Here is a 45,224-nt window from a genome sequence, read left to right as displayed (position 1 = left end):
CTTCTGGCCGAAGATCGGCGGCAGCACCGTCATCGCGATGCCGCCGAAGAAGATCAGCGCCCAGATGGTGATGAAGATGGCGAAGAACAGATCGTCGGAGTTGAACGGCGCCTGCTCGTTGCGCTTGCCGCGCGCCTCCAGTTCCTCCGGATTGCCCTCCAGCACCATGATCATGTCGTCGACGGCCTTGGTGATGCCGCCGGAGAAATCGCCGGCGCGGAAAGCCGGCACCATGTCGTTCTCGATGATCAGCTTGGTGTGCAGGTCGGTCAGCGTGCCCTCAAGCCCATAGCCGACCTCGATGCGCATCTTGCGGTCGTTGGGCGCCACCAGCAGCAGCACGCCGTTGTTTTCCTTGGCCTGGCCGAGCTTCCAGAACCGGAACAGCCGGTTGGCGTAGGGTTCGATCTCCTCGCCGCCGAGGCTGGGAATGGTGGCGACGACGATCTGGTCGGAGCCTTTGGTCTCGAAATCGGCGAGCTTCTGCGTCAGCGCCGCGCGCGTGCCGGCATCGATGATGCCGGCATTGTCGACCACGCGGCCGGTCAGCGCGGGGAGATCGGCGGCGAGGACGGCGAGGGGGAGGAGGAAGAGGGCGGCAAGAAGGCCAAGGAAGGAGAGGCAGGCGCGAGGCACCCCCCTCTGGCCTGCCGGCCATCTCCCCCGCAAGGGGGGAGATTGGACGCTTCCTTGCCGGACTCCTCCTTCAGACGCCGAAAATTGGCGAAAACGCGGATGACGGCTGATCTCCCCCCTTGCGGGGGAGATGTCCGGCAGGACAGAGGGGGGTGTGAAGTAACTCAAGGCCTGCAAGCTCGATCAAATCTCAGCCGGGGCCGCTCACCCGCCCTGCTTGGTGGTGCTCGTGCCGAAATCGACTTTCGGCACCTGCATCTTGTCCTCGTCGACGGTGAAGTTGGCGAAGGGCTGGTTGCCCCGGAACCAGAAGGTCGCCCACAGCACGGACGGGAAAGTCTTCAGCGTCAGATTGTAGTCCCTGACCGCCTGGATGTAGTCGCGCCGCGCAACGGCGATGCGGTTCTCGGTGCCTTCGAGCTGCGCTTGCAGCGCCAGGAAGTTCTGGTTGGCCTTGAGGTCGGGATAGGCTTCCGACACCGCGATCAGCCGCGACAGCGCGCTGGTCAGCCCGGCCTGGGCATCCTGGAACTTCTTCAGCGCATCGGGATCCTTCAGCGTCTCGGGCGTCACCGTGATCTGCGTTGCCTTGGCGCGCGCCTCGACCACCGCATCGAGCGTGTCCTTTTCATGCGAGGCATAGCCCTTCACCGTCTCGACCAGGTTCGGGATCAGGTCGGAACGGCGCTGATACTGGTTGAGCACCTCGCTCCAGGCCGCATGCGCGTTTTCTTCCGCTGTCGGAATGGTGTTGTAGCCGCAGCCGGCAAGCAGCGGCAGCACGAAAGCCATCATCAGGAAGGCAGGCAGGGCGCGGAAGGGGGAGGGTAGTGAGAGGCGCTCGGTAATCATGATTGGTCCCTCGACAGAAGTTGCATGCGAAGCATTACCACAATCCACGCGTAAGAAAATGTCCGGGTCATGACGCCGGCTCCGGCTCAGCCGCGAACCACTGTGAATAGCAGCGCGAACAGGCTAAGCTGCGGGCAGGAAAGGGCAATTGCCATGGCAGAGCGCCGGGACGACGAGACCGAATCGCGCCGCATCCTCGAACGCGTGGCGCAGGAGACGGCGCCAGGCGGCGCATCGTTCATCGCCCGCGCGGCAAAGGACGCACGCGACCATGTCACCGCCGCCGACACCGATCGCGCCGATCCCATCGAATATTGGGGAACCCGCATTGGCCGAACGCTCGGCTTCGTCATTGCCATTGGGCTATTGGCCTGGCTGGTGTATGCCGCCACGCGTGGCTCTTTGTTTTGACGCAATTCCGGACGGAAGGGCTAACGGCGAAGTCGCCGAGCCTGACCGCTATACACTTTCGCTGGAATTGCTCTAGGAATCGAATCTCATGAGCGCAGAAAGAACCGACGCGCCGCGCGCGGTCATCGTCATCTCCAGCCATGTCGCCCGCGGCTCGGTCGGCAACCGCGCCGCCGTCTTCGCGCTGGAGACGCTGGGTTTCCCGGTCTGGGCGGTGCCTACCGTCATCCTGCCCTGGCACCCGGGCCACAGCCGGGCCACGCGCATCGTGCCGCCGCTCGACCAGTTCAAGGCGCTGATGGCCGATCTCGAACGGGCGCCCTGGCTGGGCGAGGTCAGGGCCGTGCTGTCGGGCTATCTCGGTGAGGCGGGCCAGGCCGAGGCCGTCGCCTCGCTGGTCGCGGCCGTCAAGGAGAAGACGCCGAACGCGCTTTACATCTGCGACCCGGTGATGGGCGATTCCGGCGGGCTTTACGTGCCCGAGCCGACAGCCGTCGCCATGCGCGACAAATTGATGCCGATCGCGGATATCGCGACGCCCAACCGCTATGAGCTGGAATGGATGGCGGGCGCGCCGCTGCCCGACATCAAGGCGGTGACGGCGGCAGCCCTTCATGCCGGGCCTTCGACCATGCTGGTGACCTCGGCGCCCGCGATGATGGCCGGCGGCACCGGCAATTTCCTACTCGACGGCAGCCAGGCGCTGCTCGCCGAGCACCGCTTGATCGAGAGGCCGCCGAACGGTCTCGGCGACCTGACGGCAGCCGTCTACCTAGCGCGCGTCCTTTCCGGGCAGCCGCCGGTCAAGGCGCTGCAATCGACCACCGCCGCCGTCTACGAGATCCTCGCCCGCACCGCCAAGCGCGGCGGCGACGAGCTACAGCTCGAAACCGACGCGCAGAGCCTGTCGCATCCCATGGCCATGGTGCAGCTGCGCCATCTCCTGCATCCTGGGCGGGACAAGCGGGCGTGAAACCAGCCGGCCAGGCGCTGGCCGGCGTCGACGGCTGCAAGGTCGGCTGGATCGCCGTCCATCGCGAAGCGCACGCCGCGCCATCGGTTTCGGTCTTTCCGAGCTTCCAGGCGCTGCTCGGCGCGCTGCCCGATGCCACCATCGCCGTCGACATGCCGATCGGCCTGCCGGAGTTCTCGGGCAAGGGCGGACGCGGGCCGGAAGCTCTGGTGCGGCCGCTGCTTAAGGCGCGGCAATCGAGCGTGTTCGCCATTCCCTCGCGCACGGCGCTCTATGCCGACACCAGCGACTTCACCACAATCGAGGCCTGGTATGCGGCGCATCGACGGGCGAGCGCGGTGGCCTTGGCAACCTCGGATCCGCCGCGCGGTGTTTCGATCCAGGCGTTCGGCATTTTTTCGAAGATCCGCGAGATCGATCAGCTGTTGATCGCGCGGCCCGAACTGCGTGGCCAGGTCTTCGAATCGCATCCGGAAGTGGCGTTCCGCCGGCTGAATGGCGGCACGGCGATGGAGCTGCCGAAGAAGATCAAGGGCGCGGTCAATCCGGCCGGCATGGAGGAGCGCAAGGCGCTGCTTTGCCGGCATGGCTATGAAAGAGCTTTTCTCGATCAGGCGCCGCCACGCGGCGCGGCGAGCGACGACTTCCTCGACGCGGCGGCCATGATGCTGATCGCCGGGCGCATCGCCAACGGCGCGGCGTCGCCTTCGCCCGATCCGCCGCCGACCGACCGTTTCGGCATTCCAATCGCCATCTGGGCATAGTCAAGCTCTACATCGAGGAGATAGAGCATGATGTCGCCCGAAACCGCTTCACACTTTTCGGCATCATGCTCGTCGCATCGCGATTGCGACCGGGTGATCAGCAATTCGGCATTGCCCGCGACCGGCTTTTGCCGTTAGAGCCTTTTTCGATCGCAACGAGCTGCCGCCTCCAACCCCCGGAAAGGCTCTAGCCGCCCATGCCCCATCTCCCCGAACATCTGCTGAACGGCTATCGGAACTTCATGAGTGGCCGCTATCCCGCCGAAAGCGGACGCTACCGCTCGCTGGCGCGGGAGGGTCAAGCGCCGGAGACGATGATCGTCGCCTGCTGCGATTCGCGCTCCGCCCCGGAAGCGATCTTCGATGCCGGCCCCGGCGAGCTTTTCGTGCTGCGCAATGTCGGCAATCTGGTGCCGCCCTATGAGCCGGACGGCGAGTTCCACTCGACCTCGGCCGCGCTGGAATTCGCCGTGCAGAGCCTCAAGGTGAAGAACATCGTGGTGATGGGCCACGGCCGCTGCGGCGGCATCCGCGCCGCGCTCGACACCAACTCGGCGCCGCTGTCGCCCGGTGACTTCATCGGCAAATGGATGAGCCTGATCGCGCCGGCCGCCGAGACCGTGGCCGCCAGCACGATGATGACGGCAACCGAGCGCCAGACGGCGCTGGAGCGTATTTCCGTCCGCTATTCCATCGCCAATCTGCGGACCTTTCCCTGCGTTTCGATCCTTGAGGGCAAGGGCAGGCTCGCGCTGCACGGCGCCTGGTTCGACATTTCGACCGGGGAGCTTTGGGTGATGAACAAGGAAACCGGCGATTTCGAGCGGCCCGAGCTTTAACGGAGGGGTGATGCAGCGGAGCTTGTGGAGGTTCCTTCTGGCGGCGGCGCTGCTCATGTCCACGCTCGTCCGTGCCAGCGCCGATGACGGCGCCATCATCGACCGCTGGTACTCGGCGCTGCTGGTCGCCGACCGCACCGAATTGTCCGACCTGCTTTCCGATGACGTGCGCATGAAGCTCGACGACATCGGCGTCGTCCAGAGCAAGCAGGATTTCATCGCCTCGATCGACGAATGGCAGGGCGCGGTCGCGGGCGCGGCGATCCGTCATCGCGTCGAAAAGAGCGAGAAGGGTGAGACCACGGTGCTCGCCTGCTACGATTTTCCCAGCAACGACACGCTGATGCGCGAGACCTTCATCGTTGCCGGCAACCGCATCGTCGCCAGCACCCAGACGGCGGTGGCGCAGGACTGCAGCGGTTATTAGTGTTTTGCATGGCAGGTCGCATGCGTCGGCGGTTGGCCGAAACCCCCGTCTCTTTGTCATCCACCGGCGGAGCAAGGAGCGAAGCGGCGCGGCGCAGACCCGAGGATCCATTCCGTGACTTCGGCCGTAGGTTGCAGCGGAGCAGAGTTCTGCACCGTTAGCGACGTTTCAATGTAACGGAATGGATCCCAGGGTCTACGCGACGCCGCTTCGCGGCTGCTCCGCCCTAGGATGACGAGGTTCGGAAGGCTTCAGCCAATCTCCAGCGTTTGCGATTAACCAGCGCGGCTCACCATTTCACGGAAAACGGCGAACCGCCCTATGCCTTGAATGCTCTAAGGCGAATCCCGGGGCGACCTGAGTTGCGCGATGCGCGGCATCGCCCTACATCCGGACAGCCCGCCCGCTCTCAATTCACCGAACTCCCCGATTGGACCTGCCTATGTCAAAAACCGTCGACCTCGCCGCCCATCCGCTGACCGTTTGGCAGGGGCCGCTCGGCCTGCCGGATTTCTCGCGCATCGGCGACGATGATTTCGGTCCGGTCTTCGACGCGGCGCTTGCGGCGCACCAGGCCGAGATCGACGCCATCGCCGGCAACAGCGAGGCACCGACGGTTCCCAACACGCTGGCAGCGCTGGAGTTGGCGGGCGAGCCGCTCGACCATGTCTCGTCGATCTTCTGGTGCCGCGCCGGCGCCCACACCAACGACGCGATCCAGGCGATGGAGCGCGAGGTTTCGCCGAAGATGTCACGGCATTTCTCGGCGATCTCGATGAACGAGAAGCTGTTTGCCCGCATCGACGACCTCTACCAGCGGCGCGACAGCCTGAAGCTCGATGCCGAGACGCTGCGCGTGCTGGAGAAGACCTGGAAGGGCTTTGTGCGGTCGGGTGCGAAACTGGACGCGGACGGCAAGAAGCGGCTCGCGGCGATCAATGAGGAACTCTCCTCGCTCGGTACCAAATTCGGCCAGAACGTGCTGGCCGACGAGCGCGACTGGGCGCTGTTCCTCGACGAGGCCGATCTTGCCGGCCTGCCCGATTTCCTGAAGAGCGCCATGGCCGAAGCGGCCGAGATGCGCGGCCAGAAGGGCCGCTATGCGGTGACGCTGTCGCGCTCGATCTACGAGCCGTTCTCGACTTTTTCCGAGCGCCGTGACCTGCGTGAGATCGCCTTCCACGCCTTCACGATGCGCGGCCAGAATGGCGGAACCACCGACAATACCGACGTGGTTCGGGACATGCTGAAGCTGCGCGCCGAGAAGGCAAAACTTCTGGGCTACGACTCTTTCGCGGCGCTGAAGCTCGACGACACGATGGCCAAGACCCCGAAGGCCGTGCACGACCTGCTCGATCCGGTCTGGGAAAAGGCGCTTGAGAAGGCGGCTGCCGACCAGAAGGAGCTGGAGCGGCTGGCCGCCGAGGCCGGCAGCAACGAGAAGTTCGCCGCCTGGGACTGGCGCTTCTACCAGGAGAAGCTGCGCGCCGAGAAATTCGCCTTCGACGAGGCGGAACTGAAGCCATATCTGCAGCTCGAACGCGTCATCGAGGCCTGCTTCGATGTGGCGACGAAACTGTTCGGCATCACCTTCGAGGAAAAGAAGGGCATCGCCGCCTGGCATCCCGATGCGCGTGTCTTCGTGGTGAAAAATGCCGACGGCAGCGAGCGCGGCCTGTTCCTGGCCGACTATTTCGCGCGGCCCTCAAAACGCTCAGGCGCCTGGATGAGCGCGCTTAAATCCGGCTACAAGCTCGGGCCGGGCGCCAAGCCGGTCATCTACAACATCATGAACTTCGCCAAGCCGCCGGCCGGCGAGGCAGCGCTGCTGTCGGTCGACGAGGCAAAGACGCTGTTCCACGAGTTCGGCCACGCGCTGCACGGCATGCTGACCGACGTCACCTGGCCGTCGGTTTCCGGCACGTCGGTCAGCCGCGACTTTGTCGAGCTGCCCTCGCAGCTCTACGAGCATTGGCTGACGGTGCCGGCGGTGCTGGAAAAGCATGCGCTGCACGTCAAGACCGGCAAGCCGATGCCGAAGGCGCTGCTCGACAAGATGCTCGCCGCCCGCACCTTCGGCGCCGGCTTCGCGACCGTCGAGTTCACCGCCTCGGCGCTGATCGACATGGCCTATCATGCGCGGCCGGACGCCCCTGCCGAGCCGCTTCGCTACGAGGCCGAAACGCTCGAGAAGCTGCATATGCCGGACACGATCGCGATGCGCCACCGCACCCCGCATTTCGGCCACGTCTTCGCCGGCGACGGATACTCAGCCGGCTATTATTCCTACATGTGGTCGGAAGTGCTCGACGCCGATGCTTTCGCCGCTTTCGAGGAGACGGGCGATGCCTTCAATCCGGAGCTGGCCGAACGGCTGAGGAAGAACATCTATGCCGCCGGCGGCTCGAAGGATCCGGAGGAGCTTTACACGGCGTTCCGCGGCAAGATGCCTTCGCCGGAAGCGATGATGGTGAAGCGCGGGCTGGTGTAGCGCCGGCAAATCTCCCCCCTCGAGGGGGAGATGGCCGCAAAGCGGCCAGAGGGGTTCTCGCGTGTGGAGCGCCGGCCTCCTTCCTTGCCGCCGCGGGGGGCGTCGCGGCAGTTGAGGCGACCCCCTCTGTCGCCTTCGGCGACATCTCCCCCTCAAGGGGGGAGATTACCCGCGCCACGGATCAGCCACCCGTGGCCATATCGGCCGCGTCAGCTTCCGATAATTCGTCTTCGCCGGATTGCTCGGATAGGAACTCGGCGCCGCGACATAGATGATTTCCGCCGCGATCGGCGCGAAGCCGGCGTAGAAATGGTTGGTCGACTTGATCAGGAGGACATCTTTCGACAGCGGATCGATGCCGATGTTGGAGAAGACATCCGGCTCGAAGGTCTGGGTGCGGTTCGTGTTCAAGATGACGTCGACCTCGGTGCCTTCGATGCGCACCACCGCTGACGGTCCCAATGTCACCCGGCTCGGCCCGAAACTCTGCCAACCTTCGCTGACTGCCTTCAGCACCGTGACACGCGCATCGATCGGCTCGCCGGCCTGAGGGCCGGCCTTGCCACCGAAGCGCAGGTCGATGACCGCGCCCTCGCCGGCCGCATGGCAGAAGGTCACGGCGATCGGGTCCCAGATCGTGGCCACGCCGACCTTGTTCACGCCGCGCTCGAGCAGTTCGCGCAGCACGATCGTGCCGTCGCCCGGCACGCCGCCGCCGGGATTGTCCCATATGTCGGCGATGACCACCGGCTTCTCCTTGCGCGTCGCCCGCACGGCAAGCGCTTGATCGATGCCGGCGGAGGCCGACAGCATCGTCATCGCCGTCTTCTCGCGCATGGCGTAAAGCTCGCGCCCGAGCTTTTCCGCCAGCGCATCGCCTTTCGCCTTGTCGTTGTCGGTGACGACCAGGATGCGGGTGCCCATTTCCGGCACGTCGGCGGCCATGAAACCGTGGATGACCGAGACCGACAGCACGCCGTCCTTGCCGTGCAGCGCCTTGATCCTGTCGACGAAGGAGCGCATCGGCTCGCGGCTGGTCGGCAGCACCTGGATCATGCGGCAGTCGAAGGTCGAGATCACTGGCTTGATCTCGCCGCGCGCCGCGGCAAGGCCAAGCTCGACGACATGCTCGCCGCGCTCGTAGAAATCGGTGTGCGGGAATTCGAGGAAATAGGCCATGACATCGCAGGCCGCGACCCGCTTCGGTGTCAGGTGGCTGTGCGGATCGAATTCCGAGGCGATCACGACCTTGGGGCCGACGATGGCGCGGACGCGCTCCAGCAGATCCCCTTCGCAATCGTCATAGCCTTGCGCCACCATGGCGCCGTGCAATCCCAGGATCACCGCATCGACCGGCAAGGCGGCCTCGAGCTGGTCGAGGATCTCGTCGCGCAGCGCCTCGTAGGTCTGCCGCTGCACCAGGCCGCCGGGCTCGGCCCAGGTGGCGGTGCCCTCGATCACGGTCAGATTCTCGTCTGCCGAACGCCTGCGCAGCGCCACGATCGGCGAGGAGCAAAGCGTCGGCGTCTCCGGATGTTTTCCGGGGCCGGCATAAAACGCCATCTCGAACGAGGCCCGGTCGGTCGGCACCGGCGAGAAGGTGTTGGTTTCCGTCGCCAGCGAGGCGGTGAAGATGCGCATGAACGCTCCGTAAGGACTCTTTGTTTTCGCAATTCGGGACGGAAAACCGCTGCACACTTTTCCTGGAAATTGCTGGGATTGTTATTTAACGGCTCCGAGCGCCAGTCCGCGCACCAGATAGCGCTGCAGCCAGATGAAGAGGATCGCGACCGGCAGGGTCGCCAGCAGCGTGGCTGCCATGACATGGTGCCATTCGATCGTATAGCGGCCGGCGACCAGCGAGAAAACCTGGATCGGCAGTGTGTAGCTTTCCTGGCTGCGCAGCATGGTGAGCGCGACGACGAATTCGTTCCAGGCATTGATGAAGGTGAAGATCGCCGTCACCGCGATCGCCGGCAGGCAGAGCGGCAGGAAGACTTTGCGCAAAGTCAGCCAACGGCCGGCGCCTTCCATCCAGGCCGCCTCCTCGAGGTCGCGCGGGATGGTGTCGAAATAGCTCTGCAGCATCCACACCGTGAAGGCGACGTTGAAGGCCATGTAGATGAAACCGAGCGCGGTGGTGCTCTCGACCAGCCCCCAGGCGGCCATCAGCCTGAACAGGCCGAGCACCAGCACGATCGGCGAGATCATCTGCGAGATCAAAAGGAACTGGCGGAACGCGCCATAGCCCGCAAAACGGAAGCGCGACATGGCGTAGGCCGCCGGCACCGAGATCAGGATCGCGCCGATCGTCGCCAGCGCCGAAACATAGAGCGAGTTGAGCAGCGCCCGGCCAAAACCGGTCGCCACCCACATGTCCGAAAAATTCGACCAGCGGAATTCGCTCGGCCACCAGGTCGGCGTCAGCACCTCGGTGCGCGGCTTGACGGCGGTGAGGAACATGACGGCGAAGGGGAAGATCGTCACCACGATCAACGGGGCCAGCAGCAGCCAGGCGATGACGGTGCGTTTGAGCTTGCTGTTCATGCGCGCTGCTCCCGCATGGCGAGGCGCACATAGATCATGGTGAAGACGAGCAGGATCGCGAACATCACCAGCGACACGGCGGATGCCTCGCCCAGTTTGCCGATGCGGAAGGCGAGCTTGTAGAGATGCGTCACCAGAATGTCGGTCGAGTTCGCCGGCCCGCCCTGCGTCATCACCCAGATGATCGGGAAGGAGTTGAAGACGTAGATGGTGTTGAGCACGATCGCGATGTTGATGAAGGGTTTCAGGAGCGGAAAGGTGATCTCGCGGAACTGCTGCATGGGCGTCGCGCCCTCGAGCGCGGCCGCCTCATAGAGATCGTCGGGGATCGAGGAGAGGCCGCCGAGGAAGATCGTGGTGGTGAAGGGCACCGTCACCAATATGCCGATCAGCACCTGCATCGGGAAGGCGGTCTCGGCGCTGGCCAGCCACTGGATGTTCTGGCTGATCAGGCCAAGCTTCATCAGCGCCGAATTCAGCATGCCGCTTTCGCCGTTGAGCGCCCAGCGCCAGACCACCGCGGTCATGGTCAGCGACACCGCCCAGGGCAGCATGATGATGACGCGGGCGAGGCCACGGCCATAAAAATCCATGTTGAGGATCATTGCCACCGGGATCGACAGGAGCAACGCGCCGCCGACGACCAGCACGGTCCACAGCCCGGTGCGCCAGAGTGCCGCGACGAAATCCGGGTCGGCGAACAACTCGGTGAAATTGGCGAAGCCGGTGAAGCCGCGCAACTGGCCGAAGCGGCTGACATCATGCGTCGAGATCTGCACCAGGTCCCAGACCGGCCAGAAGATCACCACAGCCGCCAGGAGCAGGCTGGGCAGCGTCAGCAGATAGGGCAGGATCCGGCTTTGCATCGGCTGGATGGCACCGTGTTGCGGTGGATAGGACTTGCGGACGAGTTTTCGCCGATTTGCCGGCTTGGCTCAATCCGGCTGCGGCTTGTCCGGCGCGAAACCGCCATGCGCTTTCCGGATTGCCGATACCGGGAAAGGGGTGGCGCGCTCCGACGGGTGGAGCGCGCCACGGGCGCAGGGAGATACGCCCTTATTTCTTCTTCAGCACGGCGTCGGCCTTGGCTGCCGCGTCCTTCAAGGCGTCTTCCGGCTTGGCGCTGCCGAGATAGATCTTCTGCATGGCATCCGAGGTGATCTGGGCGATCTCTTCCCAGCCCGGGATGACCGGCGCGAAGCGGGCGTCGGGCAGCAGCGCGGTGAAGGCGGCGAGGTCGGCGTTGTTGACGTAATAGTCCATCTTCGCCTCTTCCTTGTTCACCGGCAGGAAGCCTTCGCCTTGCGTGAACTTGGCGCGCTGCTCCTTGGTGAACAGGAAGTCGAGCAGCTTCCAGGCCTCGTCCTTGTTCTTGGAGTTCTTGAACATGATGATCGAATCGGTGACGCCATAGGTGCCGCGCGCGCCGGTCGGGCCGGCGGGGATGGCGGCGACGCCGTATTTCAGGTTCGGCGCTTCTTCCTTGATCTGGTTCGACAGGAAGGGCGCGGTGATCATCATGCCGACCTTGCCCTGCTTGAACAGGTTCTGCACGTCCTCGCGGTTGTTGGAGGTGACGCCCGGTTCCGTCAGGCCCTCGTCGATCATCGACTTGTAGAGCTTGGCGGCTTCGAGCGCGCCGGGCGTGCTCAGGCCGGAGGTGCCGTCCTTGTTGAGGATCTCGGTGCCCTGCGACCACATCGCATAGTAGTAATAGACGTCGGTCTCGATCTCCTTGCCCTGCAGGCCGAAGCCGAAGGCGCCAATGGCCTTGATCTTGCGGGCGTCTTCCTGCAGCTCGGTCCAGGTTGCCGGCGGCTTGGCGATGCCGGCTTTCTCGAACAATTCCTTGTTGTAATACATGGCGCGCGCCGAGGCTGCGATCGGCAGGCCGTAGGTCTTGCCGTCCATGATCGAGGGCTGCAGGAAGGTGTCGATGAAGCGGTCCTTGAACTCGGGCTTGATGTAGCTGTCGAGCGGCTCGGCGACGTCCTGCTGGACGAAGTCGATCAGCCAGCGCGTGCCGATGATCGACAGGTCCGCATTGGTGCCGGCGGTGATGTCGGTGGTGAGCTTCTGCAAGAGCACATCCCACGGCACCACTTCATACTTGATCGTGATGCCGGGATTGGCCGCCTCGAATTCCTTCTTCACTTCCTCGAAATAGGGGCCGGTCTTGGCGCTGTATTCGGCGACGGTGACGCGCACCTCGCCGGCATCGGCAGGTGCTGCAAAAGCCAGCATGCTCATTCCGGCCAACAGGCCGACAGTCCATTTCGCAAGGCTCATCTGATCTCTCCCATTGATGCACGTTGGCGCCTGGCCCTTATGGGCGCAGGATTTATGTGACTTTCCTACATTATCCATCATTTCACGCCATGCAAGCGGATTATCATGTTGCTTAATTACATTTGCTTGGCTAGCCTGCCGGCTTAGAATGAGGGACGGAGGAGCGGGCAAGGTGGGTTCGAAAGCCGAGTTCGAAGGCAAGAGTGTTGTCGTCACCGGCGCCGGCGGCGGCCTTGGTTCGGCGATCGTCGAGCTCATGGCCGGGCGCGGCGCGCGCGTCGTCGGCTGCGACCAGTCGACGGAGGCGCTGGCCAGCCCGCATATCGCCTCGCGCCACGTCTTCAACCTGCTCGACCGGGCGTCGATCGAGGCGGCGATCCCCGCTTTGCTCGACAGGGACGGCGTTCCCGACATCCTGATCAACAATGCCGGCTGGACACGCGCCGAGACGTTGAAGGCGCTGACGACGGAGAAGATCGAACAGGAGCTCGACCTCAATCTGACCGGCGTGATGACATTCGCCGATCCGCTGATCAAGGCGATGGCGGGGCGCGGTTCGGGCAGCGTCGTCTTCATCTCTTCGGTCAATGCCATCGCGCATTTCGGCAATCCGGCCTATGCCGCGGCCAAGGCCGGCATCAACGCCTACGCCAAATCGATCGCCGTCGAGCTCGGCCGCAGCGGATTGCGCGCCAATGTCGTCTGCCCAGGCTCGATCCGCACCGCCGCCTGGGACCATCGCCTGGCCAAGGACCCCGAGATCCTCGGCCGGCTACAGCGGCTCTATCCGCTCGGCCGCATCGTCAATGCATTGGAAGTGGCGGAGGCGGTGGCTTTCCTTGCCTCGGAGCGCGCTTCCGGCATAACTGGCGCTGTTGTGCCCGTGGATGCCGGGCTGACAGCCGGCTACCTGCCTTTCATCGACGACATATTGGGAGCGTGACCATGACCGACGTCCAGTTCCGCAACCTGTCGAAATCCTTCGGCCAGCACAAAATCCTCGAGGACATCAACCTCGACATCAAAAGCGGCGAGTTCGTCGTGCTGGTAGGCCCGTCCGGCTGCGGCAAGTCCACCTTGCTGCGCATGCTCGCCGGGCTGGAGACGATCACCTCCGGCGATCTCGTCATCGGCGGCGCCCGCGCCAACGAGCTGCCGCCGCAGAAGCGCAACATCGCCATGGTGTTCCAGTCCTACGCGCTGTTCCCGCATCTGAAGGCTGCCGAGAATATCGGCTTCGGCCCGAAGATCCGCGGCGAGAGCCGCGCCGCGATCGACGACAAGGTCAAGAAGGCGTCGGGCGTGCTCAACCTCTTCTCCTATCTCGACCGCTACCCGAGGGAATTGTCAGGCGGCCAGCGCCAGCGCGTCGCCATGGGCCGCGCCATCGTGCGCGAGCCTTCGGTGTTCCTGTTCGACGAGCCGCTTTCCAATCTCGACGCGCAGCTGCGCGTGCAGATGCGCACCGAGATCAAGGCGCTGCACCAGCGGCTGAAATCGACCATCGTGTACGTCACCCACGACCAGATCGAGGCGATGACCATGGCCGACCGCATCGTGGTGATGGACCGCGGCCGCATCCAGCAGGTCGGGCAGCCGCTGGAGCTCTATGACCGGCCGGCCAACAAATTCGTCGCCGGTTTCATCGGCTCGCCTTCGATGAGTTTTGTCTCGGGCGCGCTGAAGACCGCCGACAGCAGATCCTGGTTCGAGACCAGCAGCGGCGGCCGCCTGGCGCTCGCCGGCAAGGCCGCACCCGGCAGCGATACGGTCGAGATCGGTATCCGGCCCGAGCATTTCGTGGTCGGCGCTGGCGACGATGCCATCGCCATCAAGGTCGACGTCGTCGAGCCGACCGGTTCGGAAACGCATGTCTATGGCTCAGTCGGCGACGACACGGTGCGCGCGGTGTTCCGCGACCGGCTGCAGGTAAAGCCCGGCGACTGGCTGCCGGTGAGCGTCGACCCGCGCAACATCCACCTGTTCGACAAGGCGACGGGCCTGCCGCTCTGAGATGATGAGATGAAGAGCCCGGCCGACATCATCACCCGCCTGCAATTGATGTCGCAGGACGGCACCAAGTCGGACCGCCGACTGGCCGGGCTGGTGCTTTCCGATCTCGATTTCGCCTCCAAGGCCGCCATCTCGGAGATTGCCGCGCGCGTCGGCGTCAGCGAGCCGACCGTCACCCGCTTCTGCCGCAATCTTGGCTGCGAAGGCCTGCGCGATTTCAAGTTCTACCTGGCGCAGGCGATCGCCATCGGCGGCCAGTATCTGTCGCCGGAGCCGCTCAGCCGCGACGCGCGCGAGCAGCGCATCGCATCGGCCATCACCGAGGCGGCGATCGCCGCCATCCAGCGCGCCAGCGAGAATCTCGACATGACGACGCTGATGGATGTCGCCGCCCGGATTGCAAGCTCCGGCAATGTGCTGTGCATCGGCTCCGGCGGCATTTCCTCGATGATGGCGACCGAGATGCAGAACCGGCTGTTCCGGCTCGGGCTGTCGGCGCTCGCCCAGATCGACGGCCAGCTGCAGCGCATGTATGCCGCCGTCGCCACGCCGGAAACGACGTTGGTCGCCTTCTCGGTGTCGGGCTATGCGCGCTCGGTGATCGAGGCGGTCGAGGTCGCGCAGCAATATGGCGCCGCGACCGTCGCCATCACGGCGCCGGATTCAGCCCTGGCCAAGGTCGCCGACACGGTCATCCTTCTGCAGTCCGTCGAGGACGGCAACATCTACAAGCCGACCTCGTCGCGCTACGCGCTGCTCGCCATCCTCGACATGATCGCCACCACGGTGGCGGAATCGCGCGGGCCGAAAGTGCTGGAGAATTTGCGCCGCATCAAGCAGAGCGTGAACACGCTGAAGGTCGACGATCCGAAGCTGCCGCTGGGGGACTGAAGCGATTCTGAAGACCTACCCTCACCCGGATTGTCAACCGAATTGCGAAGAGCAATTCGGGGTAATCCGACCTCTCCCCAAGGGGAGAGGAGCAGGTCGGGGCCGGCGCCAACCCTCCTCTTCTCCCCGCCGGGGAGAAGGTGGCCGCGCAGCGGCCGGATGAGGGGGCGCCGCCAGCGTTATTTGCTCAGCGTCTGAAGCCGTTCCACCAGCGCCGCCGCATCCCCCACAACCCGCAGCGTCTTCAGCCGCGAGGTGCCGCCGGCGACCACCGAAACGGCAGACGCCGGCACACCCAGCGCCTTGGCCATCATCCGTTCCAGCGCCGTGTTGGCGGCGCCGTTCTCCGGCACGGCGCGCACGCGGGCTTTAAGGTGACTGCGTCCGTCGTCGGTGGTCTCGACGCCGTCAATCCGGTCGAGCGCCGCTTTCGGCGTCAGCCGCACGAAGAGGTCGATGCCGTTCTCGCGCAGCCGGAACGACGCGCTCATCAGCCGCCGGTCACGACCCAGGACCAGACGGTGGTGACCAGGAACTGCCGGATGAAGAAAAGGATCAGCAGCAGGATAATCGGCGAAATGTCGATGCCGCCAAGATCGGGCATGAAGCGGCGTATCGGCCGCAATGCCGGCTCGGTCAGCCGATAGAGCATGTTGCCGATGGTGCCGACGAACTGGTTGCGCGAGTTGACGACATTGAAGGCGTAGAGCCAGGAAAAGATCGCCGAGGCGATGATGATCCACCAGTAGATATCAAGCGCCATGACGATGGTCTGAATAAGGGCGATCATGCCGGTCTCCAAATTGTCGCCGACATGTAGCCATTGCCAGGCGTGCGGGCAAGGCCCGCGGGCTTGGCGTGCGGACAAGGCCTGCGGGCTTGGCGAGCGGGCAAGGCCCGCCCGGCCACGGCGCATGGTATCAGGCCATCGTTTCGCCTTGACATGAAACGGCCGCGACCGATACAAGCCCATCCGCTGGAACGGGGCTGTAGCTCAGCTGGGAGAGCGCATCGTTCGCAATGATGAGGTCAGGGGTTCGATCCCCCTCAGCTCCACCAGCCGGCACAAGCATATGCTTGACATCGCTTTGCCTTCCCCGCTCGCCATTTCGTGACCGCCGGATTTCAGGCTGCGCGCTTGGAACCAATGGCGGGGCAAGACGGTTCAGCTATACTTTTGAAGCTGACATGCCCGGCCGGCTGGGTAAGCGGCGATGTTTGAGGAGGTTTCCCACCATGCAGATTTCGTCCAGGTTCCGTTCCGTCGCGGTCGCGGCAATCGCCGCCGCGGGCGTGAGCATTGCCAGCGCCGCGCATGCCGACAGCGGCACGATCCGCTTTTCCGTCTACAAGGCGGCCTTCTTCATCGGCGGCTCCGGCGGCGAGGGCACGCTGACCTTCCACGGCAAACGCTATCCGATCTCGGTTGGCGGCGTCTCGGGCGGCTTCGCCTTCGGCGCGTCCAAGACCTATTTCCAGGGCAGGGTGCGCCACATCCGCCGCGCCAGCGATGTGACGGGCGTCTACGGCGCGGCCGGCGGCGGCGGCGCGCTGGGCAGAGGCGCACAGGTGATCGTCATGAGCAATGACAAGGGCGCCCAGCTCGAGCTCACCGGCCGGCAGGTCGGCCTGCAGGTCAACGCCGATCTCAGCGGCATCAGCATCGCGCTGAAGAGGTAGGAGCGGCACGACGCAGGGGCACAGCGCCAGTACTCGCCATAAACCAGGATGCGGGGCAGAGGTGTCCCGGTTGCGGTAGGCAGCTTCGCTCCTGGGCGGCTCAGTCGATTCCGCTTACCTGGAGACTGCCGGCGCGCTGGAGCGGTGTTGGCGCGCGTAAGCCACGCAGGCGTCCACCGTGCTGACACACAGCGCATCGCGGCTGTTCGGCAGGTTATTGTCGCCGGCATAGGCCACCTCTGCGACATGGCCGTCCAGCATGCGTATCTGCGTATTGCAATAGCCGCCGGGAGCGACATTGACCGACCCGCCGACAGCAGGAATTGCACCCACTGCCATCGTCGGCACCGCGATACTGAGATTGCCGCGTTGCACGGTGCGCTGGTAGGTCCAGATCTGACCGGATGAACCCACATCGGCCGTTGCGCTCGGAAAGCCTGCGCACATGCGAATGTCGGCTTCGCTCAGTCCGACCAACTCCTTGCGGGCCGCGGCAGCGGTGACGTCCTCCTTCGCGAGCCGCGACGTATCGTCGGGGATGACACAGGATGACAGGATGGGAATGCCTGCCGCAAGAAGGGCAAGTTTTCGAATGCGCGAAGATGTCATGCCGCCGATTGGAGTTGCGTGTCGCCCGGCCTGCCCGATTGGCTACTTAGGCAATCGAGCGGCAGGGTCAACCCGCAAAGCCACTCACGAAAATGTTGTGATGGGGCGCTCACGCCACCCGCAGATAGCTCGTCATGCCCGTTTTCTGATGCTCGATGATATGGCAATGCAGCAGCCAGTCGCCGGGATTGTCGGCGACGAAGCCGAGCTGGACCTTCTCATTGGGCTGGACCAGATAGGTGTCGGAGACCAGCGGCTGGACGACCCTGGTCGATGACGACAGCACCTTGAAGCTCATGCCGTGCAAATGGATCGGGTGCGCGTGCGGGGTGAGGTTCTCCATATCGATGATGTAGCTTCGGCCGAGCTTCAGCTCGGCGAGCGGCGCGGTCGGGTCGGGCGTGTCGCCGGGCCACGGCACCTTGTTGATCGCCCAGAAACTGTAGCCGAGCGAGCCGCAGATGCTGTCGGCCGCGACGTTTTCCGCCGTGGCGCTCAACGCCAGCGGAATGCGCTTGGCGCTGCCAAGGTCCACCTCCGCCACGGGATTGGGTTCGAGCGGGCCGAGATCGCGCAGATCGCGCCTGAGCGATTTGCCGACCGAACGCAGCGTCGCCAGGATCTTGGGCTTGGTGCCCCTGACGTCGCGCAGGCTGACGATCGCGCCTTCCTCGTCGGGCATGCGGATGGCAAGCTCCAGCCGCTGGCCGGGTCCCAGCTGCAGGGCATCCGGCGTGAACCGTTGCGGCACCGGGTTGCCGTCAAGCGCGATGACCGTCGCCTCGGCGCCGTCGACGCGGAAGGCATAGATGCGGGTGACGTCGGTGATGGCCACCCTAAGCCGCACCAGCCCGCCGGCCGGCGCGTCGAATTGGGGCTGGTCGAGCCAGTTGGCGGTGCGCACCGTGCCGAAGGTGCCGGCCTTGGCCGCGTCGCGCGGCCTGAACGGCTCGATGAACTGGCCATCGTCGCCGAGCCGCCAGTCGCGCAGGTTGACAACCATCTCGACATCGAAGACCGGATCGTTCGGGTTCTCGACCACGATCACGCCGGTCAGGCCGTGGCCCATCTGGATCAGCGTGTTGCAATGCGGGTGGTACCAGAACGTGCCGGCGTCGGGCGGCGAAAACGCGTAGTCGAAACGGTCACCCTGATAGACATAGGGCTGCACCAGGAACGGCACGCCGTCCATCTTGTTGGGGACGCGGATGCCATGCCAGTGGATGGTCGTCGGATCGTCAATGCCGTTGATCAACCGGGCGGCGAACGGCTCGCCCTTCCTCATCCTGACCACCGGCGGCATGCCGGCCTCACCATAGGTCAGCACATTCTTCGTCGGCGCACCGTCCATCAACTGCGCCTCGGTGCTCGCCGTCTTCAGGATCAGCGGCTCCGGCTTCGGCGCCGCCCAGCCGGCAAACTTGCCGGCGGCAGAGAGGCCGATGCCGGCCGCGCCCGCGGCTGCGGCGCCCTGCAGGAGTTTGCGGCGTGTAAGGGCCGGCATTGGAATCCCGAAACAGATGAGTGGCTGCCCCGGGCCTTATCATCATTCGGGCGCATCCCGAAACGGACAGATCGCCGCCCCGCGGGCCAAATCAAATCTCAAGCTGAATGGAGGTCCGTATCAGTCCGCGATGGCGGCGAGATGTCCGCCGCCGAAATCCTTGAGCACCAGTTTCGGCACGCTTTCGCCGATCCGCCGGGTTGAGCTTGGAATTTCGCGGTCGAGGCGGGCAAAGCGCGGCCGGCGCCGCGATGGATCCGGAACCGGCACCGCCTCGATCAGCCGCCGCGTGTAGGGATGGCGCGGGTTGGAAAAGACCTGGTCGCGGCTGCCGATCTCGACGATCTGGCCGAGATACATGACGGCGACGCGGTCCGAGATGTTCTCGACCACGGCCATGTCATGCGAGATGAACAGATAGGCGACGCCGAACTCGCGCTGCAGCTCCTTCAGGAGATCGAGCACCCGCGCCTGCACCGAGACGTCGAGCGCCGACACGCTCTCGTCGGCGATGATCAGCTTCGGCTTGAGCGCCAGCGCGCGGGCGATGCAGATACGCTGGCGTTGGCCGCCGGAGAATTCATGCGGATAGAGCTCCATCTGTGCCGCCGAGAGGCCGACCCGCTCGAACAAGGCAGCCACTTGGCTCTGGCGCTCCTGCCTTGAGCCGATGCCGTGGATGAGCAGCGGCTCGGCCACCAGATCGCCGACGCGCATGCGCGGGTCGAGCGAGGCATACGGATCCTGGAAGACCATCTGCACGTCGCGCCGCACGGCCTTGCGCGCGTCGCCGCCAAGCCCGGAGAGCTCGCGGCCGCCGATCTTCACCGCGCCGGTATAGGGCACGAGGCCGGCAAGCGCCTTGGCGGTGGTGGACTTGCCGCAACCGGATTCGCCGACCAGCGCCAGCGTCTCGTTGGGTGCGATCGAGAAGCTGACGCCTTCGACCGCATGCACCCGGCGGTTGACGCGGCCGAAGAAACCGCCACGCAGATCGAAGCGGACATGGAGATCGTTCACGACCGCCACCTTGTCCCGCGTTGCCGGATCGGGCTCGGCGGAAGCGCGCCGCCCCACGCCAGAACCGATGCGTGGAACCGCCGCGAGGAGCTCCTGCGTGTAGGCCGCCTGCGGCCCGGTGAAGATATCGGCCGTCGTGCCCTCCTCGACCATGCGGCCATTGCGCATGACGATGACGCGATCGGCCATTTCGGCGACGACGCCCATGTCGTGGGTGATCAGGATGACGCTGGTGCCGTGCTGGCGCTGCAGGTCGCGCAGCAGCTCCAGCACCTCGCCCTGGACCGTCACGTCGAGCGCCGTCGTCGGCTCGTCGGCGATCAGCACGTCGGGCTCGAGCGCCAGCGCCATGGCGATCATGACCCGCTGGCGCATGCCGCCCGACAATTCGTGCGGAAACTGTTTCAGCCGGCTTTCGGCCTCGGAAATGCGAACCGCCTTCAGCGCCTCGACGGCGCGCCGCTGCGCCTCGGCGTGGGAAAGGCCGGTATGCGCCTCGATCGATTCGGTGAGCTGCCGGCCGATCGACAGCACCGGATTGAGCGAGGTCATCGGCTCCTGGAAGATCATAGCGATGCGGTCGCCGCGAATGCCGCGCATGCGCCGCTCGTCGAGCGCCGTCAGCTCGACGGCGCTGCCATCCTTGTCGAAGAGCCGGATCGTGCCCGCCGAGATGCGGCCGGCCGGCTGCGGCAAGAGCCGCATGATCGCCAGCGCCGTCATCGATTTGCCGGAACCGGACTCGCCGGCAATGCACAGCGTCTCACCGCGTCCGAGCGACAGCGACAGGCCGGATACCACTTCGCGTTCGCCGTCCTCGCCGCGCACGCCGACGCTAAGGCCGGTGATTTCGAGCACCGGCCCCGCGGCCGCCTTTGCGGCGGCGTCAGCGTGTTCGTCGACCACGCCTGCGCTCATTCGAAGACGCAGCGCGGGAAGTAGAACGACACCACCCAGTTCGGCATGTCGACGATCTCGCTGATCCTGAGATCGCCGCAGACCGAGACCAGCATGTAGGCATCGACCGGGTCGAGCTTGTAGCGGCCGGCAAGCAGGTCGACCATCTGGCTGACGGCATCCCTGGCCCCGGTCATCAGGTCGGGCCCGATGCCCGTCGTCACCTCATAGCCCTTGGCATCGAGATGCCGCGTCACCGGGCCCGGCGTGGTGAAACGCGGCGTCTTCAGCCGCGCGTCCTTCACCAGGTCGAGCTTGAGCACGACGTCCATCGGGCTTTCGATCGCCGTGCCGCAGACCTCGCCGTCGCCCTGCGCGGCATGGGTGTCGCCGACCGAAAACAGCGCGCCCGACACCTCCACCGGCAGATAGAGCGTGGTGCCGGCGGCAAGGTCGCGGATGTCGAGATTGCCGCCGACACGCCGCGGCGGCACCACGGAGTGGTGGCCCATCTCGGCCGGCGCGTTGCCGATGGTGCCGGCGAACGGCTTCAGCGGAACGCGCGCGTTCTTGCCGAACAGCGCCGGCTCGAGCGAGGCGGCGTCGTATTTCCAGATGTTGAGCGCCGGTTCCTTGAAGTCGTCGGCAAGCAGGCCGAAGCCCGGAATGTTCGCCGTCCAGCCGAAGCCGGACGGTTTGAACATCTCGATCGTCACCTTAAGCGCGTCACCCGGCTCGGCGCCCTCGACGAAGATCGGTCCGGTCACCGGATTGACCTTGGCGAAGTCCAGCTTGGCGGCGTCGGCGACCGTGCTGTCGGGTTTGAGCTGGCCTCCCGACGAATCCAAGCACTGGAACTCGATGGTCGAACCGGGCGCCACCCGCTCGACCGGGGCAGAGGAATTGTCCCAGCCGAAATGGTGATGGCGCCCGTGGATGGTGTAATCGCAGTTACTGCACATCTTTCACATACACATTGTCGTAGTTGATCGGGATATGGACCGGGTCGACATAGAGATTGTCGGCGCCGCCCATACGGGCTGACTTCAGCGTGAAGCGCTGTTCGTTGAAGACCGGCGCCCAGGGCGCGTCCTCCATGATCTTGTCGTAGATCGCGCTCCACATCTTCTCGCGATCGGCGGACTTGGCCGGATCGACGACGGAATCCGCCTCGGCGGCCTTGGCGTCGAGGTCCTTGTTGCAATACCACGACCAGTTCCAGCCGCCCGGCACCGCGCCGGCGCAGCCGAGGATCGGGCCGTAGAAATTGGAGGGATCCGGGAAGTCGGCGATCCATGCCATGCCGCCCGACCAGATCATCGGCGCGCCGGCCTTGTCGCCGCCGGCGGCAATGACATTGGCCTGGGCGAGCGACTGGATGCTGGCCTTGATGCCGATTGCCGCCAGGTCCTGCTGGATCGCCTGGGCGATGCGCGGATTGGGATCGGTGTTCATGGCGAAGAGCTGCGTCTCGAAGCCGTCGGGATGGCCGGCCTCGGCAAGCAGGGCCTTGGCCTTGGCGACGTCATAGGCGTAGCCCTTGAACGCCTTGTCATAGCCGGGCATCGAGGGCGGCAGCGGCTGGTTGGCCGGCACCGCGCGGTTGTTGATCATCTGGACGATGCGGTCCTTGTTGATCGCCATGTTGACGGCCTGGCGCACCTTGACGTTGTCGAAGGGCGCCATGGTGGTGTTCATGGTGATGTAGCCGGTGTGCAGTTGCCCGCCCACCACGACGCGCGCCTTCTGCTCGGGATCGCTCATCACCTCCTGGAACTTGGCCGGCGGAATGCCGTCGCCGGGCACGTCGATCTCGCCCTTCTGCAGGCGCAGCAGCGCCACGATCGGCTCTTGGCCGATCTCGAAGGTGATCTTGTCGAGATGCGGCAGGCCCTTGTGCCAGTAGTCGGCATTGCGCTCGAAGACGATGCGTTGGCCAAGCGTCCACTCGGCGAGCTTGAAGGCGCCGGTGCCGACCGGATGCTTGCCGAAGTCGGCGCCGTATTTCTCGACCTCCTCCTTCGGCACGACATGCGAGAAGTTGATCGCCATGACATGCAGGAAGGTGGCGTCCGGCCGGACCAGCTCGAACTTGATCGTGTAGGGATCGACCACGGTGACGCCGGAGAGGCTCTGTGCCTTGCCGGCGGCGACATCGTCATAGCCCTTGATCGAGCCGAAGAAACCCGCGCCCGGGCTCTGCGTCTTCGGGTTGGTGACGCGGTCGAGCGAATATTTGACGTCGTCCGCGGTCATCTCGCGGCCGTTGTGGAACTTGACGCCATGGCGCAGCTTGAAGGTGAAGGTCTTGCCGTCCGGCGAGATCTCGTAGCTCTCGGCGAGGTCGGGCTTGAGCTTGGTGGTGCCCGGCTCATAGTCCATCAACCCGTCGAACAGGCTCTTGATCATCGACCAGTTCTGCCAATCGTAGCCGATCGCCGGATCGAGCGTGGCGACGTCGTCCTTGTAGGTGATGGTGATGGCGCCGCCCTGCTTGATGTTCGGGTCGACCGCGTCGTCGGCGCGCGCGCTTGCCATGCCGAGCATCAGCGCAAGCGCCGACGCCGCCACGGTGGATGCCAGAAATCGTCTCATGTCAGTGTTCCCTTTCTCTGGTTGTTGTCGTTGTCATCTCAGTTTGATGCGGGGGTCGATGAAGGGCGCGATGATGTCGGCCAGCAGGTTGCCGAGCACGATGGCGAAGGCTGAGACCAGGGTGACGCCCATGATGATCGGGATGTCGACGCGCTGGATGGCCTGCCAGGCGAGCTGGCCGATGCCGGGCCAGCCGAACACGCTTTCGACCACCACGATGCCGCCCATGAAGACGCCGACGTCGATGCCGATCATGGCGACGACCGGCAGGATGGCGTTGGGCAGCGCATGGCGAAACAGGATGGCGCCGCGCGCCAGGCCCTTGGCGCGGGCGGTGCGCATATAGTCCTGGCGCAGCACGTCGATCATCGACGAGCGCATCATGCGCGCGTACCAGCCGGCGCCGAGTATGCCCATGGTCAGCGAGGGCAGCACGAGGTGGCGCCAGCTGCCGTAGCCGCCGATCGGGAACCAGCCGAGCCGGACGGCGAAGACGTAGAGCAGGAGCAGGCCGACGACGAATTGCGGCGCCGAGACGCCGACGAAGGAGGCGACCATCAAGGTCTGGTCGGTGGCGGTGCCGCGCCTGACGGCGGCGATCAGCCCCATGGTGAGGCCGATCGCCAGCTCGCACAGGATGGCGCCGACCATCAAAAGCAGGCTCGCCGGCAGACGCGAGACGATGAGCTCGGTGACTTCCGAGCGCTGGATATAGGAGCGGCCGAGATCGCCGCCGAGCAGCCTTGCAAGATAGTGCCAGTACTGGACGATGAAGGGCTGGTCGAGGCCGAGCTGGCGGCGGATGTTCTCCACCGTTTCGGGCGTGGCGCTGCGCCCGGCGATCTGGCGCACCGGGTCCGCGGGGAGCAGATAGAGCAGCGCGAAGGTGATCAGCGAGACGCCGAGCAGGATGAGCAGCGACTGGATCAGCCGGCGGCCGAGATAGGCGATCATGACCGGCCCTCCATTATTCCCGGCCTCTTTGCGTCGGGTCGAGGATGTCGCGCAGCGCGTCGCCGATCAGGTTGAAGGCCAGCGCCAGCGCCAGGATCGCGGCGCCCGGGAAGAACACCAACCAGGGCGCCGCCTGGAAATAGGTCTGGTTCTCGAAGATGATGTTGCCCCAGGAGGCCGTCGGCGGCTGCACGCCGATGCCGAGATAGCTGAGCGTGGCTTCGAGCAGCACCGTGGTCGAGATGCCGAGCGTGCCCCAGACGATGATGGTCGGCAGGAGATGCGGCAGGATGTGGCGGATAAGAATCCGCGGCGCGCTCGCCCCTATCGTGCGCTCGGCATCGATGAACTCGCGCTCCGACAGAGACGAGGTTTCGGTGTAGATGACGCGCGCGGTCTGCACCCAGTTGACCAGGGCGATGACCATGGCGACGATCCAGAGGCTCGGCTCGAACACCGCTGCCAGGCAGATAGCCAAAAGCAGCGCCGGGAAGGCCATCATCAGGTCGGTGAAGCGCATCAGCGCGCTGCCGATCCAGCCGCGGAAATAGCCCGCGGTGACGCCGACCAGAGTACCGATGAAAAGCGCCACGCCATTGGCGACGATGCCGATGATCAGCGAGGTGCGGGCGCCGAACAGGATACGGGTCAGCAGGTCGCGGCCGAGCAGGTCGGTGCCCAGCCAGAACTTGGCGTTCGGCGGCAGCGGCGAGCCTTCGAGCGTCAGGCCGTCGAACATCTGCTCGTTGGGATCGTAGCCGGTCAGCCATGGCGCGAGGATGGCGCCGGCAAGCACGAGGGCGACGATGATCAGCCCAAGCAGCGCCAGCGGCCGCCTGACCAGCCGGCGCCAGACGCCGGCGCGCGGCTTTGCCGGCATCCGGACCGCCGGAAGGTCAGGCGCGATGGGATTGGTCATCGCCGTCCTCTGCTTGCGTCATCGCCACGATGCGCTGGGCCGCTTCCTCGACGCTGATCTGCCAGCTCATCGCCAGCGACCTGAGCTGCGCGTAGGCGCGGTCGTCGTCGCTGCCTTTCGACAGGGCCGCGACGGCGCGCACGATGGTCTGGCGCTCGCCGACCCGCTGGCGCAGCGACGCGATCTCGCCGGCAAGCCGTTTTCGCGCCTCGAAACTCTGCCGGGCGATGAGCAGCGCGCTGTAGACGCCGGCGGTGCCTACCGGTTTCAGCAATTGCGCATCGGCGTTGTGCGACAGCGCCCATTCGATGCGGCCCGGCGCCTCCGAACCGATCAGCGCCACCAGCGGCATCGGCGCCTCGCCGGGTTTCCACGGGAACTGCTCGTCGAAGCCGAGATCGGCGTCGAAGAAGACGAAGTCCGCCGCGAGCGCTTCCGCCGGCAGATGCGGCCAGCACTCGACCGCCTCGAGGCCGATCGCCGACAATTGCCGGGTGATCGCCTGCACGGTGGTGTGCGGACGATGCAGCACGAAGGCCTTGGCGCCGCCGAGATTGGGGATGCGCGCGGCGCGGCTCACGACACCACCCTGAGCCGCGGACGGCCGAAGACCTTGGCCGGATCGTAGCGCGAAAGATAGGGATCGGGCGCCACTTCCTCCTCGCGGCTCACCACCTCGAAGAAGCCGTCGGCGATGCGCCCGATGAGCACCGGCAGGGTCGCGTGCTGGGTGTGCGGATCGATGGCGATCGGCCCGAGGCGGGTCGCGAAGCGGCGCTCGGCGAAGGCTTTCGAGAATTCCGCGGGACCGGCATCGGGATCGCCGGAAAGCACGTCCGCCATCACTTGCACGGAAGCATAGGCGGAGGCCTCGAAGGACGAGGCGAAGGCGGCCGGGCGAGGCGCGAAATAGGGTCCGGCCGACAGATGGCCCTTGCCGGTTTCGCCGATCGCGGGCAGCTCACCCTCGGTGAGGTTGCAGGAAATCACCGGGCAGGTGTCGGGCCTGAAGGCCGCATCCTCTCGTCCCAGGTCGCGATAGGCGGCGAGGAAGGCATAGGACGAGGTGCCGATCAGGTTGTTGAGGATGAAATTCGGCCGCGTGACGCGGATTTCGTGGATGAGGCGCGAAACGTCGGTCTCGCCGATGCGCAGATAGCGTTCGCCGAGCACCTTGCCGCCGGCATCGGCGATCAGGTCGCGCGCGACGCGGTTCATCTCCCAGCCCCATATGTAGTTCGAGCCGAGCAGGAAGCCGTTGGCGCCGAAACGCGGCGCGACATGGGCCATCAACGGCACCAGATGCTGGTTGGGGCAGGCATGCATGTAGACGACATGCTCGTTGGCCTCGAAGCCTTCGTACGGGCAGGCATACCAAAGCATGCCGCCCGCCTTCTCCAGCACGGGGATCGTCTCCTTGCGGCTCCAGGAGGTGATGCAGCCGATCACATGGCGGGCGCTGCTGGTGCGGAAGATGTCCTCGCAGAGCGTCGCGTAACGGTCGGCGTTGCTTTGCGGATCGCGCTCGACCGGAACGAGCTCGATGCTCTGGGCGCGGTCGGCGTTGATGTCGGCGATCGCCCGCATCGCGCCCAGCCGGCAGGCGTCGGAGACGAGCTGATAGCTGCCCGACCGGGAATAGAGGATGCCGATCTCGATGCGTCGTTTCAAGCAAGGCCCCAAAAATGAAAAAGCCTCGCAGCCAGCGCCGGATGGGCGAGGCATACGAGGCATTCTTGCCGCCCGGCGACCAAAGCCGGTATTTTCGCGGGCTACCCTATTCCGTACCGTCCACCAGTCAAGCCTGAAAGTTTGAGTGCGCTGCCTAGTCCCGCAGGCTGAAGACGAAGGGCGCGGTGCGGGTGACGCGCGCGCCGAGTTCGGCCGGCGGGGCCGGCACCGAGGCGCCCTGCAACGCGCCGAGCGCCGCGCGGTCGAGGTCGCCGTCGCCCGAGGATCGCGCCAACCGGGCCGAGACCACTCGGCCTGAGGTGTCGACCGTGAAGGTCACGCTCGGCGTACCCTCGGCCCGCCTGGAGCGCGCCGCGCTCGGATAGCGGGTGTGCCGCCTGATCCATGCCGCCAGGCTGGAATTCCATCGCGACGGGCTGACGCTCGAGCGCGGCGCCACATTCGAGGACTGTGGCGCCGCGGCCTTCGCCGCCGCCTTGGCGTCGATGCTGGCGGTGGTCGTCGCCCTGGGTGGCGGCGCCTTTTCCTCCTTCACCCGTTCTCTCGGCTTTTCGACCGGTTTCTTCTCGGCCTTCTTCCTGGGTTCGACCGGCTTCTGCACCTTCACCTCCGCTTCCACCGGCTTCGGCTGCGGCAGCGGAATGACGACGTCAGGGGCGATCGCCTCGATGGGGTCCGGCACGACTTCGTCCAGCGGCTGCTGCTCGCTCAGCGCTGCAATGGCCTGTTCCGCCGGCGCGACCTGCTCGGCTTCCTGCGTATCGTCGGCATCGGATGGCTGTTCGGTTGCGGGCGCGGCCCGTTCCACCGCAGGCGTTGGATCTGTCACCGGTTTTACCTCGACGGGCTTTTCCGTGTCCGCCGCATCCGGCGGCTCCGGCGTCACCGTGTCCAGCATCGCCGCCTCTTCCGGCACGGTCGGCGCGATCACCAGCGGCGCCATCTCGACCGCCAGCGCCGGCGGCGGACCGCCATCCTGCACATCGGCGAAACTCGAGTTCTGCACCGCATAGGCGACCGCCACATGCGCGGCCAGAACGATCGTGGCGGCGCCCGCCCACAGGCCGGCCTCACGCGCGCCGAAGCGCGGCCGCGAAATGCCGGAAAGAGCGGCGACCGTCATGGCGCCGCGCTTCCGCCCGGTGCCGGGGAGGGGGCCGCACCGGCCATGGGCATTCCGGGCGCGGCCTGCCCGCCGGCATCGCCAGCTGTTTCGAGGCCGACCAGCGCGACCTTGAGATAGCCGGCGCGGCGCAGCAGGTTCATCACCTCCATCAGGTCGCCATAGCCGACCGTCTTGTCGGCGCGCAGGAAGATGCGCGTCTGCCTGTCGCCCTTGGTGCGGCTGTCGAGCATTCCGGCAAAGGCCGGACGCGGCACGCCGTCATTGCCGATCGCCAGTGTGAGATCGCTTTTCAAGGTCAGGAACAAAGGCGTCTGCGGCCGCGGCGCCGGCGTCGCCGTCGATCCTGGCAGGTCGACATTGACGTCGACGGTGGCGAGAGGTGCGGCGACCATGAAGATGATCAGGAGCACCAGGATGACGTCGATGAACGGCGTGACGTTGATGTCGTGGCTTTCCTCGAGATCGTCGCCGGCCGTCTCGCGAATGCGCGCCGCCATCGCCGTTACTCCGCCGCCATGGCCGTCGCCGGCGGCACGGTGCGGAAATCGAGGTCGCGGCTCACCAGCCGCTCGACGCCGGCGGAAGCGTCGGCGAGGATCTGCCTGTAGCCGGCTATCGAGCGCGCGAAGACGTTGTAGATGACGACCGCCGGAATGGCCGCGACAAGGCCCATCGCGGTCGCAAGCAGCGCTTCGGCAATACCCGGCGCCACGACGGCGAGGTTGGTGGTCTGCGCCTGCGAGATGCCGATGAAGGCGTTCATGATGCCCCATACGGTGCCGAACAGGCCGACGAAGGGCGCCGTCGAGCCGATGGTGGCGAGCAGACCGGTGCCGCGCGACATGCGCCGGGAGGCTGCCGCCTCGATGCGCGAAAGCCTGGAGGCGACGCGTTCCTTAAGGCCGTCGCCGGAGGCGTGGTCCAGCGCGCCGGCCGAAAGCGCGCGTTCCTCTTCCGCCGCCCGCACCAGAAGCGCGCCCGGACCGCCGCTGTGGCCGAGTTCCCGGCCGGCCTGCATCAGCGTCGCGGCGCTGCCGATCGCATCGGCGGCGCGACGGGCCCTCAGCTTGCCGCCGAACACCTCCAGCGACTTGGCGAGCCAGATCGTCCAGGTGACGAGGGACGCAAAGGCCAGCCCGACCATGACCGCCTTGACGACGATGTCGGCATTCATGAACATGCCCCAGGGCGACAGGTCATGCGGCAGCGCCAGCGAGATGGAGTGCTCTTCGCCCGGAGCCGGCTCGCTGCCCGGTTCCACCGGCGTGGCGACAGCCGCCTGCGCCGCCGGCATTTGCGGAGCCGGAGCGGCCGGTGCTTGCGCTGCCGGCGTCTGCTTGAGTGGGGCCTGCGCGGCGGGCGCCGCCGGTTGCTGCGCCGCCGGCTGTTCCTGCGCCTTGGCGAGGCCAGCCGAAAGAATGAGGGACGCGACCAGCGCCGCGAAAAGACCGTTTCGGGACAAGGCTCGTCCTCGCTTCATCATTGCACGTAACCGATCGGCTGGCCGGTGACGGGATGCTTGAGCACGCCCATCTCGACGCCGAAAATCTCCTCGAGCACGGGCCCTCGCATGATCTCGTCCGGCGTGCCGCGCCTCAGCAGGCGGCCTTGCTTCAGCGCGATCAGCTCGTCGCAATAGCGCGCCGCCATGTTGGGGTCGTGCAGCACAACGACGACGCACAGGTCGCGCTTGCGGCTGAGCTCCTTGACCAGCGCCAGCACCTCGACCTGATGCGCGATATCGAGCGCCGAGATCGGCTCGTCGAGCAGCATGACGCCGGCATTCTGCGCCTCCAGCATGGCAAGCCAGGCGCGCTGCCGCTCGCCACCGGAAAGCTCGTCGACCAGCCGGTCGGCGAAAGCGGTCATGTCGGTCAGCGCCAGCGCTTCCTCGACCTGGCCTTTGTCCTGCGAGCCGAAACGGCCGAGCGCGCCGTGCCAGGGATAGCGCCCGAGCGCCGCCAGCTCGCGCACCGTCAGCCCGGTCGCTGCCGGCGTCGTCTGCGGCAGATAGGCCAGCGCGCGCGCCAGCTCGCGCACGCCCCAGCCGGCAAGCGGAACGCTCGGCGAAGCGGATGTCGCCGGAACTCGCCTGCTGCTGGCGTGCCAAAAGCTTGACCAGGGTCGACTTGCCCGAGCCGTTGTGGCCGACAAGCCCGTAGACGCGCGAATGGCGCAGCTCGAGCGAGACCGGACCGAGTAGCGTGCCGCCGCCGACGGCGAAGCGCACGGCGTCGACATGAAAGACTGTCCCAGCTCCGGCCAACATCCGTCTCCAATGCAGCGGCCCGCCATCCGGGCAGGCGGCCAATGCCGGTTGACTATGAAACATGACTTTCCGAGTCAACTCTAAAGGTGACTGCATCGATCAACAATTCGCAACGGCATTGGGGAAGCGGTGAAGTCTGGACGCCAATGCCGTTGCCGGGCACGATGCGCGGCGTGACCAAATCTTATTTTCGCGCAATTCCGGACGGAAGGTCACGGCGAAGACGCCGAACCTGACCGCTAAGCACTTTTCCGGAATCGCGCCAAGGCAGGCGGCCGATGATCAAGGCGATACCCTTCGACTTTCCCTATGACGGCAGGCTGGAGCCGCGGCACACGGCGCTGCTGGCGATCGACCTGCAGGAGGACTTCCTGTCGCCGACGGGCTATTTCGCCAGGAAGGGTTACGATCCGTCGCCGCTGAGGGCCATCCTGCCGGCAGTCAACCGGCTGATTGGGGCGGCCCGCGCCGCCGGCCTCACCATCATTCACACCAGGCAAGGCTATCGCGCCGACATGGCCGACATGACGCCCTATGAGAAATGGCGCCGCAAGCGGGCGGGCCTCGATGGAACCGATGTCCTGCTGCGCTCAGGCCCGGGCTTCCAGATCTCCGCCGACATCGACGTGGCGCCGCAGGACATCATCATCGACAAGACCTGCAACAGCGCCTTCACCTATACGGACCTGGAGCTCGTCCTGCGCTTGCGCGGCGTGACGCATCTGATGTTCACCGGCTGCACGACGGATGTCTGCGTGCACACCACATTGCGCGAGGCCTGCGACCGCAACTTCCAGTGCCTGACGATTTCGGACGCCTGCGCCAGCGGCGACCAATATGCGCACGAAGCAGCGCTGCATATGGTGACGGTCGAGGACGGCGTCTTCGGCGCGCTGGCGGATTCGGAGGCCGTCGTCGCCGCGTTGCGGCAGCTCGCGGTCGCGGCGCGCTGAAGGTTTTTTGGGTTTCATCGAATTTTTTTCGTCCCACCGTTCCGTTTTCGGTTCCGGCTTCGTCTTGAGGGTCGTAACAGGTGCGAGAGCCGCGACGGCCTCCGCCATCAGGACAAACGGAGCCTAGCCATGTCGACCACAGTGACCCTGATCAACATCTTCACCGCCAAGCCGGGCAAGCAGCAGGAACTCGCCAAGACGCTTGCCGAAGGCACGAGAAGCTTCTTCAGCAAGCAGCCGGGCTCGCTGTCGTCGTCCGTGGTCGTCGGCGGCGACGGCAGCAAGGTCGCCAATATCTCGCAATGGCGCTCGGCCGACGACATCGCTGCCTTCCGCAGCGATCCCCGCTTCGCCGACTACATGAAGAGCGTCGTCGAGCTGGCCGCCGGCGAGAGCATGATGGGTCACACGACCTATTCCCATACGGGCGGAGTCGAGAACCAGGAGGACGCGTGACCGGTTCGCAGGATCAGTCCGTTGCGGCGGCCGAAACCAGGCTTCGCGCCTTCGAGCGCGAAGCTGCCGGCCTGAGGGCCAAGTTGCACCGCTACGCTTCGCGCATGGTCGGATCGGTCATCGACGGCGAGGACATCGTCCAGGAGGCTTTGGCCAAAGGCTTCGTGGCGATCAGGAATGGCGACATGCCCGACAAGACCGAACCCTGGCTGTTTCGCATCGCGCACAACGCCGCCCTCGATTTCCTGCGCAAGCGCGCCCGCTCGCGGGGGCGTGAAAGCGAGGTCGAGCTCGACACGATCGCCGACGAGAATTCGGCGCTGGACGCGCGCATCGCTACCGAGGCGAGCCTGGCCGAGCTGATGCAGCTGCCGCCGGCGCAAAGATGCGCGGTCGTGCTGAAGGATGTGCTGGGACACAGTCTGGAGGAGATCGGCGAAATCCTCGAAACCTCCGATACGGCGATCAAGGGGGCGCTGCAGCGGGGCCGCGAGAGCCTGCGCAAGCTGGCGGCCGCGCCACGCATGGCGTCGCCCCGCCCGGCGCTCGACCGGCAGGACATGCGGCGTCTCGGCGACTATGTGGCCGCCTTCAACGCCAGGGACTTCGATGCCTTGCGCGGCCTGCTGGCAGAGGACGTCAAGCTGGAGCTGGTCAACCGGCTGCGCGCCGACGGCAAGGAATATGTCGGGAATTATTTCGGCCGCTATGCCGACGAAACGCATTGGCATTTCACGACCGGACTTGTCGAAGGCCGGGCCGCCATCCTGGTCACCGGCCCGGATCGTCCGGACGGGCCGCCACGCTACTTCATCCTCATCGATTGGGAGAACGGCCGGATCGCCGGCATCCGCGACTTCCTGTTCGCGGACTACGTGATGGACGGCCTGGATTACTCCAGCCATGCGGGGAACGTCGAATAGACATTCCCCGGAAAGCACCGACCCGTAAGCGGATTGCCGCCGGATCCGGCCTGCTCAGCCTGCATGGATCTCCGCGACGGGATGGGATGCAAGCATTCCCGGCTGCGGAACCTCGGCCTCGCGTCGCGCCAGCGAATTCGCGACCAGCGTGATCGTCTCGCGCCCGATGCGCGCGATGTCGCCTGGACGGTCGACGCCGCCGATCATGAACTCCTCGATGCCAAGCGCGGCGTAGGGCAGCAGCGCCAGGGCAATCCGCGCCGGCGGCCCGGCAAGCTCGACCGCCTTGTGATCCGGGGAGCCGGTCCAGCCGTCCGGGTGAAGGCGGATCGGCAGCGCGAAGCGCAACCTGCCGGCGCGGCCATGCTCGGCCGCGGCGCCGCGCACGCGCTGCATCAATCGCGCGACCTCGTCCGCGGAGCCGGCTGCCAGCTCGAAGACATCGGCATGCTTGCCGGCGACCTTCAGGGCCGTGCCGGACTGCCCGCCGAGGCGGATGGCGAGGTCGGCGCCATGCGGGCCTTTGCGCGGCACGAAGCCGCCCTTGACGCTGTAGAAGGCGCCTTCATGGTCGAAGGGCCTGTCGTTCGACCACAGCCGCTTCAGCAGCACCAGATATTCGTCGATGCGCTGCCACACCACACTGTGGCCGATCGGCCGCGCCTCGGCGTCGCTGTCTTCCAGCGGCTCGCTCAGCATGCGCAGCGACAGGCGGCCGCCGCTCTTGCGATCGAGCGCCGCGAGCTGCCTTGCAGCCACCGTCGGCTCGATCACGCCGGCCCAATGCGTCAGCACGACTTCGAGCGAACCGGTGCGGTCGAGCGTCTGGGCGGCGATGTCCATGTTGGTGAGCAGCCCGGCCGGATCGTCCACCACCAGCCTGCGGAAACCGGCGTCCTCGATCAGCGACAATTTGGTCGCGGTTTCGGCGAAATCGTAGAAGAAGCTGCCATTGGCAAGCTTGCCTGGAACATGCGTGAACTCGATCGGCATTGCCATCTCCTCCATCACGTTGGCTTGCCCCGCTCCAAAGCCTTCGAACCAAGTCCGAGACGCAGGCGCATGACGACGCCCCGGCGCTCGGCCAGTTTTCCACTCCGGTTACTCAACTCAGATTGTTTGACGGCGGGTCTCGGCCCGCCTTGGATCAGGGGATCAGCCCCAGCACCACCGCGCCGGTGAACACGAACGCAAGCGCGAAGACGAGATAGGCGAAGGTACCGCCATAGGCGGGCCTCCAGCTCTGGTCGGCTGTCAGCCTTTGCCCTTTGCGGGCGGTCTGAGCGTTCTGGATATAGAACATATCGGCCTCCGTCTCGACCATTAATCTATAAAGTTAGTAGACTTTGTCGATTGCTATTTTCGGGCAATTTCTGGAATGAATTTTTTGAAAGAGGACGGATCGTGGTTTTTCATACTCGCAGCGCAGGCGATGCAGCCGATACCGGAACATAGGCGATCTGGCCGAACGGGTTGAAAATCGGCCGTTTTCGCGGCGTTCACAGGCACATTATCCAATCGCTCGAACGGTCTTGGCCGCCTCGCGCATGACGGATAGCATCCGCTTGGGCCGACATGGGCGGCGCTGAAGGAGCAAAAAGAATGGCTGGAAGGCTGGCGGGCAAGGTCGCTATCGTTTCGGGCGGCGCGACAGGCATGGGCGGGGCGGCTTCGGAGTTGTTTGCCGCCGAAGGCGCCAAGGTGGCGATCATCGACCGCAATGGCGAGGCGGCGGGCAAGACTGCCGCGGCGATCCGGGCGCGGGGCCATGTCGCCGAACATTTCGTGGCCGACGTTTCGGACGAGGCGCAGGTCGAAGCGGCGGTGAAAGCAGCGACGGCGAAGCTCGGTCCGGTCACGGTGCTGTTCAACCATGCCGGCACGATCGTCATCAAGCCGTTCCTGGAGACGACGCTGCAGGAATGGGACTGGCTGCATGCCGTCAATGTGCGCTCGATGTTCTTGATGACGCGCGCGGTGCTGCCCGGGATGATCGCCGCGGGCGGCGGCTCGATCGTCTGCACCTCGTCGATCTCGGCGGTGGCGGCGACGCCGAACGAGGTGCTCTACGACACGACCAAAGGCGCCTGCCACATGTTCGCCCGCGCCATCGCGGTGGAATTCCGCGACCGCAACATCCGCTGCAACGCCGTCTGTCCCGGCTTCATCCGCACGCCGCACGGCCTGCGCGAAGTGGCCGATCTCGGCAAGCTCGGCGTCGACGTTTCCGACGCGGCCATGGCCGCGCAGCAGGGCCGCATCGGCGAGCCGGAAGAGGTGGCGAAGGCGGCGCTGTTCCTCGCCAGCGACGAATCGAGCTTCGTCAACGGCGCGCATTTGTTCGTGGACAACGCGTTCACGGCGATCTGAGGCCTTTTCCTCGCCCCACGAAAGTGGGGAGAGGTGGCTCGGCGAAGCCGAGACGGAGAGGGGAGAGGGCTCGACCTTCGTTTACCGGCAAAATCACCGGCGTCGCAGCCCCCTCTCCGGCCGCTTCGCGGCCACCTCTCCCCCGCGTTGCGGGGGGCGAGGAAATCCTTGCTACCGTTCTTCCCTCCGGAACGGCTTCAGCAGCGCCGATGGCGCGACCGCGTTGCGCGACATGAAGGCCATGGCGACGATGGTGAAGATGAAGGGCAGCATCAGGAAGGCTTCGTAAGGGATGTGGCCGAGACCGCTGGCCTGCATCCTGAGCTGCAGCGCGTCGACGAAGGCGAAGAGCAGCGCGGCGCCGGCCGAGCGCCACGGATCCCAGCGGCCGAACACGACCAGCGCGATCGCCACCCAGCCGCGGCCCGAGACGACGCCGAAGGTGAAGGCGTTGAACTGCGCCATGGTGAGGAAGGCGCCGGCAAGGCCCATCAGCGCGCCGCCGAGGATCACCGCCTGGAAGCGCGTGGCGATGACGCTGACGCCGGCCGAGTCCGCCGCGCGCGGGTTTTCGCCGACCATGCGCACCGAAAGCCCCCATGGCGTGCGGTAGAGCACGAAAGCGGCAAGCGGGACGGCGACGATCGCCAGATAAACCAGCGTGAACTGGTTGAACACGGCAGGGCCGAGCACCGGTATGTCCGAGAGCAGCGGGATGGGCACCGGCTTGAAGCCGTCGATGCTCGGCGGCACCGATTGCTGGCCGAAGATCAGCCGGTAGAGGAAATAGGCAAGACCCGATGAGAACAAAGTCACGCCGATGCCGCAGACATGCTGGCTGAGGCCCAGCGCCACCGTGAACAGCGCATGCAGCGCGCCCATTAGGGCGCCGGTGAGCACCGCCACCAGAACGCCGAGCCACAGACTGCCGCTCAGGCTGGCGGCGGTGAAGCCGGCCATGGCGCAGAGCAGCATGATGCCCTCGATGCCGAGATTGAGCACGCCGGCGCGCTCGGAAAACATTTCGCCAAGCGTCGCGAAGGCGAGCGGCGTGGCGATGCGGATGATGGCGGCGAGGAAGCCGACCTGGAAAATCTGCTCGAATACCGCGCTCATGCGGGCGCTCCCACGCGGCGGATGCGGTAGGCGGTGAAGAGCAGCGCCACCAGCATGGCAAGCAAAGCCGTGCCCTGGATGACGTCGCTGAGGAAAGCCGGCACGCCGGTCGCGCGCGACATCGCCTCGGCGCCGGTCATGACGGCGGCCAGGAAGATCGCCGCCGGCACCACGCCGAGCGGGTTGAGCCTGGCGAGCATGGCGACGACGATGCCGGAATAGCCATAGCCCGGCGAGATGTCGCTCATCACCTGGAAGTGCACGCCGCCAACCTCGCCGACGCCGGCCAAGCCCGCCAGCGCGCCGGAGAGCAGAGCCGTCGAGAGCAGCACACGCTGCACGTTGATGCCGCCGTAGCGCGCCGCTTCCGGATTCTCGCCGGTGACGCGGATGCGGAAGCCGAGCGTGGTGCGCGCGATCAAGAACCAGCAAAGCGGTGCCGCGATCAGCGCGACGATGACGCCGAGATGGAGGCGGGTGCCTTCCATCAGCACCGGGAAATTGGCCGAATCCTCGATCGGCGGCGAGATCGGATAGCCGGAGAAGCTGTCCTTCCACGGCCCCTCGATCAGCGCCATCAGCGCGTAGTAGATGACCGAGTTGAGCAGCAGCGAGCTGACCACATCGTCGACCTTGAATTTTACCCGCAATGTCGCCGGCACCAGCGCGACGAGCGCGCCAGCGGCGGCACCCGCCAGCGCCATCAGAAGCATGGCGAGGTAGCCCGGCATCGGGATCGCGCCGACGAAACAGCTCGCCACCGCGCCGGCCAGCAGCTGGCCCTCGGCGCCGATGTTCCAGAATTTGGCGCGGAAAGCGATCGCCACGGCAAGACCGGTGAAGATCATGGGGGCGGCGCGCACCAGCGTCTCGGTGATAGCGTAGCTGTCGCCGAGCGATGCAGAGAGCATCACCCCGTAGGCATCAACGACGCCGGCGCCGGCTATGGCGATCAGGCCGCTGCACAGGACGAGCGTGGCGGCGATAGCCAACAGCGGCAGCGCGAGATTGAACCAGGCCGGTGTCGATGTGCGGGCTTCGAGGCGAAACATCAGGCCGCCTCCTCGGTGTGACCGGCGCCGGTCATCATCAGGCCGAGCCTCGCGACGGTGGCGTCCGCGCTGGGAAGCGTGCCGGCGATGCGGCCCTCATACATCACGGCGATGCGATCCGAGAGCATCAGCAATTCCTCGAGGTCCTCGCCGATGACGATGATGCCGCAGCCCTTGGCGCGCATGGCGAGGAATTTTTCATGGATGAAGCGGGCGGCGCCGATGTCGAGGCCGCGTGTCGGCTGCGAGACGATCAGCACCTTCGGATCGAAAGCGAGCTCGCGGGCCAAGAGCGCCTTCTGCAGATTGCCGCCGGACAGCGCGCCGGCGCGCACCATCGGCCCGGGGCAGCGAATGTCATAGGCCTTGATCTGTTCCTCTGCGAAAGCGCGGATCGCAGCCGGATTGAGCAGCCCCTTGCGGCTGAAGGCCTCGGTGCCGATGCGCGGCAGCACCATGGAATCGGCCAAAGGCAGGTTGGTCACCAGGCCGGTGGTCATCCGGTCTTCGGGTATGCGGCCGAGGCCGAGCGCCTGCAGCTCGCGCGGCGAAAACCGCGCGACCGCTTTGCCGGCTATCGTCATCGCGCCGGCCCTGGGCGGCAGCATGCCGGAAATGACGTCGGCCAGCGCCCGCTGGCCGTTGCCGGAGACGCCGGCAATGCCCAGGATCTCGCCTGAACGGACGGAAAGCGAGACGTCGCGCAGCGGCGTGCCGGCATGGCCGGACGTCGAAATGCCATCGAGCGTCAGCACGGCGGCGCCCGGCGACGAGGCCTCCTTGGTCGGCGGCACGATTTCGTGGCCGCACATCAGCTTCGCCATTTCGGCCGAAGTCGTTTGTGCCGGATGGTCGACGCGGCCGGCGACCTTGCCGTGGCGCAGGACGACGCAGCGATGGGTGAGCGCCCTGACTTCGTTCAGCTTATGCGAGATGAAGATGATACCGAGCCCTTGCGTGGCCATCGAGCGCAAGGCGGCGAACAGGCCGTCGACTTCGCTCGGCGCCAGCACGGCGGTCGGCTCGTCGAGGATCAGAAGCTTCGCGCCGCGAAACAGCGCCTTGATGATTTCCAGCCGCTGCTGCTCGCCGACCGACAAAGCCGAGACCGGCAGGTTCGGATCGAGGCTCAGCCCATACTGCCGGCCGATTTCGTTCAGGCGGGCAAGCCCGCGCGCACGATCGATGCGGCCGGATTTGCCGGGAATTCCGATCAGGAGGTTCTCCAGCACCGTGAGGCGCGGCGCGAGGTGGAAATGCTGATGCACCATGCCGATGCCGGCGGCCAGGGCGTCGGCCGAATTGTGGATGGCGACGGGCCTGCCTTCGACCAGGATCTCGCCGGCATCGGGCGCATAGGCGCCGAACAGCACGTTCATCAGCGTCGTCTTGCCGGCGCCGTTCTCGCCCAACAGGCCGAGGATCTCGCCAGGCGCGACGCTGAGGTCGACGGCCTCGTTCGCCTTGACGGCGCCGAAGCTCTTGGTGATGCCGCGCATTTCGATGAGTGGGGCGGACAAGGGTGCTCCTGACTTGCGATACGGCCAACCGCCTAAAGCGCGTCGCGATCCTTCGGATTCGCTCCATGCGCTTTAGGTCTTTGATTTTACGCATGTCTTTATCCCGAAACCGGTTCCCACTTTCGGGAGACATGCTTTAGGGCAGCGCGAGGCCCCCTCTCTGGCCTGCCGGCCATCTCCCCCTCGAGTGGGGAGATCAGATGTCACGCCGGCTTTCGCCAATCTTCTACGTCGCAGGAAAAGCGCCAAGACCGAAGCCGCCAATCTCCCCCATTGAGGGGGAGATGCCCGGCAGGGCAGAGAGGGGGGCTTGGCGCTAGCCTCGAGCCGAAGCGCTCAATCCGAAACCGGCGTATTCTCGTCGACGTCGACGCGGAAATTGCCTTCGAGGATCTCGGCCTTCTTCTTCTCGACCAGGTCCTTCACATCCGCCGGCAGCGTCTTGTCGAACTTGTGGAGGGGCGCGAGATAGGATCCGCCCTTGGCCATGCGCGAGAAATCGCCATAGTCCTGCGCGGTGAAGACGCCGGCCTTGACCAGCTTGATCGCCTGCTCGACCGTCGGGTACATGTCCCACACCGGGCCGGTGATGACCGTATCGGGACCGAGGTTCGACTGGTCGGACATGTTGGAGATGGCGTAGATCTTCTTCTCCACCGCCGCCTCGATGACGCCGAAGCGCTCGGCGTAGATGACGTCGACACCGGCGTCGATCTGCGCCACGGCCGCTTCCTTGGCCTTGGGCGGATCGAAGAAGGAGCCGATGAAGGCGACCTTCTTCTTGACGTTCGGGTTGACCTCCTTGGCACCGGCAAAGAAAGCATTGACCAGCCGGTTCACTTCCGGAATGCCCATCGCCGCGACCGCGCCGACCGTGCCGGACTTCGACATCTTTCCCGCGATCATGCCGGAGAGATAGGCCGGTTCATGGATCCAGTTGTCGAAGACGCCGAAATTGGGTTCGGCCGGGCCGGCGCCGGAGCCGAACAGCCAGGCCGTCTTCGGGAACTGTTTGGCGGTCTTGCGCGATTCGCGCTCGGCGGCGAAGGCGTCGCCCAGCACCAGCTGGTAGCCACCCTGCGCATATTCGCGCATCACGCGGCCGAAGTCGGCGGTCTGCACCTTTTCCGACCATTTGTAGTCGATGCCCAGCTCCTTCACCGCCTTCTGCAAGGCGACATGGATCTGGTTGTCCCACGGCTCCTCGATCGGCGTGGCGAAGATCGCCGCCACCTTCAGCTTCTTGTCCTTGGCGAAGGCCGCGCCGGGCAGCACGGTCGCCGCCAGGCCGAGCACGCCGAGTTCCAGCACGTTGCGCCGCGACAGGCCCGTGCGTTGCGTTTTGCTACGTTCGTTTTCCATTGAAGTGCCCCTCTGTTCGACAGCCGTGTCGAGCCGGCCGTTCAAAAATGTCAGACGAGCGAGACTATGGAACGGTGGCTGAGATTTGTCCACATGGTCAAATTTGGACTGTGAGCTGTGTGAACGTGGGAACGCTGGCGGGACAGAGGGGGGTGCGAAGGAACGCAGCGTAACCGCACTATCCGCCCGCAACCTCCCAGGCCCCCGTCTCGGCAAACCTTCTCAACGCCGGCGCCGGCTCGAAGATCGCACGTCCCGTTTGCCCATGCCAAAACTCCAGTCGCTCGACGATCCTGCCCGCGCCCTCAAGCCCCGCCCAGAACATCGGCCCGCCCTTGCCGATCGGGAAGCCGTAGCCATTGACCCAGACGACATCGATGTCGGACGCCCGCGCGGCGATGCCTTCTTCGAGTATTCTCGCGCCCTCGTTGACCAGGGGATAGAGCGTGCGCTCGATGATCTCGTCGGCGCCGATCTCGCGCCGGGCGATCTCCAGTTCTTCCGCCTTGGTGCGAATAAGCGCTTCGACTTCCAGATCCGCGACCGGCTCGCGAGAGCCAGCCTCATAGCGGTACCAGCCGCGTCCGGTCTTCTGGCCGAAGTGGCCCTGCTCGCAAAGCGTGTCGGCGATCACCGCCGTCTGGCCGCGCGCCTTGCGGTTGCGCCAGCCGATGTCGAGGCCGGCGAGGTCGCCCATCTGGAACGGCCCCATCGGCCAGCCGAAATTGGTGAAGGCCTTGTCGACCTGGCTTGGCGTTGCGCCCTCAAGCAACAGCGCCTCGTTCTCGGCGCCGCGCGCGGCCAGCATGCGGTTGCCGACGAAGCCGTGGCAGACGCCGACGACGACCGCCACCTTGCCGATGCGCCGGGCGAGATCGGCGACCGTCGCCAGCACCTCGGGCGCGGTCTTTTCGGCGCGAACGATCTCCAGCAGCTTCATGACGTTTGCCGGCGAAAAGAAATGCATGCCTAGTACGTCTTGCGGCCGCGACGTCGAGGCGGCGATTTCATTGACATCGAGATAGGAGGTGTTGGTGGCGAGGATGGCGCCGGACCTGGCGATGGCGTCGAGCCTGCCGAACACCTCCTTCTTCACCGCCATGTCCTCGAACACGGCCTCGATGATGAGGTCGCAACCGGCAAGGTCGGCATAGTCGGTGCTGCCCTTGAACAGGCCGAGCCGCTTCTGCCTGGCGTCTTCGCTCAGCGAGCCACGGCTGACCGAAACGGCATAGTTCTTCTCGATCGTCGCCAACCCGCGCCGCAGCGCTTCCTCGCTGGTTTCGAGCAAAGTCACCGGCAAGCCGCCATTGGCGAGGGCCATGGCGATGCCGCCGCCCATGGTGCCGGCGCCGATGATGCCGACGCGGGCGATTTGGCGCTTCCGCAGGTCCTTGCCGGGAATCTTCGCCGCCTCGCGTTCGGCGAAGAACAGATGCCGCTGCGCGCGCGACTGATCGCCGGAAACGAGTTTCAGGAAAAGCTGCCGCTCGGCCGCAAGTGCTAAGTCGAACGGCAGGGTGATCGCGTTGCGCATGGCCTCGGCGCAGGCAAGCGGCGCTTCCAGTCCGCGGGCTTTCCGGGCCAGCTCAGCCGCCTGAGCGCCGAAAGCGGCGAGGTCGGTCCCGGCAAGGCGGTCGTTGCGGTCGCGCACCGGCACGAACGGTCCGCCCCGCGCGACCATTTCGTCGGCGAAACGAATGGCCTGCGCAATCAGGTCGCCCTCGAAGACCGTGTCCACGAAGCCGGCGGCCTTCGCCTCGCCGGCCGAAACCGGCACTCCGGAAACGATCATGCTGAGCGCTTTCGCGGCACCTACCAGGCGCGGCAGGCGCACCGTGCCACCGCCGCCCGGCAGCAGGCCGAGCTTCACTTCCGGCAGGCCGAGTTTCGCGCCGCTGTCCGCGACGCGAAAATGGCAGCCGAGCGCCAGCTCCAGTCCGCCTCCCAGCGCCGTGCCGTGAATGGCGGCGACCGTCGGCTTGGCGATGGTTTCCAGAAAGGCGATGATGGCGCGCAGTTCCGGCTGCTGGAGCGGCTTGCCGAATTCGGTGATGTCGGCGCCGGCGACGAAAGTGCGCCCGGCGCAAGCGATGACGATCGCTTTGGCGGCGGGATCGTCGCGCAGCGCGGCGAGCGCCTCATACAGCGGTTTGCGGACGTGAAAACTCAGCGCATTGACCGGCGGGTTGTCGATTGTGACCACAGCCACGCCGTTCTCGTTCGCGACGCTGACAATATTGGACAAGCGGAACCTCCCGAGACCGGCTGCGATCGCGCAAGGGTTTACTAGGCGCCGCGGCGAATGGGAACCCGATCTGGTGTTGGCCCAATGATTGGCGGGAGGCGACTAGTTATCCACCCGGCCGAAGGGAGGCACGTCGCCGATCACTTCGCGCTTGTCCTTGCCGCAGACGAAGGTCTTGGCCTTCTCGTCGGCGAGCTTGCGCGCCTGGTCGTTGGCCTGCGGGTTGCCGGTGGCCAAAACCAGTCCGACGGTGCAGCCCTGATGCTCCTCCGGCTGCGCCACCTTGGCGACGATCAGCACGTCGGTCGATTTGTCGTCGTCAGGGTGGCTCACCGAGCGGCGATGGATGGCGGCGAAGGGGATGGCGACATCGCCATTGGTCTCGATCCGCCACTCGACCTTGGGGCCGGAGCCGTTGAAGCCGGTGAAGCTCTCCCAGACAGCGGTCATGTCGTCGGATGGAAAGCCATAATAGACGGACTCGCGCGCGTCGTCATAGCCGATCAGCACAGGGTAGCCGCGATAGCCGGAGCAGACCAGGTTCGCCCAGTCGCCGTCATTCTGACCAGCCTGGGCATAGGTCACACAGTCCTTTTTCCAGTCGAGATCGGTGTAGGCGCTGGAAATGTCGCCGGCGTGAGCCGTTTGGCAGAGACCGGCGAGAGCGAGCGGGATCAGAAGAGCGCGCATGGCTGACAACTCCGTTTCGAGTTGCCGGGAGCGTAGCTTCAATTGCTATTTCTTCAAGCTTGCTTCGATCAGGAGGTCGGCGTTGCGGGCCACCGCCGCGGCAGGCCCGCCAAGGCCGAAAAGCTGGCCGCTGATATAGGCGCCCTCGATCAGAAGCAGCAGGCCGTCGCCCAGCGTGTCGGAATCGGCGGCGCCCATCGCGGCGGCCATGGCGCGCAGGCGCCGGCGCAGCTCTATCTTGTTGTTCTCGCTGACGATGCGAGCCGGATGGCCGCGCTCCGGATACTCGACCGCGGCGTTGGTCATGCCGCAGCCGCGGTAATCCGACTTCTGCGTGCGTTTGCCGACGCGGGTCAGGAAAGCGATGATCTGCGCGCGCGGATTGCCGGGATGCGCGTCGACCGCCTCGTCGAAGCGTTCCCAGAATTCGAGGTCGTATTTGCGCAGATAGGAGGCGGCGAGCTCATCCTTGGAGGGGAAGCTTCGGTAAAGGCTCGGCTTGGTGACGCCGGCGCGCTTGACGATCTCGTCGACGCCGATCGCCCGGATGCCTTCGCGATAAAAAAGGTCGCGCGCCACGTCGAGGATCTTGTCCGCCGCCCTGGGAGCAGGGGCCGCGCTCAACGATGCTTCAATTTTATTGTCCGATGGCATCCAAACAACCTGCTTGACAATGTTACTGACCGGTACGTATGTAGGGTTCCTCCTCATTGCAACGTACCGGTCAGTAACATGATAGCTCAGTCCCGCCCGTTTGGCCAGCACTACGCTTTCGTCGTCGTTGCCGTCATCTTCTTCTGCCTTTTGATCGCTGCCGGGCTTCGCTCGGCACCCTCGGTGATGATGGTGCCGCTGGAAGAAAGCTTCGGCTGGCGCCGCGACGTGACATCCTGGGCCGCCAGCGTCGGCATCCTGCTCTACGGCCTGACCGGCCCCTTCGCCGCTGCGCTGATGGAGCGCATCGGGCTGCGCCGCACACTGCTCGGCGCGCTGGTGGTGATGTCGGGATCGACCGCGCTCAGCCTGTTGATGACCGAGCCCTGGCATCTTTTCCTCACCTGGGGCGTGTTTTCCGGCATCGGCTCCGGCGCGGTGGCGAGCGTGCTGGGAGCCACCATCGTCAACCGCTGGTTCAAGACCAATCGCGGCCTGATGATGGGCTTGATGTCGGCCTCCAGCGCCACCGGCATGCTGGTGTTCCTGCCGGTGATCGCCTCGCTGGCGCAGAACGGCGGCTGGAAGCCGGTGGCGATCGCCGTGGCGATCGCGACGGCGGCCCTGATACCCTTCGTCCTGCTGCTGGTGCCCGAGCGCCCCGCCTCGATCGGCCAGGTGCGCTACGGCGCCGATGCGAACGACGTGCCGCCGGTGTCGCCGGCATCGCAAGGCAATTTCCTGGCGCACACGCTGAACACGCTGCGCCGCGCGGCCGGAACCCGAGTGTTCTGGTATCTGTTCGCCACCTTCTTCGTCTGCGGCTTCACCACCAACGGGCTCGTCGGCACGCATCTCATCGCCTTCTGCGGCGACATGGGCATCGGCGAGGTGCAGGCCGCCGGACTGTTGTCGATGATGGGCATTTTCGACCTGATCGGCACCACGCTGTCCGGCTGGCTCACCGACCGCTTCGATCCGCGCAAGCTGCTCGGCGTCTATTACGCCGTGCGCGGGCTGTCGCTGATCTACCTGCCCTATTCCGGCTTCTCGGCCACCAGCCTGGTCATCTTCGCCGTGCTCTACGGCCTCGACTGGATCGCTACCGTGCCGCCGACGCTCAGGCTCGCCAACGAGGCCTTCGGCGACCGCAGCGGGCCGATCGTGTTCGGCTGGATCGTCGCCGGGCACCAGGTGGGTGCCGCGGCCGCGGCCGCCTTTGGCGGCACGATGCGCGAGCTGCAGGGCAACTACGAGCTCGCCTTCCTGATCGCCGGCATGACCGGCATCGCGGCGGCCTGTATCTCGCTGCTGATCAACACCGACAGGCCGGCTTTCGAGCCGGAGCCGCAGGCGGCCTAAGGCGTGACTCCACCTTCTCCCCTTGGGAGAAGGTGGCCGCGCAGCGGCCGGATGAGGGGTGTTCCAGGGAACGCCAACGTCTCACTACGCTGGAATATCAGCGTCTTACTCCGCTGGAAC

At 65.6% G+C, this 45,224-nt stretch carries 44 protein-coding genes, 1 tRNA gene and 1 pseudogene; 16 read left to right on the top strand and 30 right to left on the bottom strand.

Features of this window, described 5'->3' with window-relative positions:
* Together FJ471_RS18985 and FJ471_RS18975 are read right to left on the bottom strand one after the other, a co-directional pair.
* On the bottom strand, nucleotides 1-636 hold a 636-nt coding region (locus FJ471_RS18985), incomplete at its 3' end, for a YgcG family protein (protein WP_181179553.1).
* Between the two features lie 204 nt (nucleotides 637-840).
* On the bottom strand, nucleotides 841-1,488 hold the full coding sequence (locus FJ471_RS18975) for a LemA family protein (protein ID WP_140805706.1): 648 nt from the start codon (nucleotides 1,486-1,488) through the stop codon (nucleotides 841-843).
* 153 nt (nucleotides 1,489-1,641) lie between these two features.
* On the opposite strand from FJ471_RS18975, the gene FJ471_RS18970 reads away from it, so the two are divergent.
* The 6 genes from FJ471_RS18970 (at nucleotide 1,642) to FJ471_RS18945 (ending at nucleotide 7,393) form a co-directional block, all read left to right on the top strand.
* Nucleotides 1,642-1,899, top strand: coding sequence for a hypothetical protein (locus tag FJ471_RS18970; protein WP_140805705.1), 258 nt, complete (start codon nucleotides 1,642-1,644; stop codon nucleotides 1,897-1,899).
* Nucleotides 1,900-1,987: 88 nt separating this feature from the next.
* Nucleotides 1,988-2,872, top strand: a complete 885-nt coding sequence (gene pdxY, locus FJ471_RS18965; protein WP_140805704.1) for a pyridoxal kinase PdxY — start codon at nucleotides 1,988-1,990, stop codon at nucleotides 2,870-2,872.
* Entirely contained in the window at nucleotides 2,869-3,636 is a 768-nt protein-coding gene (locus FJ471_RS18960) for a DUF429 domain-containing protein (protein ID WP_140805703.1), read from the top strand. Before pdxY ends, FJ471_RS18960 begins: the two co-directional genes overlap by 4 nt.
* A 197-nt stretch (nucleotides 3,637-3,833) precedes the next feature.
* On the top strand, nucleotides 3,834-4,475 hold the full coding sequence (locus FJ471_RS18955; RefSeq protein WP_140805702.1) for a carbonic anhydrase: 642 nt from the start codon (nucleotides 3,834-3,836) through the stop codon (nucleotides 4,473-4,475).
* 55 nt (nucleotides 4,476-4,530) lie between these two features.
* Nucleotides 4,531-4,902 (top strand): nuclear transport factor 2 family protein, encoded by a 372-nt coding sequence (locus tag FJ471_RS18950; RefSeq protein WP_246684764.1) that lies wholly within the window; start codon nucleotides 4,531-4,533, stop codon nucleotides 4,900-4,902.
* 436 nt (nucleotides 4,903-5,338) lie between these two features.
* Nucleotides 5,339-7,393: a M3 family metallopeptidase gene (locus tag FJ471_RS18945; protein WP_140805708.1), complete on the top strand. Its 2,055-nt coding sequence runs from the start codon at nucleotides 5,339-5,341 to the stop codon at nucleotides 7,391-7,393.
* A 165-nt stretch (nucleotides 7,394-7,558) separates the two neighbouring features.
* Here the strand turns inward: FJ471_RS18945 and FJ471_RS18940 are convergent, their stop codons facing one another.
* The 4 genes from FJ471_RS18940 to FJ471_RS18925 form a co-directional block, all read right to left on the bottom strand.
* Nucleotides 7,559-9,034 (bottom strand): M81 family metallopeptidase, encoded by a 1,476-nt coding sequence (locus tag FJ471_RS18940; protein WP_140805700.1) that lies wholly within the window; start codon nucleotides 9,032-9,034, stop codon nucleotides 7,559-7,561.
* 81 nt (nucleotides 9,035-9,115) lie between these two features.
* Nucleotides 9,116-9,940 (bottom strand): carbohydrate ABC transporter permease, encoded by an 825-nt coding sequence (locus tag FJ471_RS18935; protein WP_140805699.1) that lies wholly within the window; start codon nucleotides 9,938-9,940, stop codon nucleotides 9,116-9,118.
* Complete coding sequence (locus FJ471_RS18930; protein WP_140805698.1) at nucleotides 9,937-10,806, bottom strand: sugar ABC transporter permease; 870 nt, start codon at nucleotides 10,804-10,806, stop codon at nucleotides 9,937-9,939. The genes FJ471_RS18935 and FJ471_RS18930 overlap by 4 nt, the downstream gene beginning before the upstream one ends.
* A gap of 190 nt (nucleotides 10,807-10,996) precedes the next feature.
* Nucleotides 10,997-12,229 (bottom strand): sugar ABC transporter substrate-binding protein, encoded by a 1,233-nt coding sequence (locus FJ471_RS18925; RefSeq protein ID WP_140805697.1) that lies wholly within the window; start codon nucleotides 12,227-12,229, stop codon nucleotides 10,997-10,999.
* A 172-nt stretch (nucleotides 12,230-12,401) separates the two neighbouring features.
* Here FJ471_RS18925 and FJ471_RS18920 point away from each other — a divergent pair, with 172 nt between their 5' ends.
* The 3 genes from FJ471_RS18920 to FJ471_RS18910 are packed head-to-tail and all read left to right on the top strand — an operon-like array spanning nucleotide 12,402 to nucleotide 15,133.
* Entirely contained in the window at nucleotides 12,402-13,172 is a 771-nt protein-coding gene (locus tag FJ471_RS18920) for an SDR family oxidoreductase (protein WP_246684763.1), read from the top strand.
* A 2-nt stretch (nucleotides 13,173-13,174) separates the two neighbouring features.
* Nucleotides 13,175-14,242 carry a sn-glycerol-3-phosphate ABC transporter ATP-binding protein UgpC gene (gene ugpC, locus FJ471_RS18915; protein WP_140805695.1) on the top strand — a complete coding sequence of 356 codons (1,068 nt, stop codon included), beginning with the start codon at nucleotides 13,175-13,177 and terminating at the stop codon, nucleotides 14,240-14,242.
* Nucleotides 14,243-14,251: 9 nt separating this feature from the next.
* Nucleotides 14,252-15,133: a MurR/RpiR family transcriptional regulator gene (locus FJ471_RS18910; RefSeq protein WP_140805694.1), complete on the top strand. Its 882-nt coding sequence runs from the start codon at nucleotides 14,252-14,254 to the stop codon at nucleotides 15,131-15,133.
* A 179-nt stretch (nucleotides 15,134-15,312) separates the two neighbouring features.
* Here the strand turns inward: FJ471_RS18910 and FJ471_RS18905 are convergent, their stop codons facing one another.
* Nucleotides 15,313-15,624, bottom strand: a complete 312-nt coding sequence (locus FJ471_RS18905) for a DUF167 family protein (RefSeq protein WP_140805693.1) — start codon at nucleotides 15,622-15,624, stop codon at nucleotides 15,313-15,315.
* Nucleotides 15,624-15,923 carry a YggT family protein gene (locus FJ471_RS18900; RefSeq protein WP_140805691.1) on the bottom strand — a complete coding sequence of 100 codons (300 nt, stop codon included), beginning with the start codon at nucleotides 15,921-15,923 and terminating at the stop codon, nucleotides 15,624-15,626. Before FJ471_RS18900 ends, FJ471_RS18905 begins: the two co-directional genes overlap by 1 nt.
* A gap of 193 nt (nucleotides 15,924-16,116) precedes the next feature.
* Between FJ471_RS18900 and FJ471_RS18895 the strand changes: the two genes are divergently transcribed.
* Together FJ471_RS18895 and FJ471_RS18890 are read left to right on the top strand one after the other, a co-directional pair.
* Nucleotides 16,117-16,192 (top strand) — tRNA-Ala (locus FJ471_RS18895).
* A 177-nt stretch (nucleotides 16,193-16,369) separates the two neighbouring features.
* The gene (locus FJ471_RS18890) at nucleotides 16,370-16,813 is read left to right on the top strand and encodes a hypothetical protein (RefSeq protein ID WP_140805689.1); all 444 of its coding nucleotides are present in this window, start codon (nucleotides 16,370-16,372) and stop codon (nucleotides 16,811-16,813) included.
* 114 nt (nucleotides 16,814-16,927) lie between these two features.
* Here FJ471_RS18890 and FJ471_RS18885 read toward each other — a convergent pair whose 3' ends face one another.
* The 13 genes and pseudogenes from FJ471_RS18885 to FJ471_RS18825 form a co-directional block, all read right to left on the bottom strand.
* Nucleotides 16,928-17,422, bottom strand: coding sequence for a hypothetical protein (locus FJ471_RS18885; protein WP_140805687.1), 495 nt, complete (start codon nucleotides 17,420-17,422; stop codon nucleotides 16,928-16,930).
* 109 nt (nucleotides 17,423-17,531) lie between these two features.
* Nucleotides 17,532-18,926 carry a multicopper oxidase family protein gene (locus FJ471_RS18880; protein ID WP_140805685.1) on the bottom strand — a complete coding sequence of 465 codons (1,395 nt, stop codon included), beginning with the start codon at nucleotides 18,924-18,926 and terminating at the stop codon, nucleotides 17,532-17,534.
* Between the two features lie 120 nt (nucleotides 18,927-19,046).
* Nucleotides 19,047-20,852 carry an ABC transporter ATP-binding protein gene (locus FJ471_RS18875; protein ID WP_246684762.1) on the bottom strand — a complete coding sequence of 602 codons (1,806 nt, stop codon included), beginning with the start codon at nucleotides 20,850-20,852 and terminating at the stop codon, nucleotides 19,047-19,049.
* 8 nt (nucleotides 20,853-20,860) lie between these two features.
* Entirely contained in the window at nucleotides 20,861-21,805 is a 945-nt protein-coding gene (locus FJ471_RS18870) for an acetamidase/formamidase family protein (RefSeq protein ID WP_140805681.1), read from the bottom strand.
* The gene (locus FJ471_RS18865) at nucleotides 21,795-23,438 is read right to left on the bottom strand and encodes an ABC transporter substrate-binding protein (RefSeq protein WP_140805679.1); all 1,644 of its coding nucleotides are present in this window, start codon (nucleotides 23,436-23,438) and stop codon (nucleotides 21,795-21,797) included. Before FJ471_RS18865 ends, FJ471_RS18870 begins: the two co-directional genes overlap by 11 nt.
* A gap of 33 nt (nucleotides 23,439-23,471) precedes the next feature.
* Nucleotides 23,472-24,392: an ABC transporter permease gene (locus tag FJ471_RS18860; protein WP_140805677.1), complete on the bottom strand. Its 921-nt coding sequence runs from the start codon at nucleotides 24,390-24,392 to the stop codon at nucleotides 23,472-23,474.
* Between the two features lie 13 nt (nucleotides 24,393-24,405).
* The gene (locus tag FJ471_RS18855) at nucleotides 24,406-25,311 is read right to left on the bottom strand and encodes an ABC transporter permease (RefSeq protein ID WP_140805675.1); all 906 of its coding nucleotides are present in this window, start codon (nucleotides 25,309-25,311) and stop codon (nucleotides 24,406-24,408) included.
* Nucleotides 25,289-25,891 carry an ANTAR domain-containing protein gene (locus tag FJ471_RS18850; protein WP_140805673.1) on the bottom strand — a complete coding sequence of 201 codons (603 nt, stop codon included), beginning with the start codon at nucleotides 25,889-25,891 and terminating at the stop codon, nucleotides 25,289-25,291. The genes FJ471_RS18855 and FJ471_RS18850 overlap by 23 nt, the downstream gene beginning before the upstream one ends.
* A complete protein-coding gene (locus FJ471_RS18845; protein WP_140805671.1) occupies nucleotides 25,888-26,982 on the bottom strand; it encodes a transporter substrate-binding protein in 1,095 nt (364 codons plus the stop codon). Before FJ471_RS18845 ends, FJ471_RS18850 begins: the two co-directional genes overlap by 4 nt.
* A gap of 154 nt (nucleotides 26,983-27,136) precedes the next feature.
* The gene (locus FJ471_RS18840; protein WP_140805669.1) at nucleotides 27,137-28,126 is read right to left on the bottom strand and encodes an energy transducer TonB; all 990 of its coding nucleotides are present in this window, start codon (nucleotides 28,124-28,126) and stop codon (nucleotides 27,137-27,139) included.
* Entirely contained in the window at nucleotides 28,123-28,626 is a 504-nt protein-coding gene (gene exbD / locus FJ471_RS18835; protein WP_140805667.1) for a TonB system transport protein ExbD, read from the bottom strand. The genes FJ471_RS18840 and exbD overlap by 4 nt, the downstream gene beginning before the upstream one ends.
* Nucleotides 28,627-28,631: 5 nt before the next feature.
* Nucleotides 28,632-29,591, bottom strand: a complete 960-nt coding sequence (gene exbB / locus FJ471_RS18830) for a tonB-system energizer ExbB (protein WP_140805665.1) — start codon at nucleotides 29,589-29,591, stop codon at nucleotides 28,632-28,634.
* 17 nt (nucleotides 29,592-29,608) lie between these two features.
* A pseudogene (locus FJ471_RS18825) lies at nucleotides 29,609-30,398 on the bottom strand (ATP-binding cassette domain-containing protein).
* A 278-nt stretch (nucleotides 30,399-30,676) separates the two neighbouring features.
* Between FJ471_RS18825 and FJ471_RS18820 the strand changes: the two are divergent.
* From FJ471_RS18820 to FJ471_RS18810, 3 genes are all read left to right on the top strand, one after another.
* The gene (locus tag FJ471_RS18820; RefSeq protein WP_140805663.1) at nucleotides 30,677-31,351 is read left to right on the top strand and encodes an isochorismatase family cysteine hydrolase; all 675 of its coding nucleotides are present in this window, start codon (nucleotides 30,677-30,679) and stop codon (nucleotides 31,349-31,351) included.
* A gap of 129 nt (nucleotides 31,352-31,480) precedes the next feature.
* The gene (locus tag FJ471_RS35345) at nucleotides 31,481-31,807 is read left to right on the top strand and encodes an antibiotic biosynthesis monooxygenase (RefSeq protein ID WP_140805661.1); all 327 of its coding nucleotides are present in this window, start codon (nucleotides 31,481-31,483) and stop codon (nucleotides 31,805-31,807) included.
* Nucleotides 31,804-32,730 carry a sigma-70 family RNA polymerase sigma factor gene (locus FJ471_RS18810; RefSeq protein WP_246684761.1) on the top strand — a complete coding sequence of 309 codons (927 nt, stop codon included), beginning with the start codon at nucleotides 31,804-31,806 and terminating at the stop codon, nucleotides 32,728-32,730. The genes FJ471_RS35345 and FJ471_RS18810 overlap by 4 nt, the downstream gene beginning before the upstream one ends.
* A 54-nt stretch (nucleotides 32,731-32,784) precedes the next feature.
* On the opposite strand, the gene FJ471_RS18805 is transcribed toward FJ471_RS18810, so the two are convergent.
* Entirely contained in the window at nucleotides 32,785-33,723 is a 939-nt protein-coding gene (locus FJ471_RS18805) for an LLM class flavin-dependent oxidoreductase (RefSeq protein ID WP_140805657.1), read from the bottom strand.
* A gap of 154 nt (nucleotides 33,724-33,877) precedes the next feature.
* Complete coding sequence (locus FJ471_RS18800; protein WP_140805655.1) at nucleotides 33,878-34,033, bottom strand: hypothetical protein; 156 nt, start codon at nucleotides 34,031-34,033, stop codon at nucleotides 33,878-33,880.
* Between the two features lie 299 nt (nucleotides 34,034-34,332).
* Between FJ471_RS18800 and FJ471_RS18795 the strand changes: the two genes are divergently transcribed.
* The gene (locus FJ471_RS18795; RefSeq protein WP_140805653.1) at nucleotides 34,333-35,100 is read left to right on the top strand and encodes an SDR family oxidoreductase; all 768 of its coding nucleotides are present in this window, start codon (nucleotides 34,333-34,335) and stop codon (nucleotides 35,098-35,100) included.
* A gap of 171 nt (nucleotides 35,101-35,271) precedes the next feature.
* Here the strand turns inward: FJ471_RS18795 and FJ471_RS18790 are convergent, their stop codons facing one another.
* The 7 genes from FJ471_RS18790 to FJ471_RS18755 form a co-directional block, all read right to left on the bottom strand.
* Nucleotides 35,272-36,216 carry an ABC transporter permease gene (locus FJ471_RS18790; RefSeq protein WP_140805651.1) on the bottom strand — a complete coding sequence of 315 codons (945 nt, stop codon included), beginning with the start codon at nucleotides 36,214-36,216 and terminating at the stop codon, nucleotides 35,272-35,274.
* On the bottom strand, nucleotides 36,213-37,268 hold the full coding sequence (locus FJ471_RS18785) for an ABC transporter permease (protein WP_140805649.1): 1,056 nt from the start codon (nucleotides 37,266-37,268) through the stop codon (nucleotides 36,213-36,215). The genes FJ471_RS18790 and FJ471_RS18785 overlap by 4 nt, the downstream gene beginning before the upstream one ends.
* Nucleotides 37,268-38,788 carry an ABC transporter ATP-binding protein gene (locus tag FJ471_RS18780; protein ID WP_140805647.1) on the bottom strand — a complete coding sequence of 507 codons (1,521 nt, stop codon included), beginning with the start codon at nucleotides 38,786-38,788 and terminating at the stop codon, nucleotides 37,268-37,270. Before FJ471_RS18780 ends, FJ471_RS18785 begins: the two co-directional genes overlap by 1 nt.
* A 336-nt stretch (nucleotides 38,789-39,124) precedes the next feature.
* Nucleotides 39,125-40,150: a BMP family protein gene (locus tag FJ471_RS18770; protein ID WP_140805645.1), complete on the bottom strand. Its 1,026-nt coding sequence runs from the start codon at nucleotides 40,148-40,150 to the stop codon at nucleotides 39,125-39,127.
* 178 nt (nucleotides 40,151-40,328) lie between these two features.
* Nucleotides 40,329-42,398 carry a 3-hydroxyacyl-CoA dehydrogenase NAD-binding domain-containing protein gene (locus tag FJ471_RS18765; RefSeq protein ID WP_140805643.1) on the bottom strand — a complete coding sequence of 690 codons (2,070 nt, stop codon included), beginning with the start codon at nucleotides 42,396-42,398 and terminating at the stop codon, nucleotides 40,329-40,331.
* 102 nt (nucleotides 42,399-42,500) lie between these two features.
* Complete coding sequence (locus tag FJ471_RS18760) at nucleotides 42,501-43,088, bottom strand: hypothetical protein (protein ID WP_140805641.1); 588 nt, start codon at nucleotides 43,086-43,088, stop codon at nucleotides 42,501-42,503.
* Nucleotides 43,089-43,133: 45 nt separating this feature from the next.
* Complete coding sequence (locus FJ471_RS18755) at nucleotides 43,134-43,742, bottom strand: TetR/AcrR family transcriptional regulator (protein ID WP_140805639.1); 609 nt, start codon at nucleotides 43,740-43,742, stop codon at nucleotides 43,134-43,136.
* Between the two features lie 78 nt (nucleotides 43,743-43,820).
* Here FJ471_RS18755 and FJ471_RS18750 point away from each other — a divergent pair, with 78 nt between their 5' ends.
* Entirely contained in the window at nucleotides 43,821-45,104 is a 1,284-nt protein-coding gene (locus FJ471_RS18750; protein ID WP_140805637.1) for an MFS transporter, read from the top strand.
* Nucleotides 45,105-45,224: the final 120 nt, after the last annotated feature.

Origin of the sequence: Mesorhizobium sp. B2-7-1 (assembly GCF_006440735.1) — a bacterium.
Lineage (GTDB): Bacteria > Pseudomonadota > Alphaproteobacteria > Rhizobiales > Rhizobiaceae > Mesorhizobium.
Note: the sequence above shows the minus strand (reverse complement) of the source record. Positions and strands in the feature narration are given on the sequence as shown.

Bases quoted from the DNA above. Each gene is read 5' to 3' on its own strand.
- FJ471_RS18865 (WP_140805679.1), bottom strand. From the start codon at position 23,438: ATGAGACGATTTCTGGCATCCACCGTGGCGGCGTCGGCGCTTGCGCTG.
- FJ471_RS18935 (WP_140805699.1), bottom strand. From the start codon at position 9,940: ATGAACAGCAAGCTCAAACGCACCGTCATCGCCTGGCTGCTGCTGGCC.
- FJ471_RS18860 (WP_140805677.1), bottom strand. From the start codon at position 24,392: ATGATCGCCTATCTCGGCCGCCGGCTGATCCAGTCGCTGCTCATCCTG.
- FJ471_RS18770 (WP_140805645.1), bottom strand. From the start codon at position 40,150: ATGGAAAACGAACGTAGCAAAACGCAACGCACGGGCCTGTCGCGGCGC.
- FJ471_RS18855 (WP_140805675.1), bottom strand. From the start codon at position 25,311: ATGACCAATCCCATCGCGCCTGACCTTCCGGCGGTCCGGATGCCGGCA.
- FJ471_RS18970 (WP_140805705.1), top strand. From the start codon at position 1,642: ATGGCAGAGCGCCGGGACGACGAGACCGAATCGCGCCGCATCCTCGAA.
- FJ471_RS18805 (WP_140805657.1), bottom strand. From the start codon at position 33,723: ATGCCGATCGAGTTCACGCATGTTCCAGGCAAGCTTGCCAATGGCAGC.
- FJ471_RS18940 (WP_140805700.1), bottom strand. From the start codon at position 9,034: ATGCGCATCTTCACCGCCTCGCTGGCGACGGAAACCAACACCTTCTCG.
- FJ471_RS18880 (WP_140805685.1), bottom strand. From the start codon at position 18,926: ATGCCGGCCCTTACACGCCGCAAACTCCTGCAGGGCGCCGCAGCCGCG.
- FJ471_RS18925 (WP_140805697.1), bottom strand. From the start codon at position 12,229: ATGAGCCTTGCGAAATGGACTGTCGGCCTGTTGGCCGGAATGAGCATG.
- FJ471_RS18800 (WP_140805655.1), bottom strand. From the start codon at position 34,033: ATGTTCTATATCCAGAACGCTCAGACCGCCCGCAAAGGGCAAAGGCTG.
- FJ471_RS18795 (WP_140805653.1), top strand. From the start codon at position 34,333: ATGGCTGGAAGGCTGGCGGGCAAGGTCGCTATCGTTTCGGGCGGCGCG.
- ugpC (WP_140805695.1), top strand. From the start codon at position 13,175: ATGACCGACGTCCAGTTCCGCAACCTGTCGAAATCCTTCGGCCAGCAC.
- FJ471_RS18755 (WP_140805639.1), bottom strand. From the start codon at position 43,742: ATGCCATCGGACAATAAAATTGAAGCATCGTTGAGCGCGGCCCCTGCT.
- FJ471_RS18975 (WP_140805706.1), bottom strand. From the start codon at position 1,488: ATGATTACCGAGCGCCTCTCACTACCCTCCCCCTTCCGCGCCCTGCCT.
- FJ471_RS18955 (WP_140805702.1), top strand. From the start codon at position 3,834: ATGCCCCATCTCCCCGAACATCTGCTGAACGGCTATCGGAACTTCATG.
- FJ471_RS18910 (WP_140805694.1), top strand. From the start codon at position 14,252: ATGAAGAGCCCGGCCGACATCATCACCCGCCTGCAATTGATGTCGCAG.
- FJ471_RS18950 (WP_246684764.1), top strand. From the start codon at position 4,531: ATGTCCACGCTCGTCCGTGCCAGCGCCGATGACGGCGCCATCATCGAC.
- FJ471_RS18885 (WP_140805687.1), bottom strand. From the start codon at position 17,422: ATGACATCTTCGCGCATTCGAAAACTTGCCCTTCTTGCGGCAGGCATT.
- FJ471_RS18870 (WP_140805681.1), bottom strand. From the start codon at position 21,805: ATGTGCAGTAACTGCGATTACACCATCCACGGGCGCCATCACCATTTC.
- FJ471_RS18785 (WP_140805649.1), bottom strand. From the start codon at position 37,268: ATGTTTCGCCTCGAAGCCCGCACATCGACACCGGCCTGGTTCAATCTC.
- FJ471_RS18890 (WP_140805689.1), top strand. From the start codon at position 16,370: ATGCAGATTTCGTCCAGGTTCCGTTCCGTCGCGGTCGCGGCAATCGCC.
- pdxY (WP_140805704.1), top strand. From the start codon at position 1,988: ATGAGCGCAGAAAGAACCGACGCGCCGCGCGCGGTCATCGTCATCTCC.
- exbD (WP_140805667.1), bottom strand. From the start codon at position 28,626: ATGGCGGCGCGCATTCGCGAGACGGCCGGCGACGATCTCGAGGAAAGC.
- FJ471_RS18840 (WP_140805669.1), bottom strand. From the start codon at position 28,126: ATGACGGTCGCCGCTCTTTCCGGCATTTCGCGGCCGCGCTTCGGCGCG.
- FJ471_RS18750 (WP_140805637.1), top strand. From the start codon at position 43,821: ATGATAGCTCAGTCCCGCCCGTTTGGCCAGCACTACGCTTTCGTCGTC.
- FJ471_RS18900 (WP_140805691.1), bottom strand. From the start codon at position 15,923: ATGATCGCCCTTATTCAGACCATCGTCATGGCGCTTGATATCTACTGG.
- FJ471_RS18790 (WP_140805651.1), bottom strand. From the start codon at position 36,216: ATGAGCGCGGTATTCGAGCAGATTTTCCAGGTCGGCTTCCTCGCCGCC.
- FJ471_RS35345 (WP_140805661.1), top strand. From the start codon at position 31,481: ATGTCGACCACAGTGACCCTGATCAACATCTTCACCGCCAAGCCGGGC.
- FJ471_RS18820 (WP_140805663.1), top strand. From the start codon at position 30,677: ATGATCAAGGCGATACCCTTCGACTTTCCCTATGACGGCAGGCTGGAG.
- FJ471_RS18930 (WP_140805698.1), bottom strand. From the start codon at position 10,806: ATGCAAAGCCGGATCCTGCCCTATCTGCTGACGCTGCCCAGCCTGCTC.
- FJ471_RS18760 (WP_140805641.1), bottom strand. From the start codon at position 43,088: ATGCGCGCTCTTCTGATCCCGCTCGCTCTCGCCGGTCTCTGCCAAACG.
- FJ471_RS18905 (WP_140805693.1), bottom strand. From the start codon at position 15,624: ATGAGCGCGTCGTTCCGGCTGCGCGAGAACGGCATCGACCTCTTCGTG.